Source organism: Nocardioides soli (assembly GCF_014191495.1).
Lineage (GTDB): Bacteria > Actinomycetota > Actinomycetes > Propionibacteriales > Nocardioidaceae > Nocardioides > Nocardioides soli.
Window position 1 is genome coordinate 574,583 of record NZ_JACHWR010000003.1, and the last position, 57,671, is coordinate 632,253.

General features: G+C 73.1%; 37 protein-coding genes, 1 pseudogene and 1 riboswitch (2 of these 39 running past the window's edge). Of the genes and pseudogenes, 32 read left to right on the forward strand and 6 right to left on the reverse strand.

What is annotated here, in order from left to right; translation table 11 throughout:
* The 23 genes from FHU40_RS21575 to FHU40_RS21685 form a co-directional block, all read left to right on the forward strand.
* On the forward strand, positions 1-1,039 hold the 3' portion of the coding sequence (locus FHU40_RS21575; protein ID WP_183594400.1) for a phage tail sheath subtilisin-like domain-containing protein. The gene continues 620 nt to the left of window position 1, outside the view; the window shows 1,039 of its 1,659 coding nt (coding positions 621-1,659); its start codon lies off the left edge, out of view; the stop codon is at positions 1,037-1,039.
* Between the two features lie 10 nt (positions 1,040-1,049).
* A complete protein-coding gene (locus FHU40_RS21580) occupies positions 1,050-1,586 on the forward strand; it encodes a hypothetical protein (RefSeq protein WP_183594402.1) in 537 nt (178 codons plus the stop codon).
* Between the two features lie 10 nt (positions 1,587-1,596).
* Positions 1,597-2,055 (forward strand): hypothetical protein, encoded by a 459-nt coding sequence (locus FHU40_RS21585; RefSeq protein WP_183594404.1) that lies wholly within the window; start codon positions 1,597-1,599, stop codon positions 2,053-2,055.
* Entirely contained in the window at positions 2,052-3,278 is a 1,227-nt protein-coding gene (locus tag FHU40_RS21590; protein ID WP_183594406.1) for a hypothetical protein, read from the forward strand. The genes FHU40_RS21585 and FHU40_RS21590 overlap by 4 nt, the downstream gene beginning before the upstream one ends.
* A 10-nt stretch (positions 3,279-3,288) precedes the next feature.
* Positions 3,289-3,822, forward strand: a complete 534-nt coding sequence (locus tag FHU40_RS21595) for a hypothetical protein (protein ID WP_246391247.1) — start codon at positions 3,289-3,291, stop codon at positions 3,820-3,822.
* 67 nt (positions 3,823-3,889) lie between these two features.
* A complete protein-coding gene (locus tag FHU40_RS21600) occupies positions 3,890-4,306 on the forward strand; it encodes a hypothetical protein (RefSeq protein WP_183594410.1) in 417 nt (138 codons plus the stop codon).
* 56 nt (positions 4,307-4,362) lie between these two features.
* A complete protein-coding gene (locus FHU40_RS21605; RefSeq protein ID WP_183594411.1) occupies positions 4,363-8,418 on the forward strand; it encodes a peptidoglycan-binding protein in 4,056 nt (1,351 codons plus the stop codon).
* Positions 8,415-9,311, forward strand: coding sequence for a hypothetical protein (locus tag FHU40_RS21610; RefSeq protein ID WP_183594413.1), 897 nt, complete (start codon positions 8,415-8,417; stop codon positions 9,309-9,311). Before FHU40_RS21605 ends, FHU40_RS21610 begins: the two co-directional genes overlap by 4 nt.
* Positions 9,311-10,369 carry a hypothetical protein gene (locus FHU40_RS21615; RefSeq protein WP_183594415.1) on the forward strand — a complete coding sequence of 353 codons (1,059 nt, stop codon included), beginning with the start codon at positions 9,311-9,313 and terminating at the stop codon, positions 10,367-10,369. The genes FHU40_RS21610 and FHU40_RS21615 overlap by 1 nt, the downstream gene beginning before the upstream one ends.
* Entirely contained in the window at positions 10,366-11,169 is an 804-nt protein-coding gene (locus FHU40_RS21620; RefSeq protein WP_183594416.1) for a phage baseplate assembly protein V, read from the forward strand. The genes FHU40_RS21615 and FHU40_RS21620 overlap by 4 nt, the downstream gene beginning before the upstream one ends.
* A 75-nt stretch (positions 11,170-11,244) precedes the next feature.
* A complete protein-coding gene (locus FHU40_RS21625; protein ID WP_183594418.1) occupies positions 11,245-11,568 on the forward strand; it encodes a hypothetical protein in 324 nt (107 codons plus the stop codon).
* Positions 11,569-11,614: 46 nt separating this feature from the next.
* Positions 11,615-12,133, forward strand: a complete 519-nt coding sequence (locus tag FHU40_RS21630; protein WP_183594420.1) for a GPW/gp25 family protein — start codon at positions 11,615-11,617, stop codon at positions 12,131-12,133.
* Positions 12,130-13,752 (forward strand): baseplate J/gp47 family protein, encoded by a 1,623-nt coding sequence (locus FHU40_RS21635; protein WP_183594422.1) that lies wholly within the window; start codon positions 12,130-12,132, stop codon positions 13,750-13,752. The genes FHU40_RS21630 and FHU40_RS21635 overlap by 4 nt, the downstream gene beginning before the upstream one ends.
* Complete coding sequence (locus FHU40_RS21640; protein WP_183594424.1) at positions 13,739-18,109, forward strand: hypothetical protein; 4,371 nt, start codon at positions 13,739-13,741, stop codon at positions 18,107-18,109. Before FHU40_RS21635 ends, FHU40_RS21640 begins: the two co-directional genes overlap by 14 nt.
* On the forward strand, positions 18,106-19,062 hold the full coding sequence (locus FHU40_RS21645; RefSeq protein WP_183594425.1) for a hypothetical protein: 957 nt from the start codon (positions 18,106-18,108) through the stop codon (positions 19,060-19,062). Before FHU40_RS21640 ends, FHU40_RS21645 begins: the two co-directional genes overlap by 4 nt.
* Positions 19,063-19,134: 72 nt before the next feature.
* Positions 19,135-23,178: a helix-hairpin-helix domain-containing protein gene (locus tag FHU40_RS21650; protein ID WP_183594427.1), complete on the forward strand. Its 4,044-nt coding sequence runs from the start codon at positions 19,135-19,137 to the stop codon at positions 23,176-23,178.
* Between the two features lie 380 nt (positions 23,179-23,558).
* Positions 23,559-24,032, forward strand: coding sequence for a DUF3830 family protein (locus FHU40_RS21655; protein ID WP_183594429.1), 474 nt, complete (start codon positions 23,559-23,561; stop codon positions 24,030-24,032).
* 4 nt (positions 24,033-24,036) lie between these two features.
* On the forward strand, positions 24,037-24,831 hold the full coding sequence (locus FHU40_RS21660) for an IclR family transcriptional regulator (RefSeq protein WP_183594431.1): 795 nt from the start codon (positions 24,037-24,039) through the stop codon (positions 24,829-24,831).
* Positions 24,828-25,712, forward strand: coding sequence for an ABC transporter substrate-binding protein (locus tag FHU40_RS21665; protein WP_183594432.1), 885 nt, complete (start codon positions 24,828-24,830; stop codon positions 25,710-25,712). Before FHU40_RS21660 ends, FHU40_RS21665 begins: the two co-directional genes overlap by 4 nt.
* 10 nt (positions 25,713-25,722) lie before the next feature.
* Positions 25,723-26,643, forward strand: coding sequence for an amino acid ABC transporter permease (locus tag FHU40_RS21670; RefSeq protein WP_215524289.1), 921 nt, complete (start codon positions 25,723-25,725; stop codon positions 26,641-26,643).
* The gene (locus tag FHU40_RS21675; protein WP_183594436.1) at positions 26,640-27,404 is read left to right on the forward strand and encodes an amino acid ABC transporter ATP-binding protein; all 765 of its coding nucleotides are present in this window, start codon (positions 26,640-26,642) and stop codon (positions 27,402-27,404) included. Before FHU40_RS21670 ends, FHU40_RS21675 begins: the two co-directional genes overlap by 4 nt.
* 102 nt (positions 27,405-27,506) lie before the next feature.
* Entirely contained in the window at positions 27,507-28,679 is a 1,173-nt protein-coding gene (locus FHU40_RS21680) for a trans-sulfuration enzyme family protein (protein WP_183594437.1), read from the forward strand.
* 30 nt (positions 28,680-28,709) lie between these two features.
* Positions 28,710-30,998, forward strand: coding sequence for a pyruvate dehydrogenase (locus FHU40_RS21685; RefSeq protein WP_246391249.1), 2,289 nt, complete (start codon positions 28,710-28,712; stop codon positions 30,996-30,998).
* Here FHU40_RS21685 and FHU40_RS21690 read toward each other — a convergent pair.
* Positions 30,979-31,890 carry a YhjD/YihY/BrkB family envelope integrity protein gene (locus FHU40_RS21690; protein WP_183594439.1) on the reverse strand — a complete coding sequence of 304 codons (912 nt, stop codon included), beginning with the start codon at positions 31,888-31,890 and terminating at the stop codon, positions 30,979-30,981. The genes FHU40_RS21685 and FHU40_RS21690 overlap by 20 nt on opposite strands.
* A gap of 454 nt (positions 31,891-32,344) precedes the next feature.
* Positions 32,345-33,010, reverse strand: a complete 666-nt coding sequence (locus tag FHU40_RS21695) for a class E sortase (protein WP_221200217.1) — start codon at positions 33,008-33,010, stop codon at positions 32,345-32,347.
* Between the two features lie 195 nt (positions 33,011-33,205).
* Here FHU40_RS21695 and FHU40_RS21700 point away from each other — a divergent pair, with 195 nt between their 5' ends.
* Positions 33,206-40,795 (forward strand): SdrD B-like domain-containing protein, encoded by a 7,590-nt coding sequence (locus FHU40_RS21700; RefSeq protein ID WP_183594441.1) that lies wholly within the window; start codon positions 33,206-33,208, stop codon positions 40,793-40,795.
* A gap of 209 nt (positions 40,796-41,004) precedes the next feature.
* Here the strand turns inward: FHU40_RS21700 and FHU40_RS21705 are convergent, their stop codons facing one another.
* On the reverse strand, positions 41,005-42,666 hold the full coding sequence (locus FHU40_RS21705) for a SulP family inorganic anion transporter (protein ID WP_183594443.1): 1,662 nt from the start codon (positions 42,664-42,666) through the stop codon (positions 41,005-41,007).
* A gap of 141 nt (positions 42,667-42,807) precedes the next feature.
* On the opposite strand from FHU40_RS21705, the gene FHU40_RS21710 reads away from it, so the two are divergent.
* The 3 genes from FHU40_RS21710 (at position 42,808) to FHU40_RS21720 (ending at position 47,695) form a co-directional block, all read left to right on the forward strand.
* Positions 42,808-44,565 carry a SulP family inorganic anion transporter gene (locus tag FHU40_RS21710; protein ID WP_183594445.1) on the forward strand — a complete coding sequence of 586 codons (1,758 nt, stop codon included), beginning with the start codon at positions 42,808-42,810 and terminating at the stop codon, positions 44,563-44,565.
* Positions 44,562-45,254 carry a GAP family protein gene (locus tag FHU40_RS21715; RefSeq protein WP_183594447.1) on the forward strand — a complete coding sequence of 231 codons (693 nt, stop codon included), beginning with the start codon at positions 44,562-44,564 and terminating at the stop codon, positions 45,252-45,254. Before FHU40_RS21710 ends, FHU40_RS21715 begins: the two co-directional genes overlap by 4 nt.
* Positions 45,255-45,334: 80 nt before the next feature.
* Positions 45,335-47,695, forward strand: a complete 2,361-nt coding sequence (locus FHU40_RS21720) for an arylsulfatase (RefSeq protein ID WP_343057973.1) — start codon at positions 45,335-45,337, stop codon at positions 47,693-47,695.
* 63 nt (positions 47,696-47,758) lie between these two features.
* Here FHU40_RS21720 and FHU40_RS21725 read toward each other — a convergent pair whose 3' ends face one another.
* Complete coding sequence (locus tag FHU40_RS21725; RefSeq protein ID WP_343057974.1) at positions 47,759-48,844, reverse strand: AI-2E family transporter; 1,086 nt, start codon at positions 48,842-48,844, stop codon at positions 47,759-47,761.
* 133 nt (positions 48,845-48,977) lie between these two features.
* Positions 48,978-49,268 (reverse strand): DUF1330 domain-containing protein, encoded by a 291-nt coding sequence (locus tag FHU40_RS21730; RefSeq protein WP_183594449.1) that lies wholly within the window; start codon positions 49,266-49,268, stop codon positions 48,978-48,980.
* Between the two features lie 149 nt (positions 49,269-49,417).
* On the opposite strand from FHU40_RS21730, the gene FHU40_RS21735 reads away from it, so the two are divergent.
* Positions 49,418-50,566 carry an NDMA-dependent alcohol dehydrogenase gene (locus FHU40_RS21735; protein WP_183594451.1) on the forward strand — a complete coding sequence of 383 codons (1,149 nt, stop codon included), beginning with the start codon at positions 49,418-49,420 and terminating at the stop codon, positions 50,564-50,566.
* A 98-nt stretch (positions 50,567-50,664) separates the two neighbouring features.
* Here FHU40_RS21735 and FHU40_RS21740 read toward each other — a convergent pair whose 3' ends face one another.
* On the reverse strand, positions 50,665-51,474 hold the full coding sequence (locus FHU40_RS21740; protein ID WP_183594453.1) for a siderophore-interacting protein: 810 nt from the start codon (positions 51,472-51,474) through the stop codon (positions 50,665-50,667).
* 282 nt (positions 51,475-51,756) lie between these two features.
* On the opposite strand from FHU40_RS21740, the pseudogene FHU40_RS29900 reads away from it, so the two are divergent.
* The 4 genes and pseudogenes from FHU40_RS29900 to FHU40_RS21760 all read left to right on the forward strand — a co-directional run.
* Positions 51,757-53,013, forward strand: a pseudogene (locus FHU40_RS29900) (ABC transporter transmembrane domain-containing protein); the annotation flags it as partial.
* Positions 53,014-53,281: 268 nt separating this feature from the next.
* A complete protein-coding gene (locus tag FHU40_RS21750; RefSeq protein WP_183594454.1) occupies positions 53,282-55,024 on the forward strand; it encodes an ABC transporter ATP-binding protein in 1,743 nt (580 codons plus the stop codon).
* A gap of 56 nt (positions 55,025-55,080) precedes the next feature.
* Entirely contained in the window at positions 55,081-56,040 is a 960-nt protein-coding gene (locus FHU40_RS21755) for a calcium-binding protein (protein WP_183594455.1), read from the forward strand.
* A gap of 59 nt (positions 56,041-56,099) precedes the next feature.
* Positions 56,100-56,245, forward strand: a riboswitch (cobalamin riboswitch).
* A 28-nt stretch (positions 56,246-56,273) separates the two neighbouring features.
* Positions 56,274-57,671, forward strand: the beginning of a protein-coding gene (locus FHU40_RS21760; protein WP_183594456.1) for a cobaltochelatase subunit CobN. It continues 2,241 nt past the right edge of the window; only the first 1,398 of its 3,639 coding nucleotides appear in the window; the start codon lies at positions 56,274-56,276; the stop codon falls past the right edge of the window.

Sequence of the window (57,671 nt, forward strand, 5' to 3'; positions counted from 1 at the left end):
GCCGGCTGCGGGCGACACCGTCCTCGCGACGTACACCGTCGAGAAGACGGCCGCGCGCAAGGTCACCGTCAAGCTCGGTGTGGCCGTCGAGGAGTCGTACAGCATCGTCTCCGGTGACGACCTGATCGCGGACCTCGCCGCCGGATCGGCCCTGGTCGAGGGCGTCGCGCTCGCGAATCCCACCGAGCTGCCCGACGAGGTCGCCGCGACCCCGCTCGGGGGCGGGGCCAACGGCGCGGCGGGCGCCGACTACCAGAGCGGCCTGGACGCGCTGCTCGAGGTCGACGCGCACATCGTCGTCGCGGGCGGTCAGGACGCGTCCTTCGGCGACGACCTGGCGGCGCACGCGGCCCTCGCCTCCGGCGACGAGAACAAGCGCGAGCGCATCGCGGTGGTCGGCACGGCCCTCCAGAGCGACCGCGACCAGTTCGTGCAGAGCGCGTCGGGACACTCGCTCAACAGCGACCGGCTGATCCTGGTCGGTCCCGGCATCCGGGCGGCCGACCGCTCGCAGCAGCCGCCGGCGACCGTCACCCTGCCGGGCGCCTACACGGCCGCGGCGGTGGCGGGCCTGCTGGCGTCGCTCCCGGCGCACGTGAGCCTCACCAACAAGGTGCTCGCGGTGGACGGCCTCGAGCACGACCTGACGAACGCGCAGCTCAAGCAGCTCGTGCTGTCCCGGATCCTCGCCGTCGAGAACCGGCAGGGCTTCCGGCTCGTCAGGGGCATCACGACGTCGACCAACACGGCGTGGACGCAGATCACCACGCGCCGGATCGTCGACTACGCGAAGTACGGCGTGCGGAGCGCCGCGACGCCGTACATCGGCCTGCTCAACAACGAGCGGGTGCGCGGTGCCCTGCGGGCGACCATCAACAGCTTCCTCAACGGGATGGTCCTCGACGAGATGCTCGTCAGCTACGACCTGACGGTCTACGCGAGCCGTGACGACGAGATCCGCGGCATCGCCCGGGTCGACCTCGTGCTCCGGCCGACGTTCAGCATCGACTTCATCAAGGTCACGATGTTCCTCGAGTAAAGGATCCACCATGGCTCTCACAGAGGTGTACACGGGCAAGAACGCCCAGCTCTCCCTGGCGACCGCGGACACCCCCGAGGGTGCGGACGCGAAGGCCGCGCTCGACGGCTACGCACTGCAGACCGTCGGCCGCCTGACGGAGGTCCGGGTCACCGTCGACACCGCCCTCAAGGAGTTCTACGAGGTCGGTCGCCGGCACCCGGTGTCGCTCAGCCCGGGCGACATCGCGATCCACGGCAGCGCCCAGCGGGCCTACATCAACGGCGCCCTGCTGTTCCTGCTGATGGGCCGCGGCGCGTCGTTCACGGCCGTCGCCGAGCCGTACGTCCAGCCGACGTTCGAGATCTCGATGGGCTTCGCCGACCCCGCGCGCCCGGAGGAGGCGCTGTCGCTGACGATCGGGGGCGTCAAGTTCGAGAACTGGCGGGTCACGGTCCCCGAGGACGAGTTCGTCATCGAGAACCTGTGCTTCCGGGCACTGACCATCGGTGTCCTCGACGTCGGCGCGGACAACGCCGGCAACGTCGTGTTCGCCGACCAGCAGTGAGGCCGGTGCCATGCCCCTCACCGCCGAGGACCTGCTCGCCGGCAGCTCGCTGACCCACGTCGTCGACGTGCCGGCCGGTCTGGTGGGAGCCGGCGACCCCGGCACCGTCACGCTCCGCCCGCTCACGGTCCGCGACGTGCAGCTCGTCGCCCACGCGGCGAAGGACGACCGCGAGCTCGCGGCGGTCCTGATGATCTCGCGTGCGCTGGTCGAGCCCCCGCTCACCGCGGACCAGGCCGGGCGGCTACCCGCGGGCCTCGCCCGGTTCCTCGTCGACACGATCAACGAGCTGAGCGGCATCGACACGCCCCGCGACCGGCTGGCCGAGCTCGTCCAGGCGCCGCTCGCGAAGGCGTGCTTCGTGCTCGCCGACGAGTTCGGCTGGACGGCGGAGGACGTCACCGGCATGACGATCGGACAGATCCTGATGTACCTCGAGATGGCCGGGCGGGCCGCGGAGGTCGCATGACCACGAGACCGGCACGCGAGCACCGCTCGGGCATGGTGACGCTCGGCGGCGGCAGCGCCGCGCAGTGGTGCAGGGACGTCGTGCGGGTCACGCGCGACGTGCACCGGATCGACACCGCCCTGGAGGCGGCGTGCGCGACCGTGTCGCCCGCGCCCCGGATCACCGCGACGCCGTTGCTGGGTGGTGCGCTGGCGGAGGTCGTCGAGCGGACGGAGCGACCCGTGCCCGACGCCGCCGCCGAACACCGGAGCCACCGCCGTGTGGCGGCGGTTGCGCGTGACCTCACCGGAGCCCACGCGGACGACTGCCCGTCGGGTACCCGGCCCCGCCCACGACCGGTCGAGGCGCCCGACCCGGTCTCGCCCCCGGGATGCGCGCCGCGCCCGGCCGAGCGGCCCGACCCGGGGCCGGCGCCGTCGGTGCCCCGGAGCCCGTCCGTGCCGGCGGCCCGGCTGCGAGCGCTCGCGGGACCCGACCTCGACGCGTGCGCACCGGGACGCAGCCCCGGTGCGGCCGACGCCGGACGTCGTACGCCGTGGCCCGCCCCACGCACCGGGCCGAGCCGGCCGGCGCAGGCCGTCGCGCCGGTGCACCCGTCTGCGGACCTCGCCGCGAGCCTCGCGTCGCGGCTCGCGAGCCGGGTCGGGGCGAGTGGTCCCGACGACCTGCTGAGGCTCGGGCGGGCGCGGGTGCGCGCGACCGGCCCGGCCACCCACCTCCTGGCGGTCGACCTGCGGACGCTCGCCACTCCGGGCGCCGCGGACCGCGCCCTCGGCACGGCGCGCGAGCGTGCCGCGGACACGCCCGTCGAGGCGCCGCGCGGCCGGCGACGCCGGCCCGCCGAGCCGCCGGGTGGTGGCCACCGAGCACCGCCGACCACCGACGGCGCCGACTCGGTCCGCGCCCCGCGTGCACGCACCGACGCACCGGCCGCTCCCGACCGGACGCCGTCGACCCCGGCCGCCGACCCACCCACGGACGTGCAGGGACTGCGCGCGCTCGCCCGGTACGCCGAGCCGCCGGCGCCGCCGCCCAGGCTGGGGGGTGGACCGTTGTCGGACGACACCGAGGCCGCCCGCGGGCTGCCGTGGACCGGCACCGCGCCGGTCACCCCCGACGTCCGCGCCGCCACGACCGCCGTCGGGCTGAACGAGCCCGACCTCGAGCTCGTGATGACCCGCATCCTCGACGATGCCGCCCGCCGACACGGGATCGAGGTGTGAGGTGCGCCCGATGCTCGCGGGGACCGAGCTGCCGCAGGTGCAGGACCTGACGACGGCGGACCTGCGCGCGGTCGCGGAGCACAAGGCGCCCGGCAAGGACGGGTCGATGCTGCAGAACCTGGGCCGGGCCCCGACGGGCGTCACCGTCGCCGGCATCGCCTCGGACCCGAGCGCGCTCGACCTCGTGGAGAGGCTCAAGGACGACCTGCGCACCGGCCAGCCGGTCGCCTTCGTCGCCGACATCACGGCGGACACGGTCATCGAGCAGGTGCTCATCGACGACGTCCAGGTCCGGCAGCTCGCGGGGCGGCCGGACCGCTACGCGTACGCGATCGCGCTGCGCGAGTTCATCGAGCCGGTCGAGCCCGCCTCCACGGCGGCGCTCGACGCCGACATCCTCGGCGACGCGACGGACCTGCTGGGCGGGCTGCTCGACGGCCTCGACATCGCCGACCTGTTCGCGACCGGGCTGGAGCGGTTCGTCGAGCCGCTCAGCGGCCTGCTCGGCCGCCTGCAGGAGGCCAACGGGTCGGGAGGTCCGTGACCGCGCGGCGCGCACGAACCGCGGACCCCCGCACCACGACAGGACAGGACCGAGAGGAGAGAGACCGATGGCGGACCAGAGCCTGTTCGAAGAGCTCAAGGAGGTCCTCAGCGACTTCAAGAGCTTCCTGGACGACAACGTGCCGACGATCAAGCCCGCGATCCAGGCGATCGCGTCGCTCGTGCCGCAGGTCACCGAGCTCCTCGACGAGCTCGCCGGTCTGCTCGACAAGCTGAAGACCGAGATCCAGAACCTCGACGTCGGGGCGATCCCCGGCCTGGGCGAGGTGGCGGAGTTCACCGGCAAGATCCCGGCGCTCCTGGAGGCGGCCAAGAAGCTGCTGCCGAACGAGTCCTCGAGCATCGGCGCGATCGGCGACATCTCCGACGTGGTCAGCGGCCTGCCGTCGGTGGACGCCGTCAAGCAGGAGCTCCTCGACCTGATCGACGCGGTGAAGGCGCACCTCGTCTCGCTGAAGCCCTGACCGGCGCGAGGCACCCGACGGGCAGGGCACGGACCGCAGGAAGGGGGTGAGCGCGCATGGTGCGTCCGATGCTGGGCGACCTCGAGCTGGAGCAGGTGCAGGTCGTGGAGACCGACGAGGACCAGCTGCTCGTGCGGCACCCCGTGCCCGTGCTCGAGGGCGACTTCCTGCAGGACCTCGGCCGCCGCGGCGCACGGGTGTCGCTCACCGGCGTGCTCACGCGGCCCGACGTGGCGGACGGCCTCGCCGACCTGCGCGACGCGTTCTACGCGGGCGACCCGGTGGCGTTCGTCTCCGACATCACGCAGGCGACCCTGATCGACCGGGTGCTGATCGAGCGCATGGACGTGCGTGAGCTCGCCGGCCGACCGAGCGCGTACGAGTACTTCCTCACGCTGCGCGAGCTGACCGAGGCCGAGCCGATCGAGATCACGCCCGTCATCATCCCGCCGCCCCCACCGCCGAAGGTCGACCAGGGCCGCTTGACCGTGACGGTCGTGGTCGAGGGCGACCCGGCGTTCGACATGGACCGGGTGCAGGTCACGGTGGCGGGTCGGACCGACGAGGGCGACCCGGGCTTCCGCAAGCAGCTGACCAACCGGATCCGCCCCGACACCTGGTTCGAGGATCCGTTCCCCGCGGGTCAGTTCACCGCGACCGCCCTCGTCGACGACGACAAGACACCGACCGGCCAGCACGAGACGCTCACGGGCTCCGAGCCGGTGACGGTCCGCGAGGGCGAGGAGGCCCACGTCACGATCGTGTTGCGGCGCGGCTCGAAGATCGGCACCGTCTTCGTCGTCACCTTCCACTTCGACAAGGCGTTCGTCGAGCCGTGCGAGCGGCACGTGCTGCAGCAGGTGCAGCAGTACGCCCAGGAGCACCCGGACGAGCAGCTGCTGGTGGTCGGACACACCGACAAGGTCGGGTCCGACGAGTACAACCAGGCGCTCTCGGAGCGCCGCGGCCGCGCGACGTTCGCGATGCTCACCGCCGGCAGCGACCGCGCCCGGTCCGTGGCCGAGTGGAACGGCCTGCGCCAGGCCAGGCCGACCGGCACGATCGCCACCGTCAAGGACACGTGGGGCACCCGCGAGATCCAGCTCATGCTGCAGGACCTGGGCCGGTTCCAGGGCAACGTGGGCAAGGACGCGGAGCTCACCGACGCCGCGATCCGCCAGTTCCAGCGCGACCACGGCCTGGCCGACGACGGCGTGGTCGGCGACGCGACCTGGCCGGTGCTCATCGACGAGTACCTGGCGCACGACGCCGTGGACCTCCCGCCGGCCCGTCTCTTCGAGAACAAGAACGCCTCCGGCTGCGACTCGGGCGCGCTGCGCTGGCTCGGCTGCGGTGAGCAGGACCCGGTCGACGGGCGCGAGACCGCGTGGCGGCCGAACCGCCGCTGCGAGCTCATGTTCGTCAAGGAGCACACGATGCCCTGCCAGGTGCCGCGGCCGGTGACCCTGGACCAGACCCCCGACGGAGCCGGTGGCGGCGGCTGGTGCCTCGACGACGGGACGGCCACCGCCGTCGACTGCTTCGTGGTGCCGTGGCCGGACCCGTGCCCCACCAACCCACCCGGTGCCGGCGGCCCCGCCCCGGCGAACCGGCCCTGGTGCCGCAAGCCGGCGGAGTCCGGCACCTTCCCGGTCGCGGGGAGGATCACCTTCGAGGACGGCAGCCCGTTCGCCTCCGGCTCCTACGTGCTCATGGCTCCGGACGGCGAGTACCTCGGCGGCGAGGTCGCCGTGACCGGAGCGGAGCGCGCCGGCACCCCGATCGCGAGTCGGTCCGCATCCGACGGGTCCTTCACGTTCCCGGGGCCGGTCCCGCAGAAGGGGCCCGGCACGTACGTCGTCTCGGTGGACGGGCCGTTCCTGGTGCGCACGCGCACGCAGACGCTGCCCGAGGTCACGGGCAACGCCACCTGCTTCCGGCTGGACGGGTCGGCGCCGGCGGACGTCGTGATCGTCGACCGGGCGGTCGCGTCGGTGCGGCCCGCCGTCACGGGACCCGACGTCGTCGTCGTGCGGAAGCCGCACACGAACCCGGCGCGCCGGCAGGTCGTGCTGCGCTCCACCACGGCCTTCACCGGGACCGGCACCTTCACCCGGTCGAGCGACGCGGTCCGGTTCTTCGACGCCGCGGCGGGCGGCACCGAGCTCACCTTCGACGGCGTCGACAACGTCTTCGACGCCGCCCGGCTCGCCGCGGGGGTCACCCTGTTCGCCGAGGGGCGTACGGCGAGCGCGGCGCCGAACGACGTCACGCTGACGCTCGCGCTCACCGTCAACGGGACGCCGGGGCTGTCCACGACCCACCGGCTCACGTCGGTCGAGCTCTTCCTCGACCTGCACGCGAGCCGGACGGCCGCGGGCGCGGCCCCCACCCCGCTCAGCGATGCGCAGAAGATCGACCCCGGCCGGTTCGTCCAGGTGCAGGACGCCGGCAACCACGCCGGCCGCGCGATGCTGACCGTGCGGCAGGCGGCCCCCGCCGCCTTCACCGGCACCCTGGTGCTCGCGCCCGTCGGCGCGCGCACCCGGCTCTTCGGCGCCGCCGACGAGGTCGCCGCCGCTGGACAGGCTCCGCTCGGCACGCCGGTGAACCTGCCCACCACGGGCATCCCGGCCACCGGGACCTCGTTCTGGGTCGAGGGGGTGACGGCGAGCGGCGCGCTGCGCGACGCGACCGTGCAGCTCGGGATCGACGGCGTCGAGCCCGATGGCGACCACGTGAACCTCACCGTCGTGCTGCTCAGCGACCTCGTCGCCACGGTCCCGGCGACGCCGGCTCGGACCGCACGACTCGGCAACTCGCCGGTCGCGGCGCACGCGCTGACCGTCGGCGCCGGGCCGGTGCCACCGGCGTCCGCCTTCGACACCGACCCGACCGTGAACCCGCCGCTGCCGCTGGTCGAGGGCTCGGTCGCCGCCGGCTCGCCCGTCGCCCTCACCGTGCAGGTCCGGCCCGCCGGCGTACCGGTGCGATGGCAGGCGCTGCGCGCGACCGGCATCGCAGTGGCGAGCGGCGGCGACGACGCGCCGGGCGTGGTCGCGCTGTCCGCGAACCCCGTGCCGACCGTGACCCCGGACGCCGGCAACCCGCTCGCCGCGACGATGGTCGCGGACGCCGTCGGCACGTTCCACGTGCGCGCCTTCGTGGACGGCAACGGCAACGGCGCCTTCGACGCGGGCGCCGATCGCGAGCCCGCCATCGTGCTGCCGGTGGTGTGTGGCCGCGCGACGCTCTTCCTCGACTCGTCGGTCGCGCGGTCGACGAACTTCACCGTGACCCCGAACGGCGTCGGCGGCATCACCGTCACCTCGGGCTCGTTCAACATCGCCGCCCCGGCGACCGCTGCGATCCACATGAACGCGCAGGTCGACGTCGTCACCGGCGGCGCGGACGGGCGGCGCGTCATCAACCAGTTCTTCGGTGGCTGGATCAACAACGAGACCGCGGTCGAGAACGTCGTCGGCACCTTCCAGGACGCCGCCGGCACCGTGCACTCCGACCCGGCGGTGTTCGCGTCCAACACCGGCGCCGCCACCGGAGGTACGCCGGCGAGCCCGGTCTTCCTGCCCGGCGACCCCGCACCGGCGCTCATCGCGCCGCCGCTGCTCGACTCCGGGCGCGGCGCCGGCACGGTTGGGATCGGCGGCGACAGCGCGACCCTCACCCGGAGCCGGATCCGCACCCGGACCAACCAGGCCCTCGGGGAGCGCTGGATCGTCGAGTCGGTCGACAGCCCCGGCGACGGCGAGGGCCCCACCCATCCCGGGTTCGCGGCGGCGACCCTGCGCAGCTTCCGGTTCGGGCTCACGTTCTCCTCGACGCTGGGCATCTGGACGAACCGCACCGCGGTGAGCGGCGCGACCGGCGACCCGGCGGACCGGGCCTACGGCGTCGTGCTGCAGCTCGCCTGGACGCAGGGCGGGCAGTGGACCGTCACGCCCGCCACCGGTGCCATCGCCGTCGTCACCGCGCCCACCACGACGATCTCGGGGCGGGTCACGACGTCGCCCGCCGTCGCCGCGTCCACCACACCCGTGGAGGTCCGGTTCCCGGCCTCGACCGACCAGATCGCGAGGGACGCACGCGCATGACGGACTGGACCGTGACCTCGGAGCTCCTCGACGCCGGCCTCGTCGTCGCGGTGGAGGTCGTCGACGTCCGACTGGGCGACACGGAGGACGACGGGTCTCGGGTGGTGCGTCGCGGCACGGTGACCGTGCGGGTCGTCGAGGTGGTCAAGGGCCGCTCGCTGACACCGGTCGGCGAGACCGCGGACGTCGACATCGAGGTGCGTACGTCGTCCGGCACGCGGGTGCCGGGCGGCTGGTTCGGCATCTGGTCGGCAGTGCCGCTCGAGCCGGGCGTGGTCCTGGTCGCGTTCTGCGACGCCGGGTCGGCGGACCTCGCCGTGGCCCTGACCGACGAGCACTGCACGCAGCTGGTGCCGGACGGCCCGAGGCTCGACGACGTGCGTCTCGCCCAGGCGGTGCAGCGGCGCAGCCCGACCGTCGACCGGCTGCTCGACGAGGCCTGGCGGCGCCGCGGGGAGGCCGGCCCGGTGTTCGCCCGCTACGTCTGGGTCGCCGTGCGCGAGGCCGTGGTGGCCGACGCGGCGCGCTTCGGCCGGCTGATGGACGTCGCGACCGACGGTGGGACGCGCGCCGACGCGCAGGAGCAGTACCTGGTGTGCGCCTACGAGGACGCGACCTTCTCCTCGGCGTTCCCCGCCGAGCGACGCGCGGCGCTGGCCCGCGCGATGGCGGCCGCCGCGCTCGATCCGCGACTCGGCGAGCTGCGTGAGCACCTGCTGTCGACGTACCTGCCGAACCTCGTGGGCGCGCCGGCCCCGGAGCCGCTCACCCCGGCGGCGGTCTTCGCCGACGACGAGCACCTGCGCGACGTGCTCGCGGCCGAGGTCGCCGACCCGGCCGATCCCGCGACGTCGAGCCCCGCGCTCTCGGCCTGGCTGCGGGAGGGGTCCTGATGCTGCGCCCCGGGTACCGGATCACGATCGGCGACCACGTCGTCGACACGACCGCCGAGCCGAGGGCGAGCACCGCGGTCGAGCTCACGGTCCGCCTCGACATGGACACGCCCGTGGACTCGGTGACGCTCGTGCAGGGCCAGGTCGGCGGCCTGCGTGCGCAGCCCGGCGACGACGTGTCGGTCGAGCTCGGGTACGCCGACGAGGACGACGGGCTGGTCCGCGTGCTCACGGGCACGGTGGTGACCACCGGCCCCGGGATCCGCACCGAGCGCATCGTCGGGCACTCGACCGCGGACGCGCTGCTGCGCACCTTCGTCGACCGCACCTTCGAGGACACGACTGCGGGCGAGATCGTGCGGACGCTCGCGCAGGAGGCCGGCGTCGACGTGGACCGCGCCGAGGACGGACCGTCGCTCCCGGCGTACGTCGTCGACGGCCGGCGCAACGGGCTGCGGCACGTCCGAGACCTGGCCTGCCTGTCCGGTTTCGACACCTACGTCACGCCCGCGGGGGCGCTCGTCTTCGAGCCGTTCACCGGCAGCCGGGACGTGCACACCGTGAAGTACGGCGAGCACGTGCTGGGCGCCGAGCAGTGGCGGGCGCGCCCGCGAGCGGGGACCGTGGTGGTCTTCGGAGAGAGCCCCGGATCGTCGCGCGGGGACGAGTCGTGGGCCTGGCTCACCCAGGACTTCACGCCGCGGCGGGGGAGCGCCGGGAGCGGCGCGCCCACGCTCCTGGTCGAGCGCCCGGTCGCCCGGTCCGCACAGGTGGCGCAGGCCGCGGCGCGGGGGATCGCCGACGCGCTCGTGGCCTCGTCGCTGCGGGTGCGGGTGCGGCTCCAGGGGCGCCCGCAGGTCAAGCTCGGCGACCTGCTGCGGCTCGAGCGGTTCCCCGCGAAGGCCGCCGTCGACCGTCTCGACGGCAACTACCAGGTCCGCGGCGTCCAGCACCGCATCACCAAGACCGACGGCCTGCTCACCGACGTGACCCTCCGCGGGCTCGCCGGACCCGCCGCCGGGATCGGGGCCGGCCTGCCCACGGGAGGCACCCCATGACCCTCGTCGACACCATCGCCGCCATCGTCCGGCACGAGCTCGCCGCGGTGCGCGTCACCGAGCTCGGCGTCGTCGCGGACGTCCACCCGCACTCGGACGCGAGCGACGACGACAACTACGGCGTCGACGTCACGCTCAAGAACAGCGGACTGGCCCTCAAGCGGGTCCCCGTCGCCACCGGGCACGTCGGGACGGTGGCGATCCCGAACGTCGGCGACCTCGTGCTCGTCGGCTTCGACCACGGCGACGTCAACGCGCCGGTCGTGCTCGGCCGCCTGTACGACGACCGGGACCGCCCACCGCTGTCCACGACCGACGAGACGGTCTTCCGGCTGCCGCTCGCGGAGCCCGACGACAAGAGCGTGCTCGCGGCGATCCGCAACCACCAGGACGACGACCCGCCCCGCGAGCTCGTCATCCAGATGCCACCCAAGATCACGGTGCGGATCGTCGACGGCGTCGTCACCGTGACGGCGGGCAGCACCGAGATGGTGCTCGACCAGGCCGGCAGCAGCGGCGGCAAGGTCACCGTGCGGTCCGGCTCGTCGTCGATGGTCCTGGACCAGGACGGGGACGTGACCGTCGAGTCCGCGCGGTCCGTCACGTTCAAGGCCGCGCAGGCGCTGGCCATCGAGGCCGGCACGTCGGTGTCGATCAAGGCCGGGACGAGCCTCACCGCGTCGGCCGGGACGACCGCCACCGTCAAGGGGTCGCTGACCGCGACGCTGCAGGGGAGCGCCGGCGCGACCGTGCAGGGAGCCCAGGTGTCCGTCAAGGGCATGACCTTCTTCTCGCCATGACCACCTCGATCCGCGCCCGGGCCGAGATCCGGGCCGACACCACCCACACGACCGGAGGGAGCGACCGTGCCAGGGATGCCCGTCAGCATCGGCTGCAACGTGATGGTGATGCCCGGCGCAGCCGGGCCACCGGACACCGGCACGATCATCGCCGTCCTGCCGCCGTTCGTGTTCGCCGACGTCATGCCCCTGGCCACCTCGGGCTCGATCTGCCTCATGGTCAACTCGCTCTCGGGCGTGACCTACCCCCTGGTCATCGGGCCGCTCGGGTCGGCCGGGGTACGGGTGACCGGCAGGTCCCTGGTCCGGATGGGCGACCTGATCCCGTCGCCACCGGGCGTGCTGATGATCCTCGGCCCGCCGGCCGCGACCTGCGTGACGGACCAGTGGCCGCCGTGACGCCGCGCCGTCGGTCCACCACCTCCGGATCCGGAAGGAGAGAGCGATGAGCACCCCGGCGATCGGATCGGCCGGCGCCCTCCGCGACGCCCTCTTCGGGAACGACCTGCGTCTGCTCGGCGACCTCTTCACCGCGGAGCAGCGCGAGCGCGGCAGCGACCTGTTCACGGCGCCGCGCCCGCAGGCCGTGCTGCCCGGTGCTCCGGACGCGTCGCCGCAGGACCTCCAGCGCGTGGAGGGCGTCGCGGACCTCATGCAGGCCCTCATCCTGCGATTCCTCACCCAGGTGGGCGAGCTCGCACACCTGGGCCACCCGACCTACGGCAGCCGGCTGCACGAGCTCGTCGGGGAGCCGAACACGGAGACGACCCGGAACCGGGCCAAGCTCTTCGCGCTCCAGGCGCTCCTCGACGAGCCGCGGGTCGCGAAGGTCCGGTCGATCTCCGTCGAGACCGACCGCCGCCGTCCCACCTGGGTGGAGGTCAGGGCGGCGGTCGTCGCGATCGACGAGGTCACCGAGCTCAACCTCGTCTTCCCGGTCCCGCTCGAGGGAGGTACGCCGTGAACGTCGACACCGTGACACTCGTCCATCGCCCGTACGGCGACCTGGTCGACGACATCCTGACGTCGGTCGTCGGCGGCGTGGTCAACGAGAAGATCCTCTTCGACCTCAAGATCCTCACGTACCCGCTCGCCGAGCCGTCGTCGGGCATCCGCGGCATCACCGGGACCGCCGGGGGGCAGCCGCGCACGTTCCTGCTGCACATCGACTTCGAGTTCCGGGCGGCCACCAACGTGGTGATCTGGCTCGACGACGGCACGCTGCCCGACGACGACACGGCGTTCTACGTCGACTACTTCCGGGTCGACAGTCGCTCGCCGCTGAGCGACATCAACGTCGGCAGCGTGACGCGCACCCTCACCGAGGCGGTCGGCCGCGAGGTCGCGACCGTCTACGAACAGATCAACCTCGCCTACCTGTCGGCGTTCGTGGACACCGCGACCGGCCAGTCCCTGGACTACGTCGTCGCGATCTTCGGCATCACCCGCAAGACCGCCGAGTTCGCGGAAGGGCTCGTGACCTTCTTCCGGGCCGAGGGTCTCGACGGCAACATCACCATCGCGGCCGGCACGGGGCTGGCGACCACGACCGGCTCGGTCCTGTTCGTCACCACGCAGCCGCGGACGCTCCAGCGCGGCCAGGTGCGCATCGACGTGCCGGTGCGGGCCGACGTCGGGTTCGCGGGCGACCCCGGCCTGGTGGCCGCCGGGACCATCACGGAGATGACGCAGCCGGTCGCGGGCATCGCGCGGGTGAGCAACCTGGACCCGACGCTGCGGGCGGCGGCCGACGAGACCGACGACGAGCTGCGCGCCCGCGCCCAGGCGGTGCTCCGCGGCCTCGGCAAGGCGACCCTCGCCGCGCTCGATCGCGTGATCCGGGAGGGCAGGGGCACGCCGGTGGAGTTCTTCGACCCCAACAGTCCGCCGGCCAACCGGGCCGAGCCCGGCACGGTGACCGTGGTGGTCGACGCCGAGCCGGAGCGGCTGCCGAGCCTGGTCGACCAGGTGCACCAGACGCGTGCCGCCGGGGTGCTCGCCACGCTCGTGGCGCGCTACGTGTTCATCACGCCGCGCGTGCACGTCACCATCACCGCGGACCTCTCCGACCCGGGCCAGGAGCAGGTCCGGCGAGACGTCGTGGCGGCGCTCCAGGCGTACGTCGACGGTCTCACGCGCGGCGACCCGGCGGACGGCGCCACGATGCTCACGGCGATCAAGGCGGTGCCGGACGTGCTGGACGCGACGGCCATCGTCGACGTGGTCGTCGCGCGCGCGGACCTGACCGGGGCCGACGGCGACGACGCGCTGCTCGACGCGCTCGTGCAGGCAGCCGTGCTGACGCCGCCACCCGCGACCCCGGGGGACACCTCGGTCCTGCGAGCGGCGCTCGCGGCCGCGGTCGACGCCGCGGGCAGCCCGGCGCCCAGCGGCGCCCGGGTGCCGGACCGGTCGCTGCTGGTCTCGACCGCGGAGGGCCGGGCCGGGCAGCCGGCCTCAGACGCCGATATCGAGGCGGGCGAGTTCCGGGTGTCCGCCACCGTCGCGGGCGAGTCCTGGTGGATCGCCCTGGCGATGACGCCCGGCGACGTGGGGACGGAGGTCGGTGGTGCCGAAGGCTGACCGGATCCTCGCGAACCTGCCGCCCACCTTCCGGCTGCGGGGCGACCCGTCCGCGCTGCGCGCGCTCGTGGACGCGTACGGCGGCGAGTTGCAGGCCGCCGAGAACTCGCTGGTCTCGGTCATGCGCGCCCACTGGGTGCAGTTCGCCGACGCGGGCGAGCGCGAGATCCACGACCTCGCGCTGTTCGCCGCGCTCTACGGACTGCAACCGCGTGCGGACGAGAGCGTCGAGGAGTTCCGCGAGCACCTCCTGCGCTACGTGCGCAGCCAGCTCGACAGCACCGCCACCGTGCTCGGCGTGCTCCGGACCACCGCGGAGGCGCTCGGCCTGCACCTGGAGGAGGCGGCGCTCGACACCTGGTGGGAGCGCGAGCTGCGGGGCGAGCCGCTGCTGACGACGACCCAGTCGATCGGCGCCGACGCCGCGACCCTGGTGCTCGGCCTGCCGAAGGCCGTCCGCACCGGAGCGGCGGCGGCCCCCGGGCGGGTCCGCGGCACGGTCGACCTGAGCGACGGCGTGGACCTGAGCGGGCGCTCCTGGCTGTGGGTCGCGCTCGACGGCGGCGCGCCGCAGCGGGTCGAGCTCGCCGACGGCGTCCCGGACCCCTCGTCGGTGACCGGGCAGCAGATCCTCGGCGCGTTGGACCGCGACCTCGGCCCCGACGGCGTCGGCTCACTCGTCGACGGCCGGCTGGTGCTGACCTCGCCGACCGCGGGGCCCGGCTCCGAGGTCGCGGTCGTCGACGGCGAGAACGACGCGGCGGACCTCGTGCTCGGGCTCCGGCCGCGGACCTACCAGGGCACCGCCGCCACCCGGGCCCGGCTGACCGGCACGCCCGACCTGTCCACCGCCCTCGACCTCACCGACGCGCGCTACCTGCGCCTCGCCGTCGACGGCAGCCGCCTGGTCGAGGTGGACTGTGCCGCGCTCGCGGGCGACCCCGCCGCGGTCGACCTCGGCGAGGTCACCGACGCCGTCAACGACGCCTTCGGCGTCGCGGTCGCATCCGACGACGGACGGTTCCTCACGCTGACCTCGCCCACGCTCGGGCCCGCCGGGTCGATCGTCGTGCTCGACCCCGCCGCGCAGCCCGCGACGACGCTGCTGCTCGGGCAGGCGCCGCGCACCGCGGTCGGGCTGTCCGCGCTCAGCGCGCGGGTGGTGTCCGACCGGAGCATCGGACTGGGCGTCGACCTGGGCAGCGACTCGGTGCTGCGGCTGGCCATCGACGCGGAGCCGGCGGTGTCGGTCGACGTCGCGGGCCTGGACCCCGGCGCGACCCTGCCCCAGGAGATCGTCACGTCGGTCAACGAGGGGCTCGGCGCCACCGTCGCCTCGCACGACGGCGACCGCGTGACGCTGCGCTCCTCGACCGAGGGCGAGACCGGTCAGCTGCTCGTCGAGGAGGTCGCCGGTGACGCCGCCGAGGCGGTCATGGGCCTGCGCCCGCGGGCCGGCCGGGGCGCACCTCCCGTCACCGCCGCGCTCACCGGGAGCCTCGACCTGGCCGGCAGCGTGGACCTGTCGGCCCGGCACGTCCTCGTGCTGGCGCTCGACGGCGCCGAACCGGTCGCCATCGACCTGCGCTCGCACGCCGCCGACCCGACCCACGCCACGCTCGAGGAGGTCGCTCGCGCGATCAACGCCTCGCTCGGACGCCCCGACGACGACCCGGTCGCCTCCGACGACGGCGCGCACCTGGTACTCGTCTCGCCCACCGAGGGCGAGGGCGGCGGCCTCGCCGTGCTGCCGTACGTCGAGACGTCGCACCGTCGGTTCGTCACCCGCGCCCGCGTGACCGACGACGCCGCGGCCACGCTGCTCGGCTTCACGGCCCGCACCGCCCACGGCACCGCGGCCACGAGCGCCCGGCTGACCGGGGCGTCGGACCTGGCGAGCGGCGCCGACCTCAGCGCCCACCGGTGGCTGCGGGTGCGCATCGGGGCTGCCGAGCCGCTCGAGGTGGACGTCGCCGGGCCGCGGCCGCGCGCGACGACGCCGGAGGAGATCGCGGGCCGGGTCGACGACGCGTTCGCCGCCGAGCGGCCGGAGGTCCGGCGGCCCGTCGCGCTCTCCGACGGGCACGCCGTGACCTTCCAGGACCTGGAGGCCGGTGCGGCGTCGTCGGTCGCCATCGAGCCGTCGCGGTCCCTGGACGCGCGCGAGACCGTCCTCGGGACGGTGCCGGACCTGGTGCCCGAGGACGTGCGCGGCCGCGGCCCCGCCGGCGTGCTCCTCACCGGCACCGTCGATCTCTCCGCGGGTGTCACGCTGCCGGGCGACGCGGCACTGCGCATCGGCGTGGACGGGGCAGGTCCGGTCGACGTACCGATCGGTGAGGGCGGCGGCCCGGCGTCACACTCGCTCACCCAGGTCGCCGCTCGGGTCAACCTCGCACTCGGCGGACCCGTGGCCGGCCACGACGGCACCCATCTGCTGCTCACGTCGCCGACCACCGGCTCCGGCAGTCGGCTCGTGCTGGAGCCACCGAGCGCCGGCACCGACGTGTTCGCCGAGGTGCTCGGTGTCTCCGTGCCGCGCACCTACGCCGGGCGCGAGGCCACGGCCGCGCGGATCACCGGTGTCGTCGACCTCGCGGCCGGGGTCGACCTCCGCACCGCGCACCTGCTGTCCCTCGCCGTCGACGGGGCGCCGGCCGTCGTCGTCGACCTCACCGCCGCGGTCGCGGAGGAGGGCCGCGACGCCGTACCCGCGAACGTGATCGCCGCCGCCGTCAACGCCGGCTCGGCCGCCGAGGCCGTGACCGTGCCGATCCCGGGCGGGGTCGCGGTGCAGGTCACGTCGCCGACCGCCGGACCCGACAGCCATCTGGTCCTCGGCATCGCCCACGAGGGCGACGCCGCGGACCTGGTCCTCGGCGGCGCGCCCCGCACGACCCACGGCCTCGCGCCGGGCCCCGCCGTGATCGACGGCGACGTGGACCTGCTCGGCCCGGTGGACCTCTCGGACCGCTCCGTGCTGCGGCTCGCGATCGATGGCGGGGAGGCCGTCGACGTCGACGTCGCCGGTCCGGCGCCCGCGCAGACCATGCTCGGCGACGTCGTGGCCGCGATCGACGCGGTGCTGCCGGGCGTCGCAAGCCGAACCCCGGCGGACCGGCTCCGGCTCACCTCGCCCACGGCCGGCGTCGACAGCCGCGTCGAGGTCGTCACCATCCGCCACCTCGAGCTGCAGGAGTACCCGCCCACCACCGATCGAGCCTCGGCCGCGGTCCGCAACGGCGCGCTCGTCGCGCTGCACAACGTGGGCGCCGCGGCCGTGACGGGCCGCGTCACGCTCACGACCACCCACGGGGTCGCCGGGCCGCGGTTCGCGGACCCCGACGTCGGCTGGTCGGTGCGGATCGACGACGCGGTCAGCGCGGGGGAGCGGCTCGTCGTCGCGGCGACCGCGGCAGACGACGTCGTCGCCACCATCACCGAGCTCGGTACGCCGCGCGCGGTCGCTCCGGAGCACGTGCACGTCGCCTCCGGCGAGGTCGCACCGCTCACCGTCCGTCGCGGTCGCACCCGGTGGAGCTACACGGAGTGCCGGGCCGCCCGCTTCGACGAGGCCGTGTTCGACACCGACCACTTCGCGGGGGGACCCTGCACGGAGGAGGCGGTCCTCGACCTCAGCCGGTTCGCCCCCACCGACGTGTCCGCCGTGTTCTCGGCCGGGGGCGCGCGACCCGCGACGGCGCAGCTCGAGGTCGTCTGGGACTCCCACGCCGCCGGCTCCTTCGTCGTGAACCTGCCGCGCGAGCTCGACGTCCGCTTCGGCGAGGGGCTGGGGGAGACCCGGCTCGGCGCGGGCGACCCCGAGCACATCCCCGCCGTCGTCACGGAGCCGTCGAGCGACGACGACTTCCTGCGCGACCGCATCAACCACGAGTCACGCCTCGTCGTCGTCGCGCCGCTGACCGTGCCGCAGGTTCCGATCGGGTGGGAGCCCGTCACGCTGCCCTTCCGTCGGTCCGTCCCGTTCACGCTCGGCAACGCCGAGAGACCCGCGCGGCTCTACCTCTCCGACCCCGGGTTCGGGTCGCGCTTCCTGCTCCTGGAGGCCAAGGCGCCCGGCGCATGGGGCAACCGGATCAGCATGTCGGCGCGACTCGCCGGACCCGCGATCTACGACCTGGAGATCCACTTCACCGGCAGCAGGTTCGAGTCCGCCCGCAGCGTGGCGCTCGGACCGCCGCTGCCCACACTCGCCGACGACCTCCTCGCCCCGCGCCCGCTCGGCGTCGGGACCGGCAAGGCCGCCGGAGTCCGCGCAGCAGTCACCAGGGACCGGGTGGCCGGACCCACGACCAGTCAGGGCGGGCCCAGCCCGCACGAGGAAGGAACACCATGAGCGAGAGCACCGCGCCGTACGTCGAGCGGTCGCCCGGCGACCTGCTCACCGCCGAGGACTGGAACACGGTCCAGGTGAAGATCCAGGAGGACATCCGCGCAGCGGCCCAGGCGGCGGCGGACTCCGTCACCCACGTCGCCGCCGCCGACGACGCCACCAGGATCGAGGGCAAGGACCTCGACGCCCTCACCGACGAGATCGTCAAGCGGGTCCGCGACGACCTGCGCGGGCAGACCGGCTACCAGCAGCTGTTCAAGGTGCTGCACGCCGGCGAGGTCACCGTGATCGAGCACGACCTCGGCACGATGCCGCTCGTCGACCTCTACAAGCTGGAGTACTTCCAGGTGGTCTGCCGCGAGGACGACGAGTCGCGCCTGGCGTACGCGACCTTCTACCTGCACAACGCCGAGGAGCGCCGCCTCCGCGTGACCAACGACGCCGGCACCCGCGTGGCCGTCGACGTCCAGGAGCCGGACGGGCCCGAGCGGGGCATCCCGTTCGCCGACATGCTCACCCGCTACGACGTGCAGTACACGGACACGACCTCGCTCGACGACCTGGTCACCGAGTTCTGGCAGGCGTTCTTCGGCGATCCCAACGACCGCTTCGACGACGACCAGTACTGCTACTCGCCCTGGTTCGAGCGCTGCTGCAAGGAGCAGCAGTCGGTCCGCAAGCTCAAGCAGAACGGCGACTGGGACGACATGATCTTCCAGTTCCGCCCGCTCAAGTCGGTGAACTACCCGACGGGCGCGACGCTCGGCTCGGGCGACGACCCCACCCTCCTCCCGCGGCCGGCCAACACGTTCGTCGAGCATCTCGACAACAACCGCACCGCGGTCCGGTTCCTGGGGAAGTCCGTGCACAACGCGGCCGACGCGGGCGCAGTCGAGTACATCGGTCAGGAGGAGTTCGAGGACGAGCTCAAGCTGATGATCCTGCTCAAGGTCTGAGGAGAGGGCGGTCGGCGGAGGAGCGAGAGGGGCGTCGCGATGCGGGTTCGGGCCGAGCACGTGGGGCGAGGGTTGCCGTTCGAACGCGACCGGCGGCTGGTGCTGCGGCGCCTGCCGGTCGGCGCCGTCGTGCAGCGCGCGGTCCTGACGCTCACCCCGGTCAGCACCGACGCCGGCGGGCGGTTCCTGGAGACGCTCTCGTTCGGCGACGGCCGCGGCGACTGGGGCGCGACCAAGGTCGCGACCAGCACCGCCGTCGAGATCGACCTCCACGCCCGCCGCCGGCTGGCGTCGCTGACCGGCACCAACCTCGGCACGGCGCACCTGCTCGCCGACCTCGGCGGCGGATTCCTCGCGGTCGACTCCGAGGGCGGGTTCGGCGACAACGGCACGTTCGCCCTGGGCAACGCGGTCACCCTGCCCGGCATCTGCGTGACGGGCCTGCGCGCGCCGACTCCCACTGCGTCGGCCCCCGACGTCTCGCAGCTGCGGGTGTCCTCACCCCCGAGCAACGTGACGGTCGCGGTCGAGGGCGGGCCGGTGTTCTTCACCCACCTCGGCGACCTGATGGACCCGGTGACGACGCCGGACTTCGCCGACCTCCTCCAGGGGCTGCTCGCGGACCTGGACGTCGAGAACGGCTGCGTCGTCGTACCCTTCGTGTTGCACTCCGACACCATCGCCCGCCTCGACCTGGTGCTCGAGATCGACTACGCGATCGAGGCCGGCGGCCTGCCCGACGGGGTCGCCTCCGCGCAGGCGCAGTACGCGTTCGGCGGGGCGCCCGTGGCCGGGCAGGGCGCACTGTCGGTGACGGCGCCGCCGGGGCTGGTCGCGGTCGCGGGCGGGACGACGGGTCGGGTGCAGGGTGCCTTCGCCGAGACCCGCGTGGTGTTCGGCCCGGTGACCGGGGAGCTGCCGCCCGAGCTGGTGTCGGTGGGCCCGGGGCAGTCCCTGGCGCAGCAGATCGTGCTGCCCGGCGCCCGGGTCGCGTCGTCGGTCGACCTGCTGCTCACCGCGGTGACCGCCGAGGCCGCGCTCGCGATCGACATCGTCGACGACCTCGACGGCAAGCCGGGTCGGACGTCGCTGCTGAGCCGGCCGGCCGACCTCCGCCTCACCCGCGACGACGCCGGATCGCCTACGTGGCTGAGTGTCCCGCTGCCCGCGGAGACCGAGCTGGCGGCCGGGACGACGCGCTGGGTCGTGGTGCAGGCGCGGACCGGCTCGGCGGCCTGGAGTGCGGGGCCCGACGACGGCGACGCGGTGGCGCCGGGGCTCCAGACGACCCGTGACGGTGGGCTGTCCTGGCGACGCGCGGAGGGCAGGTCGGTCACCGCGCCGTTGCGTGCGCCGTTGCGGCTGCGGCACACCACGCCGGGCTTCGAGATGCCGCTCGAGCTGCGGGTCGGGGCCGGCGGAGCCGAGGTCGCGGTCGACCTGCAGCGGTTCGCCGCATCCGGGACCGTCGACTTCGGGCTCGACTTCCCCGAGGTGGCCGAGGCGTTCAACGCCGCGCTGGCCGCGGCGGGCGCCCGCCCGGACGGTGGCGGCGAGCGGGTCGCCAACGGCGACTTCGTGACGTGGTACCGCGTCGGCAGCGACGTTGCTCGGAGCAGCGAGCTCCGCCTTCCGGAGGCGACGGGCCTCCGGTTCGGGCTCGCGGTCTTCGGCCGCGACAGCGGACTGGTCCACACCGTGGTGCAGGGGGACGGCGACGCGAGCTACGTGGGGTTCGACGTCTTCTCCGGGGCGCCGACGCTGCAGCAGAGGATCGGCGACGGGACGCCCGTCGCGCTGGCCATGGACGCCCCCGGCCGGACGGCGCTGGTCTCGATGGTCGACTTCTCCGATGCCGTCATCGGTCGCCTCAGCTCGGACAGCGTGGTCCTCGCGGCCGCCGGGGCCGACGGCCTGACGATCCGCGGCGGGCTGCTGCTGGTCGACACGGCGACCGGGCGGCCCGCCGGGGGCCGGGTCGCGACCTCGGAGCCGGTGATCGGCCTGGCGGCCGCCCCCGACGGGCAGGGCGTCTACGTCGTCGGCTGGGACGTCGTCGCCGACGAGATCAGGTCCGTGGTCCGGCACGTCGGCTGGTCCGACCTGCGAGCCGCCGCGGCGGGCGCCGAACTGGCGTGGTCGACCCTGCCGCGCACGGTCGTGAGCGGGCAGCTGCGTCACGTCACCGTCGCGCCGGACGGTCGGCTCGTGCTGCTGGTCGCGGGTCCGGACGGGGACGTCGCGGCCGGCGGCTCCGCCGGCGAGGTGCTCGCCTACGCGGACCGGGCCGCGGTCGCGGCCGGCGACGCCGTACGGGTACCCGCGCCCGCCGATGCCGTGCAGGTCGCGGCGACCCCGGACGGCGCGAAGCTGCTCGTGCTGACGCGCGCGGGCGTGACGTACCTGCGATCGGCGGATCTGGCGACGCTCGACGACGTCGCGTTCCTCGACGAGGTAGGCGGCGCGGGGCAGGCGCTCGGCATCGCGCCCACGGGCGATGTCGCCGTGGTCGTGCGCCGGAAGGCCGTGAACGTCCTCGACGTGCCGAACCGGCGGTGGCTGACCGACCCCGGGTTCTCGGTGCCGGTCGGCAGGGCCGGCGGGCAGGTCGTCGTCAACGCCGCGGGGACGCACGCCGCGGTCGTCGGCATGGGCATGTCGGACGGCACCCTGGTGACCATCGGAGCCGCCCTGCCCGCCGACTGGGAGGTCACCGCCGGGGCGGTCCGGCCGGTGAGCCTGCCGGCGACCGGCGAGGTGCTGGCGCTGCTCGGCGACCCGCGCGGGATCTCCGGTCGGGTGGCGACCCAGGCCGCGGCGATCTCCCAGGTGGTCCCGGTGACCGGCGCCGTGCGCTACCGAATCTCCTTCGACGGGCTGTCGCTGGTCGAGGGCGGCGTCGCGCAGGTGCGCTGGCTCGGTGACCGCTGCCGGCCCGGCCGGGTCGACCGGGTGCCGGTGACGTCGTTCGACGTCGAGTCCGGAGGGTCGGTCGAGCGGATCCCGCACCACGAGGCGGTGCTGACCTCGCCGGCCGACGCCACGCAGGCCGAGGTGCGGTTCCGCGTGCCCGAGGCGGCGATGGCGATCGACAAGGTCTCCCTGCTCCCGTCGCTGGACGTCGCCTCCGGCGCGTGGACGCCGGACGACCCGGCCACGACGGTGACGGCTGCGGGCGCCGGCACCGTCGTCTCCAACGGCGGCGCGGCCACCTCGACGGTCTCGCAGGTCGCGGCGGTGCGGGCGGGCGACCTGTTCGAGCTGACGGTGGAGGCGACCACCAGCGGCGAGCCGGGGGCGGCGGTCGAGCTCGGCTTCGCGGATGACGCCGGCGCGGTCGTCGGCGACGTACCGAGCGTGCCGCTCGACCCACTCGACTTCGACGACCGCGCCGCGAGCGGCACCGTCCCGGACGGCGCCGTCGAGGCGACGCTGCGGCTCGTGCTGCCGCCGGGCGCCGTCGTCGAGCTGCGCACGCTGTCCTTGTCGGTGGGCGCCGCCGCGGAGGTGGAGCTCTACTTCGCCTCGCAGGCTCCGGGCGAGCTGCGCGTGTCCGACGTGGGCGTCAGGTTCGAGGCGGACGAGCCGCAGCCGCTGCCCGTGCCGCCGGGTGGGCTCTGCCCCGCGACGCCGACGGGGGAGGGCCCCGACGGCGAGGCCTGCCACTGCCAGGCCTGCGGTACCACCGGCCCGGTCCGGCAGGCCGCGGCCGCAGTCACGCCCGCCGGGCGCCCGGTCGTCGTGACGCCGTGTCCGACGTGCGGCACCGACCGGGTCCGGCTCGGCGGCAAGGTCGTCCGTGGGGCTCAGCGCCCCCTGTTGCGCCAGTTCGAGGTCCACGACCGCCAGGTCGCGCTCCGAGTCGGCGAGGAGCGCCGTCCGGCCGTCGAGAGCCGGGTGCGCGTCGACGAGCCGCTCGAGGCCGTCGACGGGATCGCCGAGTCCCGCGCGACCCTGCTGCGCGCGCACGGCGTCCGCGATCTCGTCGCGCTGAGCCGGGCCGACGCCGCCGCGCTCGCGGACCTGCCCGGGGTGTCGCGCGGGATGGCCGAGAGCTTCATCGCCCAGGCCCGGATGCTCGTCCGCGAGCGCGGCGTCCGCGTCGTCTTCGACTGAGGTCCGGCGCGTCGGATGTCGGTGGTTTCGAGGCTCAGGCGCCAGGGCGCCTTCGCACCTCAACCACCGTGGCCGGTGGTTGAGGTGTGAGGAGCGCCGGCGACGAGCCTCGAAACCACCTCGACGAGACGCGCCAGGGCGCCTTCGCACCTCAGCCACCGTGGCCGGTGGTTGAGGTGTGAGGAGGGCCGGCGACGAGCCTCGAAACCACCTCGAAGACCGGGGCCGACCTCAGGTCGACAGCGTCCCGGGAGGCGGGCGCGAAAAGGCGCATGAGAACTCGCGTGGAGCCCTTCCATTTGCGGCGCGCGAGTGCCTATGATCCAGCACACATGTTCGTTCAGCGTACAGGCGTTTCGCACAGTAAAACAAGGAGTCCCATGAGTTTCATCGAGATCGAGTTCACCGGCCAGCAGAAGACCTTCCGGGCCGAACTGCTCGATCAGACCGCCCCGAAGACCTGCGAGGCGCTGCGATCGATGCTCGCGGAGCCGGTGGTCGGCGCGAGCTACCACTCGATCTACTCCGGCCAGGAGTTCTACGTGTACTGCCCGCCGGTCGACCTGCCGCTGGAGAACCACGTGGTGTGGCCCAAGCCCGGCCAGATCGTCTACTACTACTTCCCCGAGAACATGTACGCCGGCATGCACGTCCACAAGGACCGCATCCAGGGGGACGGCGCGGAGATCGCGCTCTGGTACGGACACGGCGACCTGCGCGTGGTCAGCGAGACCGGGATCCGGGGCAACCTGTTCGCCGAGATCGTCCCCGAGCAGCTCGACGACTTCTACGCCGCCGGCGACCACGTGCTGGCGCACGGCCGCGAGGACATCATCATCCGGTTGGCGGACTGAGACCATGCCGCGCTACGAGGTCGAGGGCGTCCAGAAGGCGGTCGGGCTGCTGCGCGCGCTCGCCAAGTCGGACCAACCGCTCGGCGCCTCCGACCTCGGCCGGCAGGTCGGCCTCGGCCGGTCGACGGTCTTCCGGCTGCTCTACACCCTGCAGCTGGAGGGCATGGTCCGCCAGGACGAGAGCACCAAGAAGTACCGCCTCGGCCCGGACCTCGCCGCCCTCGGACGCGCGGCCAGCGACGACTTCGACCTGCGGCGCGAGGCGCGTCCCGCCATGGAGCGCCTCGCCGCCGCGGTGAACCTGCCGGTCTTCCTCAACGTGCCAGGTGCCTCGGAGGTCATCTGCATCGAGCACGTGGCCAGCCTGAGCACGGTCGAGCTGTACGGCCGCGCGGGCTCGACCCTGCCCTACCACGCCTGCCCCTCCGGCTACGTGCTGCTGGCCTTCGGTCCGTCCGAGCGGCTGGAGCAGGTGCTGGAGGGGCCGATGCCCCGCTACGCGTCCCGGACGCCGGACGCCGACACGTTGCGACAGCGCGTGCTCGACGTCCGGCAGGCCGGGATCGCCCACGCGAGCGACGACCTCGACGAAGGGGTCTCCTCGCTCGCCGTCCCCGTCCTCGACATCCACGGAAACACGATCGCCTCGCTCGGCCTCGCGGGATTCTCCGTCAACTTCGACGCCCGCGTCGACGAGCTCTCCCGCGGTCTGCGCACTGCCGCATCCCAGGTCTCGGAGCACAACCATCTCGCCGTCCCCGGCCTCGCCCGGCCGACCAACCCCGGAGATCCGACATGATCACGAACCACCGCCGCCTGACCGGCGCCCTCCTCGCCGCCGGCCTGCTCGCCACCGCCGTCGGCTGCGGGTCCTCCGACTCCACGGAGTCCGAGCCCGACCAGAGCGCCATCGTCAAGGAGCTGCGTGACCAGCTGCCCGAGGCGGTGACGAAGTCCGACACCCTCAAGGTCGCCACCTCCATCTACCCGCCCGTCGACTTCTACGAGAGCGACGGCAAGACCCTGACCGGCTTCGACTACGAGCTGATGGAGGAGATCGCGAGCCGCCTCGGCGTCACCATCGAGTGGAACGTGATCGACTTCGCGAACATCATCCCCGGCATCCAGTCCGGGCAGTACGACTTCGCCACCGACCTCAACGACACCGCCGAGCGCGAGGAGGTCGTCGACTTCGTCACGGAGTTCCGCGACGGCACGTCGATCCTCGTGCCCGAGGGCAACCCGGACGGGATCACCGACCTCGACAGCCTGTGCGGCAAGACGGTGGTCGTCACCAAGGGCAGCACCCAGGTGGCCCTGGTCGCGGAGCAGAACAAGACGTGCTCGACGCCGATCAAGCCGATGCAGCTGCCCGACGACCCCGACGCGATGCTGGCGATGCGCAACGGCCGAGCCGACGCCTACCTGGTGAACACGCTGGCCGGCTCGTACGCCGTGAACACCGCCGGGCAGCAGGGCTTCGAGATCCTCGAGGGCGTCTACGACGAGGTGTTCGCCGGCCTGGTGTTCCCGAAGAAGTCGACGGAGCTGCGCGACGCGATCCTGAGTGCCATGCAGGCACTGATCGACGACGGGACGTACGCCGAGGTGATGAAGGACTACGGCCTGGAGAACAACATGATCGACAAGAGCATGGTCAATGCGGTCGGCAACGGGTGAGGCGGCGGTCGTGACCGCGCCCGCGACCCAGCCGGCGGAGGAGGTCGAGGCGATCCGGGCGGTGCCGGTACGGCACCCGGGCCGGACCGTCGCCGGCGTCGTCCTGCTGCTGCTGATCGTCTGGGTGGCGATCACCGTCGCCGGCAACGAGCAGTTCGACTTCGGCGCGATCCCGGAGTACCTCTTCGACCCGGTCGTGCTCAGCGGCGTCCGGCTGACGATCGTGCTGACCGTCGTCTCCATGGTGCTCGGACTCGTGGTCGGCGTGATCGCCGCGATCGGCCGGCTGTCGGAGAACCCGGTGCTGCGGTGGGTCGCCGGCGCCTACATCTGGCTGTTCCGCGGTACGCCGGTGCTGGTCCAGCTGGTCTTCTGGTTCAACATCGGGATCGTCTTCCCGACGGTGGGCATCTCGGTGCCCTTCACCGACATCTCCCTGGTGTCGGTGGAGTCCAACAGTGTGGTCACCCCGGTCAACGCCGCGATCCTCGGCCTCGGTCTCAACTCGGGCGCCTACATCGCCGAGATCGTCCGAGGCGGCATCACCTCGGTCGGGCGGGGCCAGGTCGAGGCGGCTGCGGCGCTCGGCCTGGACCCGCGCCGGACGATGCGCCGGATCGTGCTGCCGCAGGCGATCCCGGTGGCCGTGCCGCCGCTGGGCAACGAGTTCGTGAGCATGCTGAAGTACTCCGCGCTGGCGAGCGTGATCGCCGTCCAGGAGCTGCTCGGGTCGGTGGAGACCATCTACTCGGTGAACCTGCGGACGCTGGAGCTCCTCGTCGTCGCCAGCATCTGGTACCTCGCGCTGACGACGCTCTTCTCCGGCCTGCAGTCGCTCCTCGAGCGGCGGCTCAGCCGGGGCCGCACCGGCATCGTCACCGTGCGGTCGAGTCGGTTCTCCCTGTCGAGGCTCTGGAGGTGGAGCGCATGAGCACCCCCGCCGTCCTCGCCCGTCAGGTGCACAAGAACTTCGGCCCGAACCACGTGCTGCGCGGGATCGACCTGGAGGTCGCACCCGGCCAGGTGCAGGTGATCGTCGGCCCGTCGGGCAGCGGCAAGTCGACGTTCCTGCGCTGCATCAACCATCTCGAGCGGATCGACGCCGGCCGCCTGTACGTCGACGGCGAGCTGGTCGGCTACCGGGAGGTGCACGGCAAGCTGCACGAGCTCCGGCCGCAGGAGGTGGCCCGGCAGCGGGTCCGCACCGGCATGGTCTTCCAGCACTTCAACCTGTTCAGCCACATGACGGTGACGCAGAACATCATCGAGGCGCCCCGGCACGTGCGCGGGCTCTCGAAGTCGGACGCCGTCACGCTGGCCCACGACCTGCTCGCCCAGGTGGGCCTGGCCGACAAGGCCGACGCCTACCCGGCCGAGCTCTCCGGCGGCCAGCAGCAGCGGGTCGCGATCGCCCGGGCCCTGGCCATGGAGCCGAAGCTGATGCTCTTCGACGAGCCGACGAGTGCGCTCGACCCCGAGCTGGTCGGCGACGTGCTCGCCGTGATGCGCTCGCTCGCCGAGGGCGGCATGACCATGGTCGTCGTCACCCACGAGATGGGCTTCGCCCGCGACGTGGGGGACGCGCTGGTGGTGATGGCCGACGGACGCGTGGTCGAGCAGGGCCCGCCGCGCGAGGTCCTGGCCAACCCGTCCACCGAGCGCGCCGCCAAGTTCCTCGCCCGGGTCAACTGACCCCAGCTCGCCCGACCCCTTCCCGCGACGTCGCACGACCTGCGGCCTCGCACGATCACTCGCACGACTTCGCATGACTTTCGTATGACAAGGAGCAACACCATGAGCACGGCCAACCCGCGCGCCGACCTGGACTCGAACCTCGGCCTGAACACCCTCTCCATCCACGCGGGGGAGGCGACCGACCCGAGCACGAACGCGCTCAACACGCCGCTGTACCAGACCGCCACCTTCGCCTTCGAGAGCGCGGTGGCGAAGGAGGACGCCGTCGACCGGGCCCTGGAGTGGGAGCCCGGCGTGTTCTTCTACAGCCGCACCGGCAACCCGACGACGTACGCCCTGGAGCAGAAGCTCGCGGCCCTCGAAGGGGCCGAGGACGCGGCGGTCGGTGCGTCGGGCATGGCCGCCTGCGCCACCGCCCTGATGGCGGTGCTGGACGCCGGGGACCACTGCATCGCCTCCGAGGACCTCTTCGTGATCACCCGGGTGCTGCTCGACGAGGCCCTGTCCTCCAAGGGCATCGAGGTGACGCACGTGGACGTGACCGACCTCGACGCGGTCGCGGCGGCGGTGCGCCCGAACACGAAGGCGCTCTTCATCGAGTCCCTGTCGAACCCGCACATGGACGTCGCGGACCTGCCGGCGCTGGCCGCCCTCGCCCGGGAGCACAACCTCACCTACATCGTCGACAACACGTTCCTCTCGCCGAGCCTGCTGCGGCCGCTGGAGCACGGCGCCGACCTGGTCGTGCACTCGGCGACCAAGTGGCTCGGCGGCCACGGCGACGCGGTGGCGGGCGTGGTCGCGGGGCGCAAGGAGCTGATCGACCGGGTCCGGTTCAACATGGACGCCTTCGGTGCGGCCGTCAGCCCGTTCAACTCCTGGCTGATCCTGCGCGGGATGCGCACGCTCGGGCTGCGGATGAAGGCCAGCAGCGCCAACGCGCTCGCTGTGGCGGAGTTCCTCCAGTCGCGGCCGGAGGTCGCGATGGTCAGCTACCCGGGGCTCCCGACGCACCCGCACCACGAGCTGGCCGCCAAGCTGCTGCCCGACGGCTTCGGCGGCATGATGGCGATCCGGCTGCACGGCGACGCGGAGACCATGGGCAAGTTCGCAGCCGCGCTGAAGCTCTCGGCGATCGCGGTGAGCCTCGGCGACGTGCACACGCTGGTCTACCCGATGCCCAAGCGCGACAACCTGATCCGGCTCTCGATCGGCTGCGAGGACACCGACGACCTGGTGGCCGACTACGCGCAGGCACTGGACGCCTGCTGACCGATGACTGCCTACCAGGTGCCGATTCCCATGTCCGGGGCTGACGTCGGGGTGCTGCGCGAGATCGCCCAGCGGGTCCTCTGGCTGTCCACGTCGATCGTGGACTCCGCGAACAACGGCCGCCGGGACCCCTCGGGGCTGAAGGTCGGGGGACACCAGGCGTCCTCGGCCTCGATGGTCGACATCATGGTCGCGCTGTGGTTCCACGAGCTCGACGAGACCGACCGGATCTCGGTCAAGCCGCACGCCTCCCCGGTGCTGCACGCGATCAACTACCTGATCGGGCAGCTGCCCGCGTCGTACCTGACCACGCTGCGGGCTAAGGGTGGGCTGCAGAGCTACCCCAGCCGGCTGAAGGACCCCGACCCGGTGGACTTCTCCACCGGGTCGGTGGGGATCGGGGCGACCGCCCCGATCTGGGCGGCGATCGCCCACCGCTACGTGCGCGCGCACTTCCCGGACACCCCGCGGGCGGGCCGGTTCATCAGCCTGCTCGGTGACGCCGAGCTCGACGAGGGCGCCGTGTGGGAGGCGATCGCCGACCCGCAGGTCGGCCAGCTCGGCGAGCTCCTCTGGATCGTCGACCTCAACCGCCAGTCGCTCGACCGGGTCGTCCCGGACATCCAGGCGGGCCGGCTCAAGGGCATGTTCGAGGCCGCCGGCTGGCAGACGATGACGCTCAAGTGGGGCCGGGCCATCTCGGCGGTCTTCGAGCGCCCCGGTGGCACCGAGCTGAAGCAGCGCCTGGAGTCGATGTCGAACGAGGAGTACCAGCGGTTGCTGCGGCTCCCGGACGGCGAGCTGCCGGACCGGCTCGCCGGTGCGCAGCCGTCACCGCAGCTGCGCGCGCTGGTCGACTCGATCGCGCCGGCCGAGCTGGCGGAGACGATCCGCGACCTCGGCGGCCACGACCTCGGGCTGCTGCTCGACGCGTTCGGCCAGGTCGCCACGGACCGCCCGACGGTCATCTTCGCCTACACCGTGAAGGGTCGTCGGCTGCCGACCGAGGGCCACCCGGCCAACCACTCGGCGCTGCTGACGGGGGAGCAGATGGTCGCGCTCGCCGAGACCTGCGGCGCCGACCGGGACGACCCGTGGGCGGCGTTCCCGGCGGACTCGGCGGCCGACCTGCTCTGTCGCGAGCGCAGTGAGCGGCTGCGGCGCCCGAACCCGGGCGAGCCCGCGGCCCTCACCGTGCCCACCTCGCTGGGGCATCCCTTCCGCAAGCCCGTCTCGACGCAGGCGGCGCTGGGACGGATCCTGGCCGACCTGAGCCGGGACGCTCCCGATGTCGCGGACCTCGTGGTGACCTGTAGCCCGGACGTCGCGTCGTCGACCAACCTGGGTGGCTGGATCAACAAGCGCAGCGTGTGGGCGCCGTACGACCGGTGGGACTGGTTCTCCGACGATGCCGAGCGCCTGCTCCGCTGGTCGGAGGTCGACTCGGGCCAGCACATCGAGCTGGGCATCGCCGAGGTGAACCTGGTCGGCCTGGCCGCGGAGCTCGGCACCACCTGGAGTCGGTGGGGCAAGCGGCTGATCCCGATCGCGACGCTCTACGACCCGTTCGTGGCGCGCGCGCTGGAGCCCTGGTCGTACGGCATCTACGCCGGCGGGCAGTCGATCCTGGTCGGCACGCCGTCCGGGGTGACGCTCGCGCCCGAGGGCGGCGCCCACCAGTCGATCACCACCCCGTCGATCGGGCTGGAGCAGCCGGGCTGCGTCGCCTGGGAGCCGGCCTTCGCGCAGGACCTGGAGTGGTGTCTGCTGCACGCGATGTCCCAGGTCGGCCGACCCGACGGCACCTCGGCGTACCTCCGCCTCTCGACCCGCTCGATCGACCAGGAGCAGGCCCGGCTGCCGGAGGAGCCGGCGCTGCGCGAGCGCCGGCGGCGGCAGGTGGTGGCGGGCGGCTACCGGATCGCGGGCGACCCCAGTGCCGACCAGGTGACGCTCGTCGGAGTCGGCGCGATCATGCCGGAGGTGATCGAGGCCGCCGGGATCCTGACCGACCTCGGCCACGACGTGGGCGCGATCTGCCTGACCAGCCCGGACCTGGTCTTCCGGGCCTTCCAGCAGGGTCCGGCGACCGGCATCGCGGGGGAGCTGTTCCCGCCGGCCCATCCGGCGCCCCTGGTGACGGTGCTCGACGGGCACCCGCACACGCTGTCGTTCCTGGCGGGCCTGCGCGGGGACCGGATCCGGTCCCTGGGCGTGGTCGACTTCGGTCAGTCGTCGTCGCTGGCCGACGCCTACGACCTGCACGGGATCGGCATCAACGCCATCGTGGACGCGGCCCTCACTCTGCTGGAGTCGTGACCTCCGACCGCTGGCGGCGTCGGGTGGCCTCCCACACCGACGTCGCCAGCCGGGTCACGGTCGGGTCCTCGGAGACGATCCGGCCCACGAGCGCCGCGCCCACCATGACCGCGGCGAAGCCGATCAGCCACGTCGACACGGCCAGGATCACGCCGAGCGTGCCGAACTGGTCGGCGTTGGCCTGGACGTACGGCGGCATCACCAGCGACGAGCCGCGGTTGTAGAGCACGCCGAGGTAGCCGGTCAGCAGCGCCCCGATGGCCAGGGAGCGCCAGGGGACCCGCCCGAACAGCAGCACCCAGCTGGTGGCCCACCAGATCAGCGACAGGGCCAGCCCCTGGAGCGCCAGCGCCAGTCCGTCGCCGACCAGGCCACCGATGCCGTCGAAGGCCCGGCGCAGCGCCCCGGCGATCTGCAGGGTCATCATCCAGCCGAGCAGCCACAGCAGGCAGCGCCGGGCGCCGGACATCCCGCCGACGTGCGGCTGCTCCCAGATCCGCTCGTACATCCGCTGGATCGCCCGGGCGAAGCTGGTCGCCGAGAAGATCGTGATGACCAGGCCGAGGAGGCCGGTCTGGGTGCGGACCTCGTCGGCGCTGACCTGGCCCTCGATCAGCTGCGTCCCGTCGTGCCCCACGCCGGCGGCGTCCGAGAAGGACCGGACGGCGTCGCCGGTGATGTGCGGCAGGAACGCCGAGAGCACGACGAGCATGGGGATCAGCGCCAGCAGCCCCTGGGCGGCGATCAGCATGCACCGGTCGATGAACTCGATCCGGATGAACTCGTTCACCAACCGGCCCAGGATCGGGATCCGGTCCACCAGGGCCTTCGCCTGGTCGCGTCGGGTGCGGAACGTCGTGGTCGCCCGGACGCGCAGCGCGGCGAGGTCCACGGGGTGCTCACCTCTCCCTCGGTGCGCCGTGGTGTCGGCAGGATGGCCCCATCGTGGGTGGAACCGGACCCACGGCGATCACCCGGAGCGGGTGAACCGGGGTCGCTCGGTGTGCTCGCGGGCGGTCGGGGCGGGTCGGCGTTTCATCAAGGGATGAAGGTGGGGCCGCGGCTCCCTGGCTGAGCTCACCCGGGGAGGCGTGGATCGGCCTTCTTCCCTTGATGAAACGGTTGCCACCTCACCGCCGGGCCGGGGAGTTTCCGGGTGGCGGTGGGTAGGCAACGTTTCGGGTGCTCGGAATGGTTGCTACGGCACCGCTGGGCCGGTGGGTTCCCGGGTGGCGGTGGGCAGGCAACCTTTCTGGTGCTCGGAACGGTTGCTGGCTCACCGCCGCACCGGCCCGCCCACAGCCAGCGACAGCACCCGGCCCCCCGGGACCACCAAGGAGCCGGGGCTACTTCGGCTCCTTCGACACCAGGTGGCCGAAGGCGACCAGCCGGTCGTCGGTGTGGAACAGCTCGGCGCAGGTCACCAGCGTGATCAGCCTGGTCGAGCCGATCCGCTCGGACATCGGCCGATCGGTCCCGGGCTCGACCGGGTCGGACGTCGTCACCCAGCCCGCGTTGAAGTCGACGGTGAGGGCGTCGCCGTCGGTGTCCAGCACGTAGGTGTACGTCGTGTCCGCGGTCTCGACGACGATCTCGTCGCCCGCGTCGAGCTCGGGGAGGCGCCGCAGCGGCTCGCCGTGGGTGATCCGGTGCCCGGCGAGCGTGAAGTTGCCCTTGCCGCCCGGCGGGGCGGCGTCGTCGAAGATGCCGAAGCCGCGCGCGAGCGTGGCGTCGTCGGTGCCGCGGTGCGCGGGGACGACGTACTCCTCGCCGAGCCTCGGGATCCGGACCAGTGCGACGACCCCGTCGGCGAGGGCGCGCTGGTCCGCGGATCGGCCGCCGCCCTCCCACACGTCGCGGGTGGCCTCGACGATCTTGTGCTGCTCGCGTTTGGACACCCAGGTGGTGCCGTAGAGCTGCCACCCGACGTAGCCGAGCAGGGCCACGCCCGCGACGATGAGGAGGACGCCCGATCCCACGAGGAGTCGTCTGCGCTTGCGCTGGCCGGCCACGGCACCAGTCTCCGTCACGCCGGTGCGCAGCCGGGCGAGCGGGGTGGCTACGGCGTGACGATCGCGAAGTCCGGGTCGCCGGGATCGAGCACCGCCGTCAGGCGCTCGAGCACGTCGCTGGTGCCCCCGACCCGTGGCTCGCTTCACCCTTCTTGGGTGAGTGAGGCGCGGGCGATGCCTGCTTACGGTCGCTGCATGACGGATCCTCGGGAAGGGGTGCGTGTCGTCCGCGCGCACCCGTGGTCCAGTCTGCCCGCGTGGACCGGCCTGTTGCTGCTGGCGACGATCCTCGCGGTGGTGCCGCTCCCGCAGGGCCTCACGCCCCGGGCCGATGCGGCGGCGGTGCTGAGCGTGAGCCAGGACATCCCGGGCGAGACCCTGATCGGCGGCGAGACGCCCGTCGTGGTGACCTTCGAGAACACCGGCGACCAGCCGGCGTACAACCTGGCCTTCTCGGTCCGGGTGCCGGTCGGGGTGACGCTCTCGTCGGCGGACCAGCCGCCGAGCCGGACGGTGGTCGAGACCGACGGCGCGGGTACGCCGACCGGGACCGTCTACCTCTGGGAGAACGTCGTCGACATCGCGGCGGGGAGCGTCTTCCACTTCCGCTACGCGCTGCAGCACGAGGTCGGCACGGGTTCCGGCCAGTGGCAGGTCAACGACACCATCGACGCACCCGTCGACGCCTACTTCAGCACCGCCGAGGCCACGGTCCCGACCTTCCCGGACCCCGGCACCGCCGACCCGGTCGAGGTCGACCCGCCCACGGGGGCCGGGATCGTGGCCGCCCCGAGCGCCGCCGGCGCCACGACCCTGGTCCCGGTGCTGCTCACCAAGGCGGAGCCGTCGCCGGAGGGCGAGCTGCTGCGCGGCGTCCACGACCACCAGACCGTCTACACGCTCACGTTGGAGACCGGCACCCAGGGAGGCGTCGAGATCGGCCTGGTCGAGGACTGGATCCCGGCCGGCCTGGAGTTCCTCGGCTGCGGCGACGTCGACAACTCGGCGGGGGAGGAGTACCCGGGCTCGGGACCGCTGACCCAGGGCAACGTGCTGCCGCCGGCCGAGTGTCCCGCGCCCGTGACCGTGGAGACCGTCGACAGCGGGCTGCCCGCCGGCCTGGCCCCCGGCGTCTACACCCACGTCGTGTGGGACGTGGGTGACACCCTGGGGGCCTCCGCGACCGCGCAGATCTCCTACGTCGCCGGCATCCCGCAGCGCAAGAACACCATGACCTGGCCGGGTGCCACGCCGGGGACGGGCGGAGCCCAGGCGGCGAACCTCGACAACAACACCGGCGCCCTCACCACCCAGGTCGGGGACGGCGAGGTCTACGTCAACCAGGCGCAGGTCGACACGACGTTCGGGGGCCAGGCGAGCGTCGTCACCGACACCGAGTCCGTGCAGGCCGTCGACGTCTCCGAGCAGAAGTACGTCGACACGCCGACGATCGCCCAGGGCGGCATCTCGACGTGGACGATCCAGCTGCAGACCTCCGAGTACGTCGTGGCCGGCGGCGTCGGGAGCCCGGTCGTGCGCGACACGACGCCCGACGGCACCTGCCCGATCGACACGGCCGCGACGGCCTGCACCGGCGAGACCGCGCCGCCGCCGAGCCTCGCCTACGACCTCTACGAGTACGACGGGAGCACCGGCCGCACCAGCCTGCGGTGGGACCTGCCCGACGGGCGGTTCGGCCCCAACGAGAGCGGACAGATCACCTTCTCCACCGAGGCCCTGACGGCCTACCACAACGGCAACCCGGTCTCCGCCAACGACACCTGGACCAACACCACGGACCTCGACGCCGACGTGACGACCTTCGACCAGCGCGGGCCGAGCAACCCGCTCGGTCACGACACGAACGCCGTCACCGACGACTCGAGCGCCACCCAGTCCGGCACCGCCGTGACGTTCACCAAGGACGTCGGGATCCCGACCCCCGGCCAGCAGTGCGGCGACGGTCGGTTGGTCAGGTGGCATCCGAGCTTCGCGGCAGGGGTCGGGCCGGGCGACCGCGTCTGCTTCCGACTCACGGCCACCGCGCCCGACTTCCTCGACACCCGCGACGTGTCGATGGTCGACTTCCTGCCCCTCGGCTTCAACTACGAGACCTCGATGCCCGGCCCCGACAACGAGGTGCCCGAGGCGAACATCGCGAACCCCCAGGTCACGCCGCCGTCGCCGACCCAGGCCCAGCAGCGGGTCGACTTCACCCTGATCCCGGGAGAGGTGGTCCAGCCGGCGCAGACCGCCCAGGCGATCATCCAGGCCGTGTTCGTCGCGGCGGACCCGCCCGACCTCGGCACGAACGGGACGACGATCACCAACAGCGCCCGTTACTCCTTCCAGAACACCAACGGCGAGGTCTTCGTCAATCCGGACGACGCGTCGGTCGGGTTCGTCGAGGCACACCTGAGCCTGACCAAGGGCATCAGCGGGCTCAACAGCACGACGTACGACCCGCCGGTCGACCCGCTCCGCGACGTGGTCGAGGGCGACGCGGTCACCTACGCCGTCAGCGTCGCCAACGACGGTGAGCGCGACGCCACGAACGCCGTCGTGTGGGACCTGCTGCCGCAGGGCACCGGTGGCGTCCCGGACGCCACCTGTGCGCAGATCTCGAGCATCGACCACGGCGGCGCGTGCAGCGGCGGCCGGATCACCTGGTCCGGCCTCGACCTCGCCGCGGGCCAGACCACGGTGCTGCACTACACCTGGACCCTGCCCTCCGGCGCCGTGCCGCTCGCGGCGCAGTGGACCAACCACGCGGGCGTGGTGGAGTACCAGTCGGCCACGAACATCGGCACGAGCTTCACCTACGTCCCTCGGAACAACATTGACCCGGGTCGTGAGGACGACGCGAACACCGACCGGGCCGACGACACGGCGAACGTCTACAGCCCCGGCATCGTCCTGACCAAGACGCGGAGCACCGGCGTCGCGGAGGCCGGCAACGCCGGGTCGAACCAGGCCACGATCGGCGAGACCATCCACTACACGATCGAGACCCGGCAGCCCGGGGGCACGACGGCCCAGGACTACGTGCTCGACGACACGCTGGTCGGCCGCGGCCAGACGCTGGTCCCGGGCTCGGTGGACGCGAACAGCGGTTTCGTCGCGGAGGGTGCGGAGTGCCCCACCTCGGGCGGCACGTCGGCCATCGTGACGACCTCGGGCAACGCCATCCACGCCGAGCTGCCCGGCCCCACGTCGCCGGACGCAGGGCAGGAGGGCTGCTTCCGGCTGACCTTCGACGCCGTGGTCGAGGACGCCGCCGACGACCCGGGCGAGCCCCTCAACCGCCGGCCCGACTCGGTCATCAACGCCACCGACCTGACCTACAGCTTCGACAACGGCTCCGGCCCCGTTGCCGGCTCGGCGCACGCCGAGGTGAGCACCCAGCTCGTCGAGCCCGACATCGCCATCGACAAGGTGGCCGGTGCGAGCACGACGGTGCTGCCCGGCGCGGATGTGCCCTACACGATCGTGGTCACCAACCGGGCCGGCAGCGCGGTCTCGACCGCGCACGACCCGGTCGTGGTCGACGACTTCGACCAGGGGAGGGTCGCCTCCGTCAGCGGCGTCGGCAACGGCGGCGTGGTCGACATGGCCGCGGGCACGATCACCTGGAGCCTCGCCGACCTCGCCCCCGGCGCGTCGGTCACGCTCACCTACACGGTGCGGCTCGCGAGCCCGCTGGACGCCAGCGCGACGATCGCGAACACCGCCGAGGCGACGACGACGTCGCTGGCCGGTGCGAGCGGCGCGGAGCGGTCGGGCCGGGACCCCGGCGCGTCGGCCTGTTCGCCGTCGACCTGCCCGGGCTACCAGGCCACCGACGGCGCCAGCGTCACGGTTGCCGGCCCGATCTTCACCAAGACCACGACGACGCCGCGGACCACGCCCGGCGGCATCGCGACGTACACGCTGCGGGCGGAGTTCCCCCGCGGCCTGAACTTCGGCCAGACGACCATCACCGACGACCTCGCGGGCGACCGCACGGCGTACGTCCGCACCGTGTCGGCCGACTGCACGAACTGCAGCCTGGCGAACCTGACCGCCTTCGTGCGGCCCGAGGACGCCGACCCGCCGGCGACCGACCCGCCGGTCTGGGACCTGGGCGTGGTCGGGGCCTACCGGTTCACGCGCACCTGGACGATCACGTTCGAGGCCCGGACCCTCGACCTACCCGCGAACGTCGACGGCGCCACCGTGCACAACACGGCCGACCTGGACTACGCGACGGGCACCCTCTCCGACGCAGCCGACGTGCCGGTCGCCGAGCCTTCCGTGACGATCACCAAGCAGGTCGAGACCGATATCGACCCCGGCCCGGCCGACACGGCGCGCGGCAAGGTCGGCGGCACCGTCACCTACCACGTGTCGGTGACCAACGACAGCGACTGGACGGCGTACGACGTGGCCGTCGTCGACGAGCCGGACACCGGCGAGACCGACGGCTGCACGACCGGCACGCCGCGGGTCGCCGTACCGGCCGGCGGCATCGCCGACGGGACGAGTTGGGCGGTCACCGACGACGCGCTGGGCGCGGGCGACGCCTGTCTCGGCTTCACGGTTCCGGTGATCCTGCCGGGTGCGACCGTCGAGATCACCTACACCCTCGACGTCCCCGCGACCTTCCCGGTCGGCGACATCGGGCCCGGACCGGAGCTCGTCAACCGGGCCGACGTGACGGGGTTCTTCGGTCTCACCGAGGCCGACCGTGCCGGCAACGACGAGGCCCGCAGCTACGACGGGCCCGCCGACACGGCGGCGGTCAACCTCGACGGCGGCGAGCTGGGCAACCTGGTCTGGCTCGACGTCGACGGCGACGGCAACGGGCCGGACACCCCGGGTGCCGGCGCCGACCCGGGCGAGCCCGGCATCCCCGGCGTCGACGTGACCGTCACGTGGTTCGGCCCCGACGGCGTGGTCGGTGGCGGGGACGACGAGGTCTACGACCGCACCACGGACGCGGACGGCCGGTGGCTGACCAACAACACGACCAGCCCGCCGACCCTGCTGCCGGCCGGCACGTTCCGCGTCGACATCGACACCACGACGCTGCCACCGGGCCTGACGAACAGCTTCGACCCCGACGGCGGTGCCGACAGCACGTCGGAGGTGACCTTGGCCGAGGGAGCCGAGGACCTCGACCAGGACTTCGGGTACGCCGGCACCCAGAGCCTCGGCGACCGGGTCTGGCTCGACCTCACCCGTGACGGCGCACAGGACCCCGCTGAGCCGGGGCTCAACGGGGTCGGCGTGAGTGTCACCTGGGCCGGGTTCGACGGCGACCTCGGGACCGCCGACGACATCGCCGACTACGGCACCGCGACCACCAGTGGCGACGGCGACTACACCGTCGACGGCCTGCCGACCGGGCGGTTCGAGGTCACCGTCGGCGGGCCGTTCCCGGTGGGTGGCCTGACCGAGACCTACGACCTCGACGACGGCACGACCGACCCCGACGGCGTCGCCGTGCGCGACCTGGGCGCGGGCGACGACGCCACCGACGTCGACTTCGGGTACGGCGGCACCAACAGCGTCGGCGACACGGTCTTCCTCGACACCGACGGCGACGGCGACCAGGACCTAGGCGACCCCGGTCTCGCCGGCGTCGAGCTCGACGTCACGTGGTGGGGCCTCGACGGCGCCTTCGGGGGAGGCGACGACGTCACGGTCACCCGGACCACCGCCGCGGACGGGACGTACCTCGTCGAGGGCATCCCGAACGGCGACGTCCGCGTCGACGTCGTCACGGGATCGCTGCCCGGCGGGCTGAGGCAGACCTTCGACCCCGACGGCACGCTCGACGACTCGACCGTGCGACAGCTCGTCGGGCCCGGCGATGAGGACCTCGACGCCGACTTCGGCTACACCGGCACCCACGAGATCGGCGACCTGGTCTGGCTCGACGTCAACGGTGACGGCGACGGCCCGCGCACCCCGGGTGCCGGCACCGAGCCCGGTGTCCCCGGGCAGCGGGTCCGCGTCGTCTGGGCGGGGGTCGACGGTGCCCTCGAGACCGCCGACGACGTCGTGCTGGGCACGCAGCAGACCGGTGCCGACGGCGGGTGGAGCCAGCCGCGAGTGCCGTCGGGCGTCGTGCGCGCCACGCTCCTCGGCGCTCCCGCCGACCGGATGCGCGTCAGCTACGACCGGGAGGGCGCCCTGGACGGGGTCGGGATCGCGACCGTCACCGGCGACGACCTCGACTTCGACTTCGGGCTCGCCGGCACCGGCTCGATCGGCGACACGGTGTGGCTGGACTTCGACGAGGACGGGACGGTCGACGCGGGAGAGCCGCGGCTCCCGGACGTCGACATCCACCCGACCTGGGCCGGCTTCGACGGCAACTTCGGCACCGCGGACGACGTCGACTACGGCACGCGGACCACCGACGCGCAGGGCGAGTACGTCGTGGCGAACCTCCCGCCCGGCCGCTACCGGGTCACCGTGGTCGCCGCGACCCTGCCGGCCGGCGTGCGCGCGGTCTACGACCTCGACGGCGGCGGCGACGGCACCGCCGTGCGCGTCCTCGACCGGGCCGAGGCCGCCCGCGACGTCGACTTCGGGTACGCCGGCACCGGCTCGATCGGCGACTTCGTGTGGTGGGACCTCGACGGCGACGGCGTCCAGGACCCGACCGAGCCCGGCCTCGCCGACGTCGGCGTCACGCTCGACTGGGCCGGCTTCGACGGCGCGTTCGGCACCGCCGACGACGCGCGGCTCAGGCAGCCGACCGAGGGCAAGGGCGGTTACCTCTTCACCGGGCTGCCCGCGGGCGGCTACCGGGTGACGATCGCGAAGGCGGACCTGCCGAGCGGCGTACGCGCGACGGCCGACCCCGACGGCGGCGGCGACTCGGCGTCCGCCCTGACGCTCGCGGGCGGGGAGAGCAATCTCGCCCAGGACTTCGGCTACGTCGGCGACTCCGCGATCGGCGACCTGGTCTGGCGCGACGTCGACCTCGACGGCACCCGGCAGGCCGACGAGGTGGCCCTCGGCGGCATCGGGATCACGGTCACCTACCTAGGTCCCGACGGTGTCGAGGGCGGCGGCGACGACGTCTCGATCCGGCAGACGACCGGCCGCCCGCCGACGACGGCGCCGCGTGCCGCCCGTGGTGGCGCGCCGACCGGCGACGACCCGTACTACCGCGTCGACGGCCTCGCCCCCGGCAGGTACGTCGTGGCGCTCGACGGCGCCACGGTGCAGGCGCCCGACGCGCCGGTCTCGGACCTCGACGGCGGCGACCCGACGGTGACCCGGCTGACGCTCACCTCGACGTCGCAGCTCGACGCCGACTTCGCGGTGTTCCGCAACGACGAGCCGACCTTCGACGGCGACGGTGCCGCGGGCGCCGGCATCTCGGTCGCGTGCGACGGCCGCGTCGTGATCGACCCGTTCGCGTTCGTCAGCGACCCCAACGGCGACGAGCTGCACATCGTCACGGGCTCGATCGAGGTCCCCGCCGACGTCACCGTCGAGAGCACCGACCACGGCAGGCTGCGGATCGGCACCACCGGCGACGACGACTTCACGGTCCGCTACCGGGTCGCCGACGGTCGGGGCGGCACCGTCACGGTGCGTATCCCGATCGAGGTCTCGACGAGCTGTGCCGACGGTGGCACCGACGACGGGGACGACGGCGGCGGGATCCCGCTGCCCGGCACCGGCGCCGACGTGCCGCCCTGGCTGTTCGGCCTCGGCCTCGGTCTGCTGCTGGCGGGCGCGGTCGCCGTCGGGCTGGGACTCCGCCGCCGCGAGCACGGCTGACCCGCTGACGGTGGTTGCGCTAGCAGCGGCCTCGAAACCGCCGCCCACCTGGCAGCCGAAACCCGCACGACACGCCGGTGATCCACGGCGTGTCGTGCGGGTTTCACCGGCCAGCCGCCGAAAACCCACAGGGCCGGGAGCCGCTGCAAACCGTCGCGAACCTTCGGTGGAGGCGTGCGGCCCAGACCTGGCGGCGGGCGCGGGCGCCGTCAGCCGGAGCGCGCGCGGCTGACGGCCTCGTCGACGTCGTGGCAGAGGCCACCCCGCTCGGCGAAGTCGGCGAACCACGCGGAGTGCCGGGCCGCCCGGACGGAGCGCTCCGGCAGCCCGGCGATGAGCAGGTCGATGCCCTCGCGGTCGAGGTCGGTCGCGAGCCCCTCGATCACGTCGAGGAACGGCATCGTCACCCAGCTCACCTCGAGCGCCTCCAGCACCACCGCACGTGGTCGTGCGGCGAGGGCGGCCGCGAACACCGCGTCCTGGGTGGGGCGGGCGTTGCCCGTGTAGAGCGGTCCGCCGACGTGGAGCAGCAGCAGGTCGTCGTACGCCGGCACGGCGACCCCGGCCTCGGGCGGGACGAGCGTCCAGCCGCCGCCCGGGCGCGGATAGAGCGGCCGGGACTGGTCGCGGCTGACGGCCCGGAGCACCAGCACCAGCGTCAGCGCGACGCCGAGCCCGACCGCGACCAGCAGCCCCGCGGTGAGCCCGACCACGGCGGTGCCGGCCGCCACCCAGAACTCGCCGCGGTCGACCCGGCGCAGCCGCACGAAGTCGGGTGGCGAGACCAGTCCGAGCACGGCGACCAGCACCATCGCGGCGAGGATCGCCTGGGGCAGGTCGTCGAGAACCGGCCCCAGGAAGAGCGCCACCAGCACCGCGAGCACGGCGGTGGTGAGGCCGGCGAGCTGCGAGCGGGCGCCGGCCCGCTGGTTGACCGCGCTCTGGGAGAAGCCTCCGGCGGGCGGCAGGCACTGGCTCAGGCCCCCGGCCAGCGCGGCGACGCCGTTGGCCAGCAGCTCCTGGTCGCTGTCGATGGGTGGCTCGTTGCGCTCCCGCTGCGCCCGGGCGACCAGCACGGTCTCCATGAAGGCCATCACCGCGATCGCGAGCGCGCCCGGCACCAGCGCGCCGACGTCTCCCCACATCGGCATGGTGGGGGTCGGCAGGCCCGAGGGCACTTCGGCGATCAGCGCGAGACCATGCTCCTCGACGTCGGTCAGCGCCACGAGCAGGATCGCCCCGACCACCACGACCAGGGGACCCGGCACCTGAGGCGCGACGCGCCGCAGCAGATACAGCGTGCCCACCGCGATCGCCGAGACGACGACCGTCGTGAGGTCGGCCTCGTCGAGCTTCGACAGGGTGTCGGCGAGCTTGTCGAAGAAGCCGCCCCCGCCGTCGTCGCCGCTCACCCCCAGCAGGGTCGGCAGCTGGGTCACGGCCACGGTCAGCCCGACCCCGGTCTTGACGCCGACCATCGTCGCCGGACTGATCTGCTCGACCAGGGAGCCGAGCCGGAAGAGCCGCATCGCGAGCAGCGCGACCCCGACCAGCACCGTCAGCGTGAAGGCGTCGCGGAGCGTCTCGTCGGCGGACCGCTGGTCGGGCAGCACGCTCAGCGTTGAGGCCGTGAGGATGGCGATCGTCGACGTGGTCGAGATGCTCAGCGACCGGGAGCCGCCCAGCAGCGCGTAGACCAGCATCGGCAGCATGCACGTGTAGAGGCCGACCTCGACCGGCAGCCCCGCGATCGTCGCGTACGCCATCGCCTGGGGGATCACGACGGTGCCCGCCGCGACGCCCGCCAGTACGTCGTACCGGACCCGCCCGCGGCCGTAGCCGTGGAGCGTCGGGAGGAGCCAGGCGGGCACGCCTCACCCAAACGTGACGGGGCCTGCGGCGCCTCACCCGCATCGGGTGAGGCGCCCGCGCCGCCGGACCCACAGGCTGGACGCTCCCGGCGGGACGGCCGCGCGGCGGCCGGACCAGTGATCCAGGAGTACCAGGAGACGATGGCTGCTACCAGCGCTCACCCGGCTCGCCTCTTCACGTCGCTGGGCGGCTACCGGCGGTCGTGGCTGCGCGGCGACGTCGTCGCCGGGCTGACCGTCTGGGCGGTGCTGGTGCCGGAGTCGCTCGCCTACGCGACGATCGCGGGCGTCTCGCCGGTGGTCGGCCTCTATGCGGCGGTGCCGGCCCTGCTGCTGTACGCCGTGTTCGGGAGCTCGCGGCAGCTGGTGGTGGCGACCATGTCCGGCACCGCGGCGCTGTCGGCCTCGGTGGTGGCGGACGCCGCGACGCCGGGCACCGAGGCCTTCGTCGTGACCACCGCGGCACTCGCCGTGGTGGTCGGCCTGCTGGGCATCGTGGCGGGCCTGTGCCGGATGGGTTTCCTCGCGTCGTTCATCTCCGAGCCGGTGCTCAAGGGCTTCATCGTCGGCCTGGCGCTGACGATTATCATCGGCCAGGTGCCCGCGCTGCTGGGCATCGACAAGCCTGCCGGAGACTTCTTCGAGAAGCTGTGGGGCATCCTCGCCGAGCTCTCGAGCGTCGACGGGCTCACCGTCCTCGTCGGCGGCTCGGCCCTGGTGGCGATCCTGCTCCTCAAGCGGCTGCTACCCCTGGTGCCGGCGTCGCTCGTGGCCGTGCTGGCCGGCATCGCGGCGGTCGCGATCTTCGGTCTCGACGACCACGGCGTCGCTGTGGTCGGCTCCATCGAGGCCGGCCTGCCCGCGGTCGGGCTGCCCGACCTGGGCCTGCGGGACTACCTGGACCTCGTCGGGCCCGCCGCCGGCGTCCTGCTGATCGGGTTCGCCGAGGGCCTGGGCGCCGCGAAGACGTACGCCGTCCGCGAGGGTTACGAGATCGACGCGAACGCCGAGCTCATCGGCATGGGCACCGCGAACGTCGGCTCCGGTCTCGCGAGCGGCATGATCGTCAACGGCAGCCTCTCGAAGACGGCGGTCAACGGCGCCGCGGGCGCCAAGTCCCAGGTGTCCGGCATCACGGTGGCGCTCCTGACCCTGGTCACGCTGCTGTTCCTGACCGGACTGTTCGAGCAGCTGCCCGAAGCGGTCCTCGCGGCCGTGGTGATCGCCGCGGTCATCGAGCTCGTCGACATCGCCTCGCTGCGCCGGCTCTACGGAGTGTGGACCGGGCCGCTCGGCAGGATCTACCACGTCACGGCGCGCGTCGACTTCATCGCGGCCGTCACGACCATGGTCGGAGTCCTCGTCTTCGACACCCTGCCCGGCCTCTTCATCGGCATCGCGGTGTCGCTGCTGACCCTGCTCTACCGGTCGTCGCGACCGCACGTCGCCCGGCTGGCCCGGGACCCCGGCCCCCCGCCGACCTGGGTCGACCTGGCGCGGCGGCCCGAGCTGGCCGCCGACGAGGAGCTCGTGGTGGTGCGGGTCGAGGCGGGGCTCTACTTCGCCAACGCCGACGTCGTCCGCGACGCCATCACCGGCATGGTGGGTCCGCGGACCCGGACCGTCGTCCTGGACGCCGAGACCGTGCCGACCATCGACGTGTCCGGTGCGTCCATGCTCGCGACGCTCCGGACCGACCTGGAGCGCCGAGGCGTCGCACTACTGATCGCCAAGAGCATCGGCCAGGTCCGCGACGTCGTGTCGGCGGCGGAGTCCGTCGACGTCATCGCCGGGCGCTACCCCAGCGTCGACGCGGCCGTGGCCGCGGCGCGGACCGCTGAGACCGCTCAGCAGCACGAAGACCCTCCCGAACCGGGGGAGAGGAAGGAACGAGGATGACGACCAGCGCAGACCTGTCCACCGCACTCGGTGACCTGCTGCCCGCGGCACTGGGTGTCGCGATCAGCCCGGTGCCGATCATCGCGACCGTGCTCATGCTGCTCTCGAAGCGGGCCCGCGTCACCGCGCCGGCGTTCGCCGTCGGGTGGATGCTCGGCACCACCCTGGTGCTCGTCGTCGTGCTGCTGCTCGCCGGCCCCGACGGGATCGACACCGGCGGGTCGTCGGACCTGACCGGGTGGATCAAGCTCGTCCTGGGCCTGCTGTTCCTGCTGCTGGCGGCGCACACCTGGCGCGGTCGTCCCCGGCCGGGTCAGGACGTCGTACCGCCGAAGTGGATGTCGGGCCTGGACCGGACGCCACCCCTGGTCGCGCTCGGCCTGGGCGCGGCGCTGTCGGGCCTCAACCCGAAGAACCTGGCCCTGGCCGTGACCGGCGGTGTCGCCATCGCCTCGAACGGCCTCGACACCACCGAGTCGGTGATCGCGGTCGTCGTGTTCGTGCTGATCGCGAGCACGCTGGTGGTCGGCCCGGTCGTCGCGTTCCTGGTCGCGGGGGACCGGATGGCGCATCCGCTCAACGCGCTCAAGGACTTCATGGAGGTCCACAACAGCGCGATCATGGTGGTGCTGCTCGGGGTCCTCGGCCTGTCCAGCCTGGGCAAGGGGCTCGGCGCGCTGCTCGGCTGAGCCGGGAACCAGCGATGCGGGCCTGAGCCCTCCGGTATCACCCGCTACGGGTGATCCAGTCGCCCTGGAGGACGACGAACGTGGGAGCGGTTCGTCTCATGCGGGAGGGCGTCATGGTCAAGCAGTTCACGGGAGTGGTCAACCTCGACGTGCGCGACTCCGTCGCGGACTGGACGCCGTTCCGGGAGCCGTCGGCGCCCGAGGGTGCGCCGAACGTGCTGTTGGTGCTGTACGACGACACTGGGCTCGCCGCCTGGTCGCCGTACGGCGGCCGGATCGAGATGCCGACGATGCAGCGGCTCGCCGACCGAGGGCTCACCTACACGCAGTGGCACACCACGGCGCTGTGCTCGCCGACGCGCTCGTGCCTGCTCACCGGGCGCAACCACCACCAGAACGGCTTCGCCCAGATCGCCGAGGGCGCGCAGGGGTTCCCGGGGCACACCGGCCACATCCCGATGGAGAACGCGACGATCGGCGAGGTGCTCCGCGAGAACGGCTACAACACCTTCTGGGTCGGCAAGAACCACAACATCCCGCTCGACGAGTGGGCGGTGGGCGCGAGCCGCCGCAACTGGCCGCTGGCCCGTGGCTTCGACCGCTTCTACGGCTTCATCGGGGGCGAGACCAACAACTGGTACCCGACGCTCGCCGAGGACAACCACTACGTCGACCAGCCCTCCCTGCCGGAGGATGGCTACCACCTGTCGAAGGACCTGGCCGACAAGGCGATCTCGTTCATCGCCGACAGCGTGACCTCGGCGCCGACGAAGCCGTGGTACCTGTGGTTCTGCCCCGGCGCCAACCACGCGCCGCACCATGCTCCGGAGGAGTACATCGCCAAGTACGCCGGGCAGTTCGACGACGGCTACGAGGCCTACCGCGAGTGGGTGCTGCCGCGGATGGTCGAGCGCGGCATCCTCCCCGAGGGCACCGAGCTGAGCGAGGTCAACCCGCTGCCGGGCGACGCCGCCCAGCCGATGGACCAGGTGCGGCCGTGGGGCGAGCTGAACGACGAGGAGCGGCGGCTCTTCGCACGGATGGCCGAGGTCTACGCGGGGTTCTCGGAGTACACCGACGCCCAGGTGGGCCGGATCATCGACTACCTCGAGGAGACCGGGCAGCTCGACAACACCATCGTGATGTACTGCGCCGACAACGGCGCCTCCGGCGAGGGCTCGCCCAACGGGTCGGTCAACGAGAACAAGCTCTTCAACGCCTGGCCCGACGACCTCGAGTCGAACCTGGCCCAGCTCGACCAGCTGGGCTCGCCGGACACCTACAACCACTACCCGACCGGCTGGGCCGTGGCCTTCTCGTCGCCGTTCAAGATGTTCAAGCGCTACACCTACCAGGGCGGGGTCGCCGACCCGCTGGTGATCTCCTGGCCGCGGGGCATCGCCGCGCGTGGAGAGGTGCGCACCCAGTACCACCATGCCGTCGACATCGTGCCGACGATCCTCGAGTGCATCGGACTGGAGATGCCCGAGCAGGTCCAGGGCTACGCCCAGTCGGAGCTGCCCGGCGTGTCGATGAGGTACAGCTTCGACGCCGACGGCCCGACCCGGAAGGTCGTGCAGTACTACGAGATGTTCGGCACCCGCGCGCTCTGGCACGACGGCTGGCACGTGGTCGCACAGCGCGCGCCCAACGCGGGCGGAACCGCGGCCGACTTCGTCAACGAGACCTGGGAGCTCTACCACTCCGAGGAGGATCGCGCGGAGCTGCACGACCTCGCCGACCAGTACCCCGACAGGGTGAAGGAGCTGGTCAACCTCTGGTACGTCGAGGCCGGCAAGTACGACGTGCTCCCGCTCGACAACCGGTCGATCGCCGACCTGGTGAGGACGATGCCGGTGGCGGACATCCCCGAGGGCGGCGTCTACCGCTACTACCCGAACACCTCGCCGGTGCCGGAGTTCACCGCGGCCGAGATCCGGGGCCGGTCCTTCAAGATCCTCGCCCAGGTGGAGATCGCCGACGCGAGCGCACAGGGCGTGATCATCGCCAACGGTGCCCGGTTCGGCGGCCACTCGCTGTTCATCAAGGAGCGCCGGCTCTGGTACGTCAACAACTTCCTCGGCATGCCGCCCGAGCAGCAGCTCGTCTCACCCGACGAGCTGACGGCCGGGGCGCACGTGCTCGGGGTCGAGTTCGCCAAGGAGAGCCACGGCGACCGCGGCGAGGCGATCGGCACCGCGACGCTCTACGTCGACGACGCCGCGGTCGCCAAGGGCGGCTGGCGGACCCAGCCCGGCCACTTCGCGCTCTGCGGCGAGGGCCTGACGGTCGGCCGCGACGGATCCGACCCGGTGTCGAAGGAGTACGGCGCGCCGTACTCCTTCACCGGGGGCCGGATCCGGGTGGTGGAGATCAACGTCGGCGATGACCTGTACCTCGATCTCGAGCGCGAGTTCCACGCGGCGATGGCGCGCGACTGACCGACGGTCGCCTCGGGGCCCGGCCGATCAGGACTCGGCCGATCAGGACTCGGCCGGGCTGTCCTACGGGTCGTCCTTGTTGGAGATCAGGGGGCGCATCCAGCGGGTGGTCGGATCGACGTCGACCAGCAGCGCCTTGGCGAAGAGCGTCAGCGGGATCGCGAGCAGCGCACCGAGCGGGCCGATCACCCATGCCCAGAAGACGAGCGAGATGAAGGACAGCGTGGTCGACAGGCCGACCGCGTCACCGACGACCTTCGGCTGGATCACCGACTGGATGACCACGTTGAGGACGCAGTAGATCGCGATCACCGCCAGCATCAGGCCCGGGCCCCCCTCGAGCAGGGCGAGGATCGCCGGCGGGATCAGGCCGATCACGAAGCCGATGTTGGGGATGTAGTTGGTGATGAAGGCAAGCAGGCCCCACAGGAACGGTGCCGGCACGCCGAGCAGTGCCAGGGCGATCGTGTCGAAGACCGCGACGATCAGGCCGAAGACCGTCGAGACCGCGAGGTAGCGCCGGGTGCCCCGTGCGAAGTCGCTGACGGCGTCGACCAGGGCGGGGCGGGCCCGCCGCGCCCGCTCCAGCTGCCGCGGGAACGAGCCGCCGTCCATCGTCATGAAGAGCACGAGCGCGAGGATGAAGAACAGGTTCGAGACGAGACCCATCAGCTCCGTGAGCAGCGCCCCGACGAACGAGCCGAGCTGGCCGAGGCTGAAGGAGGAGCCGACCTTCTCGACCTGCTCCTGGCTCACGCCGGCGTTGGTGAGCCACGCGGTCAGATCGTCGATTCGCTGCGAGGCCTCGTCGGTGTACTCGGGGAGCAGCGTCGCGAACCGGGCCACCGAGACCACGACGGCCAGCGCCAGGCCGAGGAGCAGCGCGTAGATCGCCACCGTGCAGACCAGCGAGGACGCCCACGAGGGCATCCAGGCGTCGAGCCACCGGCGCATCGGATGCGCCAGGATCGTCAGCACCAGCGCCAGGAAGGTCGGCGCGAGGATGTCGGCCGCCGACCTCATGCCCGCGATGACGATGACGGTCGCCGCCAGGCCGCCGAGGACCAGCACCCCGCGCGGCAGCACCGGACGGCTCGGCTCGCTCGTGATCACCACGTCCCACTCCGCCTTCCCGCTAGTGGCCGCCACCGGAAGTTCTTCGGGTGGCCCGAGGAACTTCCAGCGACGACCGCTAGCCCCCGCCATCGTCGGGGCGAGCCGGGGCCGTCGGATCACCCGAGTCGGGTGATCTGGCCCGTCCGCTCACCCGGCCCCGCTCGCGTCAGCCGCTGCCCGGCACGATGCGCAGGTCGCGCACGGCGCCGCCGTCGAGGGCGGCCAGCGCCTCCTGGTACGCCGCGCTGTCGTGCGCCGCCTCCGCCTGCGCCACGGACTCGAACTCGATGACCACCGTGCGGGTCCGCTGCCCGGCCTCGTAGACGACCTCGGGCAGTCCCCGGGCCACGAACCTGCCGCCACCTCCGGTCAGCGCCGGACCGGCCAGCGCGGCGTACGCCGCCAGCTTGGCCTCGTCGGTGACCTCCACGTAGGTGCTGATCCAGTACGCCGTCATGGCGTCATCGTGCCGCACCCGTGGGACGGCGCGCCGGTCGGTTCGCGGAGCGACCGCTCGCGGCACCGAGCGAACACGTGACAGGCGCCACACCAGGGACTACCTTGCAGGTGAACAAGAACGCGTTCTACTTTTCCGAGGGAGTCAGCATGAAGACCCGCGCAGCCATCCTGTGGGAGCCGCACACCGAGTGGAGTGTGGAGGACATCGAGCTCGACCCGCCGAAGCGTGGCGAGCTCCTCGTCAAGCTGGCCGCCTCGGGCCTGTGCCACTCCGACGAGCACATGGTCACCGGCGACATGGTGCTCGACCCGGAGCTCGCCGAGGCCTTCGGGCTCAAGCAGTTCCCGGTCATCGGTGGACACGAGGGCGCCGGCGTCGTCCAGGAGATCGGCCCGGACACGGTCGGCTTCGAGGTCGGCGACCACGTCGTGTTCAGCTTCATCCCCTCCTGCGGGAGGTGTCCGTCGTGCTCGACCGGCCAGCAGCACCTGTGCGACCTCGGCGCGTTCCTGCTCAGCGGCATGCAGCTCTCGGACTTCTCCTACCGCCACCACGCCAAGGACGGCCGCGACCTCGGCATCATGGTCGGCCTCGGCACGTTCTCGCCCTACACCGTGGTCAACGTCGACAGTGCGGTGAAGATCGACAAGAGCATCCCGCTCGAGAAGGCCGCGCTCGTCGGCTGCGGCGTGACGACCGGCTGGGGCTCCGCGACGTACGCCGCGGACGTGCAGTCGGGCGAGACCGTGGCCGTGGTGGGCATCGGCGGCATCGGCATGAGCGCCGTCCAGGGCGCGGCGATGGCCGGCGCTCGGCACGTCGTTGCGATCGACCCGGTCGCCTGGAAGCGCGAGAAGGCGCTCACCCTCGGCGCCACCCACACCGCGGCGTCCATGGAGGAGGCGCAGCCGCTGATCAGCGAGATCACCCAGGGCGCGATGGCCGACAAGGCGATCCTCGCGGTCGGCCTCGCGACCGGAGATCTGATCGCGCCGATGATGAGCCTGGTCAAGAAGGCCGGCCGGGGCGTCGTCACCGCGGTCGCCAACATGATGGCCGACGAGGTGAAGCTGAACCTCTTCGAGATGTCGATGATGCGCAAGGAGCTGGTCGGCTGCATCTTCGGCAACGCCAACCCGCGCTACGACATCCCGCGCCTGCTCAACCTCTACATGGAGGGCCGGCTCAAGCTCGACGAGATGGTCACCACGACGTACACGCTCGACGACATCAACCAGGGCTACCAGGACATGCGCGACGGCAAGAACATCCGGGGCGTCATCGTCTACGACTGATCCTCATCTCGGCGCGGCTGGGATTGGGTGCTACACACGCGCCCGGTGGTCGTGCGGGTTTCGGCTGCCAGCAGCCGAAACCCGCACGACGGCGACCCCTACGCGACCTCGGCGTCCATCGCCGCGACGTAGTCGCTCTTGATGGCCCGCCAGGCCTCGTCGGTCATCGTGCGCCGCCAGTACGGCGAGCACGACATGCTGGACCGGTCGAGGCCGCGGTCGGTGAGCAGGTGGCGGCGGATCGCCCGGATCTCGTCGGCCTCGCCGTGGACGAACGCGTGCACCCGGCCGGACGGGAACTCCAGGTCGGCCACCGCGTCGGCGAGCAGGTCGACGTCGTCGTCGGCGCCGGTGCGGTGCAGCCAGACGAGGTCGAGCTCACCGGGGCAGGTCAGCGCGATCTCGTGCTCCGGGCCGTCGCAGACCAGCCGCACCACGGCCCGGCCGCCGGCGGGGACCGCCGCGAGCGAGACCGCGATCGCCGGCAGCGCCGACTCGTCGCCGGCCAGCAGGTGCCAGTCCGCGGCGGGGTCCGGGCGATAGCCGCCGCCGGGACCCTCGAAGACCAGGATGTCGCCGACGCGCGCTCCGGCCGCCCACGGACCGGCGACACCGTGGTCGCCGTGCACGACGACGTCGAGGGTCAGCCGGCCGGCCGCGCCGTCCCAGTCGCGCACGGTGTAGCGACGGCGCACCGGCCAGTGCTCCTTGACGTGCTGCTCCTTGACGTCGGCGGGGGCGAAGACCCCGGCGTACGGCGCACCCGGGGGCGGGATCGCGACGTTGACGTAGGTGTCGGTGGTGTCGGGCAGCTCGAAGCCGGTGAGGCCGTCGCCGCCCAGCACCACCCGCACCAGCGCGGGCGTCACCCACTCCGTGGTCTCCACCTGTCCGTGCCATGCCGGCATCCGGGCTCCTCTCGTCGTACGGCTCGTCGTCCGGCCGCCTACTTAGGCTACCCTTAGTTCAATGGACGCGCGCTCGCGGTATCTCGATCCGATTCTCTCCCGCCGCCGGTCCGCGCGCGCCGACGTGACCGTGCAGCCGGCGTGAGCGCGGAGCAGGTCCCGGCGACGCCGGGCGCGCTGATCCGGCGCACGGTACGCCGCCAGCGGCGCCGCCTGCTGGGCGCGATCGCGCTGATCACGCTGTGGCAGGTCTGCGAGGCCGCGGTCCCGGTCCTGATCGGCGTGGTGATCGACCGGGCCGTCGCCTCCGGCGACCTGGAGCGACTGGTGCTGTGGTGCGCCGTGCTGTGCGTGCACTTCGCGGTGCTGAGCTTCTCCTACCGGTTCGGGTCGCGGATCGGCTTCCGGGCGGTCCAGGAGGAGGGCCACCTGCTGCGCACCGAGGTCTCGGCCCACGTGCTGTCGGCCCGTGGCGCGCGGACCGACCGACTGCCGGGCGACGTGCTCGCCCTTGCGACCGGGGACGCCGAGCTGGTCGCGGGAGTCGTGCGCCAGCTGACCTTCACGGTCGCCGGCACCGCCGGCCTGGTGATCAGCGCGATCGTGCTCGCCACGATCGACCCGCTGGTCGCGGTGGTCGTGCTCGTCGGCGTCCCTGTGGTGCTGGTGTGCACCCAGGTGCTCGCGCCCCGGCTCGCCCACCGTGCCCACGAGCGCCAGGAGGCGATCGGCCGAGCGACCGGGCTGGCGACCGACCTGGTGCGCGGCCTGCGCCCGCTCAAGGGCATCGGCGCCGAGCGGGTGGCCCACGCGCGCTACCGCCGGCAGAGCCAGGACGCCATGGGCGCCAGCATCGCCGCCGCTCGCTGGGAGGGGCTGCTCTACGGGCTGACCAGCGGGCTCAGCCTCGCCTTCCTCGCGGTCGTCGCGCTGGTCGCCGGGCACCGGGCGCTCGACGGCGGGATGAGCATCGGCGAGCTGGTCGCCGTCGTGGGCCTGGCCCAGTTCGTCGCCGAGCCGATGGGGATGATCGCCTACCTGGTCGCCCAGCTCGCTCGGTCGCGGGCGTCGGCACGGCGCATCCTCGGCGTGCTCGCCGCTCCGCCGCTCGTGCGGGCCGGCGATCGCACCGCGGTCGCGTCCGACCTCGAGCTCGACGGCGTCGTCGCCGGCACCCTCGTCGACGTCTCCGCGCGCGTCGCGAGCGGCGAGGTCGTCGCCGTCGTGGCCGAGGATCCCTCCGACGCGGGCACCCTGATCCGGCTGCTGCACGGCGAGGAGGTGCCCGACCGCGGTGCGGTGCTGCTCGGCGGTGTGCCCCTGACCGAGCTCACCATCGCGGAGTCGAGGCGGCTGCTGGTCGTGGCCGAGCACCACGTCGACCTCTTCGAGGGCACCCTGCGCAGCAACGTCGACCCCGCGGGCCGGATCGGCGAGGAGCGGTTCGACGAGGTGCTGCGCGCGTCCTCGGCACACGACCTCCCCGACGAGCCGGTGACCGTCAACGGAACCACCCTCTCCGGCGGCCAGCGCCAGCGGCTCGGCCTGGCCCGCGCGCTCGCCGCCGCGGCACCCGTCCTGGTGCTGCACGACCCCACGACCGCTGTCGATGCCGTGACCGAGCAGCGGATCGCGGAGGGCATCGACGCCGTACGCCGGGCCGACGGTGCCACGCTCGTGCTGACCAGCACCCCGCGCTGCTGGCGCGGGCCGACCGGGTGCTGCACCTGGTCGGCGGCCGGGTGGTCGCGGTCGGGACGCACGTCGAGCTCGCCGAGCTGGACGAGTACCGCGCGGCGGTGCTGCGATGAGCGCCCACCAGCTCCCGATCGCCACGCCGCGCGAGGCCGGGGCGCTCGCCCGCCGACTGCTGCGCCGGCGCCCGGCGGCGCTGACGCTGTGCGCGCTGATGTTCGCGGTCGAGGGCCTGACCGGACTGGTCGGGCCGTGGATGCTCGGGCGCATCGTCGACGTCGTCGTGTCGAACGGCTCGGCGGCGCAGCTCACCGGGCCGGTGCTGTGGATCCTCGGTGCCGCAGTGGTGGGCGGGACGGCGACGGCGCTGTCGATCGCGCTGCTGGCCCGCACCGCCGAGCCTGCCCTGGCCGATCTGCGCGAGATCGTCGTCGAGCGGTCGCTGGGGCTCGAGGCCGGCGAGCTCGAGGCGGCCGGGCAGGGCGACCTGCTGTCGCGGGTCGGCGACGACGTACGCCTGATCACCGAGTCGTTCACCGAGGTGATCCCGATCCTCGTGAACTCCGCGATCGCGGTGGTGTTCACGGCCATCGGGCTCTTCGCGCTCGACTGGCGGCTCGGCCTCGCCGGCCTGGTGGCGGCGCCGTTCTACGTGCTCGGCCTGCGGTGGTACCTGCCGCGGTCGGGGCCGTACTACCGCCGCGAGCGCGAGGCGAACGCCGCGCGCGCCGAGGCGCTGCTGACCGGCGTGCACGCCAGCCGCACGCTGCGGGCCTACCGCATGGCCGACCGGCACCAGGCCGTGACCGAGGAGGCGTCGTGGCGCTCGGCCCAGCTGTCGATCGACGTCTACCGGCTGCTGACCCGCTTCTGGGCACGCAACAACCGGGCCGAGGTGATCGGGCTGCTGGCGATCCTCGCGACCGGCTTCGCGCTGGTCGACGCCGACGCGGTGACCGTCGGCGCGGTGACGTCGGCCGCCCTGCTCTTCCACCGGCTCTTCAACCCGATCGGCGCGCTGATCGCGCTCTTCGACGAGGCGCAGTCGGCCGGGGCGTCGCTGGTCCGGCTGGCGGGCATCGCGCTCCTGCCCGCGCCGGTGCCCGTGCCCGACGCCCGGCGCCCGGACGACGGACACCTCGTCGTACGCGACCTGCACCACGAGTACGTCGCGGGTCGGCCCGCCGTCGACACCGTGTCACTGGACGTGGCGCCCGGGCACCGGGTCGCCGTGGTCGGCGCCTCGGGCGCGGGCAAGACGACCCTGGGCGCGGCCGTCGCGGGCCGGCTGCGGCCGACGCGAGGCACGGTGTCGCTCGGCGGCGTGCCACTCGCGGGGCTGGACGGCGCGGGCCGGCCACCCGTGGCGATCGTGAGCCAAGAGGTGCACGTGTTCGCGGGCACGGTGCGCGACAACCTGACGCTCGCGGCCCCGTCGGCGACCGACGAGGACTTGCTCGCCGCCTTGGACGCGGTGGGCGCTCGGGCGGCGGTCGCGGCGCTGCCCGACGGCCTGGCGACCGCGGTCGGCGACGGGGCGTCGACCCTCACGCCGGCGCTCGCGCAGCAGCTGGCGCTGGCGCGAGTGCTGCTCGCCGACCCGCTGGTGGTCGTCCTCGACGAGGCGACGGCGGAGGCGGGCTCGGCCGGCGCCCGCTCGCTCGAGCGGGCGGCGACCGCGGTGGCGTCCGGGCGCACCTCGCTCACCATCGCCCACCGGCTCACCCAGGCCGTCGACGCCGACGAGATCGTGGTGATGGACGCCGGCCGGGTCGTCGAGCGGGGCCGGCACGACGAGCTCGTCGCCGCCGGGGGCGCCTACGCCGAGCTGTGGGCGGCCTGGGCCGGGCGCTGAGCGGGCTCCGCGTGGCACTCGTGTAACGGCAGGCCGGGATGGCACGCTCTCCAGACATGACGCTCTCTCGGCTCCAGCTCCGGACGGTCGGACCGATCGCCGCGGTCGCGACGCTGCTCGCGGCCGCCGGCGCCGCCTCGGTCGCTCCGTCGTCGGCGGCGGACATCACGACCTGCCGCGGCCAGCTCCCGACGATGGTCGCGACCGCCGACGGGCAGACGATCACCGGCACCGACGGCGACGACGTGATCATCGCGTGGGGCTTCGCCGACGTCACCGTGAACGCGGGTGCCGGCAACGACCGGATCTGCGGCGATCCCGTCGCCGTCGACGGCGGCGACGGCAACGACACGATCTTCACCGTCGGCGGCACGGTGAACGCCGGCGCGGGCAACGACGTGGTCTCCCACGCCGGCGGCACGACCGACGGTGGCCCGGGTAACGACCGCATCGTGCAGCGCCAGTTCGGCTCCGCGCGCGGCGGCGAGGGCAACGACGCCGTGACCGCACGGATCCACGTCGGCGCCGTCGACCCCGCACTCGCCCCGTGGGAGGCGGCGATCCCGGCCGGCGCCCCGGTCTCCGACCTGGCCGGGGACGCGGGCCCGGACCGGCTCACCGTCAGCGCCCCCACCGACGGCACGACCAGCAAGCGCTGCCCGGCGTGCAAGCTGAGGGTCGACGGCGGCGACGGGAAGGACACGGTCGTGGTCCGCGGTGTGGGTGCCCGGATCCACCTCCAGGCGGGCACCGCGCGGTTCGCGGGCACCAAGGCCCGGGTGCGCAACGTCGAGAACGTCATCGGCACGGCCGGTCCCGACGTCATCGTCGGCGACGCCGGCCGCAACACCCTCAGCGGCAAGGGCGGCCGCGACCGGATCTACGGCGGCCCCGGCGGCGACCTGCTCAAGGGCGGTGCCGGCCGCGACCTCCTCGTCGGACAGGGCGGCCTCGACGGCGCGCTGGGCGGGCGCGGGATCGACCGGTGCTTCGCCGAGCTGTCGCAGAACTGCTGACGTCGTCCTCTCGTGGTCGTCGCTGGAGGTTCCTCCAGGGCGCGGGCCACCCGAAGAACTTCCGGTGATGGCCACTAGGCTGAGGACACTCACGTCTCGTGGAACAGGAACCCGGTGCGAGTCCGGGGCGGTTCCGCCACTGTGAGGCCGCTCCCGGGTGAGGGTGCGGCCGAAGCCAGACACTGGCCACGGGACCTCCGTCGAACAGGGGCGAGAACCCCAGGAGAAACCAGATGCGACTGGCGCTGTTGTCCACCTCCGACACCGACCTGCTCTCGGCCCGGGCCTCGGGTGCCGACTGGCTCTGGGCGAACCCGGCACGGGAGCTCCCCGACCTGGGCGGCGTCGCCCTGGTCGTCGTCCGCCTGCTGGGGTCGCCGCACGACCTCGAGCCGTGGCGAGCCGAGCTCTTCGCCGGTGACCGGCCGGTGGTCGTGCTCGGGGGCGAGGCGCAGCCGAGCGCGGAGCTGATGGAGCTCTCGACGGTGCCGATCGGAGTCGCGGCAGAGGCCCACCGCTACCTCGCCGAGGGCGGGCCGGCGAACCTCGCCCAGCTGCACGCCTTCCTCTCCGACACGGTGCTGCTCACCGGTGAGGGCTTCGAGCCGCCGGCGGTGGTGCCGGGCTGGGGCTTTGCTCGTCGGGAGGGTGGTTTCGAGACAGGCGCTAGCGCGCCTTCCTCAACCATCGAGACGGTGGTTGAGGTGCGAGGGCCGCTAGGCCCAAGCCTCGAAACCACCGCAGCCCTACCGCGCGTCGGCGTGCTCTACTACCGCGCCCACGAGATCAGCGGCAACGACGCCTTCGCGCACGCCTTGGCCGACGCGATCGACGCGACCGGCGAGGCCGTCGGCGTACCCGTCTTCGCGGGCAGCCTGCGGTCGGCGCCCGACGAGCTGTACGACGCGCTCGGCACGTTCGACGCGCTCGTCGTGACCGTGCTCGCGGCCGGCGGCAGCAGGCCGGCCGGGGCGAGCGCCGGGGGAGACGACGAGGCGTGGGACGTCGAGCGACTGCGGCGCCTCGACATCCCCGTACTGCAAGGGCTCTGCCTGACGACCAGTCGGGAGGAGTGGGAGGCCTCCGACGACGGCGTCACCCCGCTCGACTCGGCGACCCAGATCGCGATCCCGGAGTTCGACGGGCGGATCATCACTGCGCCGTTCTCCTTCAAGGAGGTCGACGCCGACGGACTGCCCCGCTACGTGGCCGACCCCGAGAGGTGCGCCCGCGTGGCGGGGATCGCGGTCAACCACGCGCGGCTGCGGCATATCCCGAACGCCGAGAAGCGGATCGCGCTGATGCTCTCGGCGTACCCGACGAAGCACTCGCGGGTCGGCAACGCCGTCGGCCTCGACACGCCGGTGAGCGCGGTGCGACTGCTGCGCCGGATGCGGTCCGCCGGGTACGACGTCGGTGACGTGCCGGGGCTCGACCTCGCCGATGACACCGAGGCCGGCGACGCGCTCATCCACTCGCTGATCGCCGCGGGCGGCCAGGACGAGGAGTGGCTGACCAGCGCCCAGCTCACCGACGCGCACGTGCGCATCACCCGGGCGGAGTACGACGCGTGGACCGCCGACGTGCCGGCGCCGTTGATGGACGCGATGGTCGAGGCGTGGGGCGAGTCG

Excerpts from the sequence above, each read along its gene's own strand:
- FHU40_RS21580 (WP_183594402.1), top strand. The coding sequence starts at position 1,050 with ATGGCTCTCACAGAGGTGTACACGGGCAAGAACGCCCAGCTCTCCCTG.
- FHU40_RS21585 (WP_183594404.1), top strand. The coding sequence starts at position 1,597 with ATGCCCCTCACCGCCGAGGACCTGCTCGCCGGCAGCTCGCTGACCCAC.
- FHU40_RS21590 (WP_183594406.1), top strand. The coding sequence starts at position 2,052 with ATGACCACGAGACCGGCACGCGAGCACCGCTCGGGCATGGTGACGCTC.
- FHU40_RS21595 (WP_246391247.1), top strand. The coding sequence starts at position 3,289 with ATGCTCGCGGGGACCGAGCTGCCGCAGGTGCAGGACCTGACGACGGCG.
- FHU40_RS21600 (WP_183594410.1), top strand. The coding sequence starts at position 3,890 with ATGGCGGACCAGAGCCTGTTCGAAGAGCTCAAGGAGGTCCTCAGCGAC.
- FHU40_RS21605 (WP_183594411.1), top strand. The coding sequence starts at position 4,363 with ATGGTGCGTCCGATGCTGGGCGACCTCGAGCTGGAGCAGGTGCAGGTC.
- FHU40_RS21610 (WP_183594413.1), top strand. The coding sequence starts at position 8,415 with ATGACGGACTGGACCGTGACCTCGGAGCTCCTCGACGCCGGCCTCGTC.
- FHU40_RS21615 (WP_183594415.1), top strand. The coding sequence starts at position 9,311 with ATGCTGCGCCCCGGGTACCGGATCACGATCGGCGACCACGTCGTCGAC.
- FHU40_RS21620 (WP_183594416.1), top strand. The coding sequence starts at position 10,366 with ATGACCCTCGTCGACACCATCGCCGCCATCGTCCGGCACGAGCTCGCC.
- FHU40_RS21625 (WP_183594418.1), top strand. The coding sequence starts at position 11,245 with ATGCCCGTCAGCATCGGCTGCAACGTGATGGTGATGCCCGGCGCAGCC.
- FHU40_RS21630 (WP_183594420.1), top strand. The coding sequence starts at position 11,615 with ATGAGCACCCCGGCGATCGGATCGGCCGGCGCCCTCCGCGACGCCCTC.
- FHU40_RS21645 (WP_183594425.1), top strand. The coding sequence starts at position 18,106 with ATGAGCGAGAGCACCGCGCCGTACGTCGAGCGGTCGCCCGGCGACCTG.
- FHU40_RS21655 (WP_183594429.1), top strand. The coding sequence starts at position 23,559 with ATGAGTTTCATCGAGATCGAGTTCACCGGCCAGCAGAAGACCTTCCGG.
- FHU40_RS21660 (WP_183594431.1), top strand. The coding sequence starts at position 24,037 with ATGCCGCGCTACGAGGTCGAGGGCGTCCAGAAGGCGGTCGGGCTGCTG.
- FHU40_RS21665 (WP_183594432.1), top strand. The coding sequence starts at position 24,828 with ATGATCACGAACCACCGCCGCCTGACCGGCGCCCTCCTCGCCGCCGGC.
- FHU40_RS21675 (WP_183594436.1), top strand. The coding sequence starts at position 26,640 with ATGAGCACCCCCGCCGTCCTCGCCCGTCAGGTGCACAAGAACTTCGGC.
- FHU40_RS21680 (WP_183594437.1), top strand. The coding sequence starts at position 27,507 with ATGAGCACGGCCAACCCGCGCGCCGACCTGGACTCGAACCTCGGCCTG.
- FHU40_RS21685 (WP_246391249.1), top strand. The coding sequence starts at position 28,710 with ATGTCCGGGGCTGACGTCGGGGTGCTGCGCGAGATCGCCCAGCGGGTC.
- FHU40_RS21700 (WP_183594441.1), top strand. The coding sequence starts at position 33,206 with ATGACGGATCCTCGGGAAGGGGTGCGTGTCGTCCGCGCGCACCCGTGG.
- FHU40_RS21710 (WP_183594445.1), top strand. The coding sequence starts at position 42,808 with ATGGCTGCTACCAGCGCTCACCCGGCTCGCCTCTTCACGTCGCTGGGC.
- FHU40_RS21715 (WP_183594447.1), top strand. The coding sequence starts at position 44,562 with ATGACGACCAGCGCAGACCTGTCCACCGCACTCGGTGACCTGCTGCCC.
- FHU40_RS21730 (WP_183594449.1), bottom strand. The coding sequence starts at position 49,268 with ATGACGGCGTACTGGATCAGCACCTACGTGGAGGTCACCGACGAGGCC.
- FHU40_RS21735 (WP_183594451.1), top strand. The coding sequence starts at position 49,418 with ATGAAGACCCGCGCAGCCATCCTGTGGGAGCCGCACACCGAGTGGAGT.
- FHU40_RS21740 (WP_183594453.1), bottom strand. The coding sequence starts at position 51,474 with ATGCCGGCATGGCACGGACAGGTGGAGACCACGGAGTGGGTGACGCCC.
- FHU40_RS21750 (WP_183594454.1), top strand. The coding sequence starts at position 53,282 with ATGAGCGCCCACCAGCTCCCGATCGCCACGCCGCGCGAGGCCGGGGCG.
- FHU40_RS21755 (WP_183594455.1), top strand. The coding sequence starts at position 55,081 with ATGACGCTCTCTCGGCTCCAGCTCCGGACGGTCGGACCGATCGCCGCG.